This window comes from Streptococcus sp. A34 (assembly GCF_043674115.1).
Taxonomy (GTDB): domain Bacteria; phylum Bacillota; class Bacilli; order Lactobacillales; family Streptococcaceae; genus Streptococcus; species Streptococcus suis_V.
Genome location: NZ_JBIMJM010000011.1, coordinates 1 through 47,258 on the forward strand (window position 1 = coordinate 1; position 47,258 = coordinate 47,258).

At 43.0% G+C, this 47,258-nt stretch carries 46 protein-coding genes and 2 pseudogenes; 41 read left to right on the top strand and 7 right to left on the bottom strand.

Annotation, left to right across the window (positions count from 1 at the left end; genetic code table 11):
* Positions 1-367: 367 nt before the first annotated feature.
* From lepA to ACHBGV_RS04580, 12 genes are all read left to right on the top strand, one after another.
* A complete protein-coding gene (gene lepA, locus ACHBGV_RS04525) occupies positions 368-2,200 on the top strand; it encodes a translation elongation factor 4 (RefSeq protein WP_394735730.1) in 1,833 nt (610 codons plus the stop codon).
* A gap of 49 nt (positions 2,201-2,249) precedes the next feature.
* A complete protein-coding gene (locus ACHBGV_RS04530) occupies positions 2,250-2,909 on the top strand; it encodes a Maf family protein (protein ID WP_394735731.1) in 660 nt (219 codons plus the stop codon).
* Between the two features lie 21 nt (positions 2,910-2,930).
* A complete protein-coding gene (locus ACHBGV_RS04535) occupies positions 2,931-3,419 on the top strand; it encodes a YkgJ family cysteine cluster protein (RefSeq protein WP_105110808.1) in 489 nt (162 codons plus the stop codon).
* Positions 3,420-3,462: 43 nt separating this feature from the next.
* Positions 3,463-3,717: a zinc ribbon domain-containing protein gene (locus tag ACHBGV_RS04540; RefSeq protein WP_394735750.1), complete on the top strand. Its 255-nt coding sequence runs from the start codon at positions 3,463-3,465 to the stop codon at positions 3,715-3,717.
* Between the two features lie 111 nt (positions 3,718-3,828).
* Positions 3,829-4,866, top strand: a complete 1,038-nt coding sequence (locus ACHBGV_RS04545) for an NADH:flavin oxidoreductase/NADH oxidase (RefSeq protein ID WP_257117621.1) — start codon at positions 3,829-3,831, stop codon at positions 4,864-4,866.
* A 111-nt stretch (positions 4,867-4,977) separates the two neighbouring features.
* Positions 4,978-5,316 (top strand): MerR family transcriptional regulator, encoded by a 339-nt coding sequence (locus tag ACHBGV_RS04550; protein WP_394735732.1) that lies wholly within the window; start codon positions 4,978-4,980, stop codon positions 5,314-5,316.
* A 98-nt stretch (positions 5,317-5,414) separates the two neighbouring features.
* Positions 5,415-6,257, top strand: a complete 843-nt coding sequence (locus tag ACHBGV_RS04555; RefSeq protein WP_394732990.1) for an aldo/keto reductase — start codon at positions 5,415-5,417, stop codon at positions 6,255-6,257.
* A gap of 282 nt (positions 6,258-6,539) precedes the next feature.
* Positions 6,540-7,223: a YjjG family noncanonical pyrimidine nucleotidase gene (locus ACHBGV_RS04560; protein WP_172023363.1), complete on the top strand. Its 684-nt coding sequence runs from the start codon at positions 6,540-6,542 to the stop codon at positions 7,221-7,223.
* Positions 7,224-7,371: 148 nt separating this feature from the next.
* On the top strand, positions 7,372-8,391 hold the full coding sequence (locus tag ACHBGV_RS04565; RefSeq protein ID WP_394735733.1) for a DUF6574 domain-containing protein: 1,020 nt from the start codon (positions 7,372-7,374) through the stop codon (positions 8,389-8,391).
* 18 nt (positions 8,392-8,409) lie between these two features.
* Positions 8,410-9,996 (top strand): hypothetical protein, encoded by a 1,587-nt coding sequence (locus tag ACHBGV_RS04570; protein ID WP_105110822.1) that lies wholly within the window; start codon positions 8,410-8,412, stop codon positions 9,994-9,996.
* Positions 9,997-10,007: 11 nt separating this feature from the next.
* Positions 10,008-10,787, top strand: coding sequence for an LD-carboxypeptidase LdcB/DacB (gene ldcB / locus ACHBGV_RS04575; RefSeq protein WP_394735751.1), 780 nt, complete (start codon positions 10,008-10,010; stop codon positions 10,785-10,787).
* Between the two features lie 229 nt (positions 10,788-11,016).
* On the top strand, positions 11,017-11,466 hold the full coding sequence (locus ACHBGV_RS04580) for a VOC family protein (RefSeq protein ID WP_394735734.1): 450 nt from the start codon (positions 11,017-11,019) through the stop codon (positions 11,464-11,466).
* A 59-nt stretch (positions 11,467-11,525) separates the two neighbouring features.
* Here ACHBGV_RS04580 and ACHBGV_RS04585 read toward each other — a convergent pair whose 3' ends face one another.
* Positions 11,526-12,464 carry a LysR family transcriptional regulator gene (locus tag ACHBGV_RS04585; protein ID WP_394735735.1) on the bottom strand — a complete coding sequence of 313 codons (939 nt, stop codon included), beginning with the start codon at positions 12,462-12,464 and terminating at the stop codon, positions 11,526-11,528.
* 384 nt (positions 12,465-12,848) lie between these two features.
* On the opposite strand from ACHBGV_RS04585, the gene ACHBGV_RS04590 reads away from it, so the two are divergent.
* The 8 genes from ACHBGV_RS04590 to ACHBGV_RS04625 all read left to right on the top strand — a co-directional run bounded on the left by ACHBGV_RS04590 (position 12,849) and on the right by ACHBGV_RS04625 (position 21,790).
* The gene (locus tag ACHBGV_RS04590) at positions 12,849-14,006 is read left to right on the top strand and encodes a GntP family permease (RefSeq protein WP_105122723.1); all 1,158 of its coding nucleotides are present in this window, start codon (positions 12,849-12,851) and stop codon (positions 14,004-14,006) included.
* A gap of 79 nt (positions 14,007-14,085) precedes the next feature.
* Entirely contained in the window at positions 14,086-14,946 is an 861-nt protein-coding gene (locus ACHBGV_RS04595) for a 3-hydroxyacyl-CoA dehydrogenase family protein (RefSeq protein ID WP_202850082.1), read from the top strand.
* Between the two features lie 40 nt (positions 14,947-14,986).
* Positions 14,987-16,162 (top strand): thiolase family protein, encoded by a 1,176-nt coding sequence (locus ACHBGV_RS04600; RefSeq protein WP_394735736.1) that lies wholly within the window; start codon positions 14,987-14,989, stop codon positions 16,160-16,162.
* Between the two features lie 21 nt (positions 16,163-16,183).
* On the top strand, positions 16,184-17,491 hold the full coding sequence (locus ACHBGV_RS04605) for a hypothetical protein (RefSeq protein ID WP_394735737.1): 1,308 nt from the start codon (positions 16,184-16,186) through the stop codon (positions 17,489-17,491).
* Positions 17,492-17,592: 101 nt separating this feature from the next.
* Complete coding sequence (locus ACHBGV_RS04610; protein WP_105122726.1) at positions 17,593-18,819, top strand: CaiB/BaiF CoA-transferase family protein; 1,227 nt, start codon at positions 17,593-17,595, stop codon at positions 18,817-18,819.
* A gap of 13 nt (positions 18,820-18,832) precedes the next feature.
* On the top strand, positions 18,833-19,618 hold the full coding sequence (locus ACHBGV_RS04615) for an enoyl-CoA hydratase/isomerase family protein (RefSeq protein ID WP_105161303.1): 786 nt from the start codon (positions 18,833-18,835) through the stop codon (positions 19,616-19,618).
* Between the two features lie 15 nt (positions 19,619-19,633).
* On the top strand, positions 19,634-20,839 hold the full coding sequence (locus tag ACHBGV_RS04620) for an acyl-CoA dehydrogenase family protein (protein WP_394735738.1): 1,206 nt from the start codon (positions 19,634-19,636) through the stop codon (positions 20,837-20,839).
* A gap of 162 nt (positions 20,840-21,001) precedes the next feature.
* Complete coding sequence (locus ACHBGV_RS04625; protein WP_172023347.1) at positions 21,002-21,790, top strand: enoyl-CoA hydratase-related protein; 789 nt, start codon at positions 21,002-21,004, stop codon at positions 21,788-21,790.
* 47 nt (positions 21,791-21,837) lie between these two features.
* Here the strand turns inward: ACHBGV_RS04625 and ACHBGV_RS04630 are convergent, their stop codons facing one another.
* Positions 21,838-23,442, bottom strand: a complete 1,605-nt coding sequence (locus ACHBGV_RS04630) for a permease (RefSeq protein ID WP_394735739.1) — start codon at positions 23,440-23,442, stop codon at positions 21,838-21,840.
* Positions 23,439-24,182 (bottom strand): ABC transporter ATP-binding protein, encoded by a 744-nt coding sequence (locus tag ACHBGV_RS04635; protein ID WP_105161306.1) that lies wholly within the window; start codon positions 24,180-24,182, stop codon positions 23,439-23,441. Before ACHBGV_RS04635 ends, ACHBGV_RS04630 begins: the two co-directional genes overlap by 4 nt.
* Before the next feature lie 144 nt (positions 24,183-24,326).
* On the opposite strand from ACHBGV_RS04635, the gene uvrC reads away from it, so the two are divergent.
* The 9 genes from uvrC to ACHBGV_RS04680 all read left to right on the top strand — a co-directional run bounded on the left by uvrC (position 24,327) and on the right by ACHBGV_RS04680 (position 32,738).
* The gene (gene uvrC, locus ACHBGV_RS04640; RefSeq protein WP_394735740.1) at positions 24,327-26,105 is read left to right on the top strand and encodes an excinuclease ABC subunit UvrC; all 1,779 of its coding nucleotides are present in this window, start codon (positions 24,327-24,329) and stop codon (positions 26,103-26,105) included.
* 55 nt (positions 26,106-26,160) lie between these two features.
* A complete protein-coding gene (locus tag ACHBGV_RS04645) occupies positions 26,161-26,289 on the top strand; it encodes a DUF4044 domain-containing protein (protein ID WP_105122511.1) in 129 nt (42 codons plus the stop codon).
* Between the two features lie 44 nt (positions 26,290-26,333).
* A complete protein-coding gene (gene obgE, locus ACHBGV_RS04650) occupies positions 26,334-27,647 on the top strand; it encodes a GTPase ObgE (RefSeq protein WP_105110837.1) in 1,314 nt (437 codons plus the stop codon).
* Positions 27,648-27,909: 262 nt separating this feature from the next.
* A complete protein-coding gene (locus tag ACHBGV_RS04655; RefSeq protein WP_105101249.1) occupies positions 27,910-28,074 on the top strand; it encodes a hypothetical protein in 165 nt (54 codons plus the stop codon).
* A 177-nt stretch (positions 28,075-28,251) separates the two neighbouring features.
* The gene (locus ACHBGV_RS04660; protein ID WP_161943350.1) at positions 28,252-28,401 is read left to right on the top strand and encodes a hypothetical protein; all 150 of its coding nucleotides are present in this window, start codon (positions 28,252-28,254) and stop codon (positions 28,399-28,401) included.
* Positions 28,402-28,839: 438 nt separating this feature from the next.
* Positions 28,840-29,799 (top strand): ABC transporter substrate-binding protein, encoded by a 960-nt coding sequence (locus ACHBGV_RS04665; protein WP_105110838.1) that lies wholly within the window; start codon positions 28,840-28,842, stop codon positions 29,797-29,799.
* A 25-nt stretch (positions 29,800-29,824) separates the two neighbouring features.
* The gene (locus ACHBGV_RS04670) at positions 29,825-30,796 is read left to right on the top strand and encodes an ABC transporter substrate binding protein (RefSeq protein WP_394735741.1); all 972 of its coding nucleotides are present in this window, start codon (positions 29,825-29,827) and stop codon (positions 30,794-30,796) included.
* Positions 30,797-31,034: 238 nt separating this feature from the next.
* The gene (locus ACHBGV_RS04675) at positions 31,035-31,928 is read left to right on the top strand and encodes an ABC transporter permease (protein ID WP_105160469.1); all 894 of its coding nucleotides are present in this window, start codon (positions 31,035-31,037) and stop codon (positions 31,926-31,928) included.
* Positions 31,929-31,937: 9 nt separating this feature from the next.
* Positions 31,938-32,738, top strand: coding sequence for an ABC transporter ATP-binding protein (locus ACHBGV_RS04680; protein WP_105160468.1), 801 nt, complete (start codon positions 31,938-31,940; stop codon positions 32,736-32,738).
* Between the two features lie 203 nt (positions 32,739-32,941).
* Here ACHBGV_RS04680 and aroB read toward each other — a convergent pair whose 3' ends face one another.
* From aroB to ACHBGV_RS04700, 4 genes are read right to left on the bottom strand one after another with little or no spacing between them, the layout of a single operon-like run.
* Complete coding sequence (gene aroB, locus ACHBGV_RS04685; protein ID WP_394735742.1) at positions 32,942-34,009, bottom strand: 3-dehydroquinate synthase; 1,068 nt, start codon at positions 34,007-34,009, stop codon at positions 32,942-32,944.
* A gap of 12 nt (positions 34,010-34,021) precedes the next feature.
* Entirely contained in the window at positions 34,022-34,891 is an 870-nt protein-coding gene (locus tag ACHBGV_RS04690; RefSeq protein WP_394718362.1) for a shikimate dehydrogenase, read from the bottom strand.
* 27 nt (positions 34,892-34,918) lie between these two features.
* Complete coding sequence (locus ACHBGV_RS04695) at positions 34,919-35,944, bottom strand: 3-deoxy-7-phosphoheptulonate synthase (RefSeq protein ID WP_105122513.1); 1,026 nt, start codon at positions 35,942-35,944, stop codon at positions 34,919-34,921.
* A gap of 18 nt (positions 35,945-35,962) precedes the next feature.
* Positions 35,963-36,982, bottom strand: coding sequence for a 3-deoxy-7-phosphoheptulonate synthase (locus tag ACHBGV_RS04700; RefSeq protein WP_161948239.1), 1,020 nt, complete (start codon positions 36,980-36,982; stop codon positions 35,963-35,965).
* Between the two features lie 208 nt (positions 36,983-37,190).
* Here ACHBGV_RS04700 and aroA point away from each other — a divergent pair, with 208 nt between their 5' ends.
* The 12 genes and pseudogenes from aroA (at position 37,191) to ACHBGV_RS04760 (ending at position 47,127) form a co-directional block, all read left to right on the top strand.
* Positions 37,191-38,471: a 3-phosphoshikimate 1-carboxyvinyltransferase gene (aroA, locus tag ACHBGV_RS04705; protein ID WP_394735743.1), complete on the top strand. Its 1,281-nt coding sequence runs from the start codon at positions 37,191-37,193 to the stop codon at positions 38,469-38,471.
* Between the two features lie 21 nt (positions 38,472-38,492).
* Positions 38,493-38,984 carry a shikimate kinase gene (locus tag ACHBGV_RS04710; protein ID WP_394735744.1) on the top strand — a complete coding sequence of 164 codons (492 nt, stop codon included), beginning with the start codon at positions 38,493-38,495 and terminating at the stop codon, positions 38,982-38,984.
* Positions 38,975-39,799, top strand: coding sequence for a prephenate dehydratase (gene pheA / locus ACHBGV_RS04715; protein ID WP_394735745.1), 825 nt, complete (start codon positions 38,975-38,977; stop codon positions 39,797-39,799). The genes ACHBGV_RS04710 and pheA overlap by 10 nt, the downstream gene beginning before the upstream one ends.
* A gap of 21 nt (positions 39,800-39,820) precedes the next feature.
* Entirely contained in the window at positions 39,821-41,128 is a 1,308-nt protein-coding gene (locus ACHBGV_RS04720) for an LCP family protein (RefSeq protein WP_394735746.1), read from the top strand.
* An 86-nt stretch (positions 41,129-41,214) separates the two neighbouring features.
* Entirely contained in the window at positions 41,215-42,570 is a 1,356-nt protein-coding gene (gene rlmD / locus ACHBGV_RS04725) for a 23S rRNA (uracil(1939)-C(5))-methyltransferase RlmD (protein ID WP_394735747.1), read from the top strand.
* 409 nt (positions 42,571-42,979) lie between these two features.
* Positions 42,980-43,171 carry a CpXC domain-containing protein gene (locus ACHBGV_RS04730; RefSeq protein WP_394735748.1) on the top strand — a complete coding sequence of 64 codons (192 nt, stop codon included), beginning with the start codon at positions 42,980-42,982 and terminating at the stop codon, positions 43,169-43,171.
* Between the two features lie 41 nt (positions 43,172-43,212).
* The gene (locus ACHBGV_RS04735) at positions 43,213-43,827 is read left to right on the top strand and encodes a CadD family cadmium resistance transporter (protein WP_009880708.1); all 615 of its coding nucleotides are present in this window, start codon (positions 43,213-43,215) and stop codon (positions 43,825-43,827) included.
* 11 nt (positions 43,828-43,838) lie between these two features.
* Entirely contained in the window at positions 43,839-44,177 is a 339-nt protein-coding gene (cadX, locus tag ACHBGV_RS04740; RefSeq protein ID WP_394735749.1) for a Cd(II)/Zn(II)-sensing metalloregulatory transcriptional regulator CadX, read from the top strand.
* A gap of 5 nt (positions 44,178-44,182) precedes the next feature.
* A pseudogene (locus ACHBGV_RS04745) lies at positions 44,183-44,758 on the top strand (recombinase zinc beta ribbon domain-containing protein); the annotation flags it as partial.
* 460 nt (positions 44,759-45,218) lie between these two features.
* Positions 45,219-45,408, top strand: a pseudogene (locus ACHBGV_RS04750) (hypothetical protein).
* A gap of 20 nt (positions 45,409-45,428) precedes the next feature.
* Positions 45,429-46,037 carry a YdhK family protein gene (locus ACHBGV_RS04755; RefSeq protein ID WP_170243550.1) on the top strand — a complete coding sequence of 203 codons (609 nt, stop codon included), beginning with the start codon at positions 45,429-45,431 and terminating at the stop codon, positions 46,035-46,037.
* A gap of 919 nt (positions 46,038-46,956) precedes the next feature.
* A complete protein-coding gene (locus tag ACHBGV_RS04760) occupies positions 46,957-47,127 on the top strand; it encodes a hypothetical protein (RefSeq protein ID WP_002941306.1) in 171 nt (56 codons plus the stop codon).
* The last annotated feature ends 131 nt before the right edge of the window (positions 47,128-47,258 follow it).

The window sequence follows — 47,258 nt, forward strand, 5'->3', positions numbered from 1 at the left end:
TGAGTCTTTCTAATGTGAGTGTGGTTGCTTTTCATTATAGGTCATATGGGATTTTTTGTATACACTCAAAAAGGCTACATAATCTCTACAGTGGATTTACCCACTACAGAAATTATAGAGCCTTTATTAAGCATTCGAGTATTCGAGTGCTTTTCTTGTACCCAAAATAGAAAGGAGTAGGGTTATGAACAAGCATAGCACAAAGAAATAATAGCAGAAGTTGAGTAAATGTTCTATTCTTTGCCTGTTTTAGAGCATATCGGAGCTATTCGCCAAAGCTGGTACTTTAGGCTTGAAGACAGTAGCTTTCTTGCCAAAACTATAATGAATTGATATAATGAAGAGTATTACCCTTAAAGGATGAATGATGAATTTAGAAGATTTGAAAAAACGACAGGAGAAGATTCGTAACTTCTCTATCATTGCCCATATTGACCATGGGAAATCAACGCTGGCTGACCGTATTTTGGAAAAAACAGAGACAGTTTCTAGCCGTGAAATGCAGGCCCAGCTCCTAGACAGCATGGATTTGGAGCGTGAGCGTGGCATTACCATCAAGCTCAATGCTGTCCAGCTCAATTACAAGGCCAAGGATGGTGAGACCTATACCTTCCACCTGATTGACACACCGGGGCACGTTGACTTTACCTATGAAGTTTCTCGGTCTTTGGCAGCCTGTGAAGGTGCGATTTTGGTGGTCGATGCTGCTCAAGGTATTGAGGCTCAGACCTTGGCCAACGTTTATCTGGCCCTGGACAATGATTTGGAAATCCTGCCCATTATCAACAAGATTGACTTGCCAGCGGCTGACCCAGAACGTGTCCGTCATGAAATCGAAGATGTAATCGGACTGGACGCCTCAGAGGCTGTCTTGACGTCCGCAAAAGCGGGTATTGGCATCGAGGAAATCCTTGAGCAAATCGTTGAAAAAGTGCCTGCACCAACTGGTGATGTCGAGGCGCCCCTTCAAGCATTGATTTTCGACTCTGTTTACGACCCATACCGCGGTGTTATTTTGCAGGTCCGCATTGTCAATGGTGTGGTCAAGCCCGGCGACACCATTCAAATGATGTCCAATGGCAAGACCTTTGACGTGACAGAAGTGGGAATTTTCACACCCAAAGCCATGGGGCGTGACTACCTGGCAACGGGTGACGTAGGTTATATTGCGGCCTCCATCAAGACGGTTGCGGATACCCGTGTCGGTGATACGGTGACCTTAGCTGACAATCCTGCCTCTGAACCCTTGGCTGGCTACAAACAGATGAACCCAATGGTCTTTGCTGGTATCTATCCGATTGATTCCAACAAGTACAATGACTTGCGTGAGGCCTTGGAAAAACTCCAGCTCAATGATGCGAGTCTGCAATTTGAGCCTGAAACTTCGCAGGCCCTTGGATTTGGTTTCCGCTGTGGTTTCTTGGGACTGCTGCACATGGATGTTATCCAAGAACGGATTGAGCGGGAATTCAACATTGACCTGATCATGACAGCGCCGTCGGTGGTTTACCATGTCAATATGACAGACGGTGAGTCGATCGATGTGGCCAACCCATCTGAGTTTCCAGACCCAACCAAGATCGCCACTATCGAAGAGCCTTACGTCAAGGCACAAATCATGGTACCGCAGGAATATGTCGGTGCGGTGATGGAATTGGCCCAGCGCAAGCGTGGCGACTTCGTGACCATGGATTATATTGATGACAATCGTGTCAATATCATTTACCAAATCCCGCTGGCTGAAATTGTCTTTGATTTCTTTGACAAGCTTAAGTCCTCAACCCGCGGCTATGCGAGCTTTGACTACGAGATTTCTGAATACCGCTCATCTAAACTGGTGAAAATGGATATTCTCCTCAATGGCGACAAGGTCGATGCCCTCAGCTTTATCGTCCACAAGGAATTTGCCTACGAACGTGGGAAAATCATCGTGGACAAGCTCAAGAAAATCATTCCACGTCAACAATTTGAGGTGCCAATCCAAGCCGCTATCGGTCAAAAAATCGTGGCCCGTAGCGACATTAAGGCCCTCCGCAAAAACGTTTTGGCCAAGTGTTACGGTGGTGACGTTTCCCGTAAACGCAAACTCCTAGAAAAACAAAAGGCCGGTAAGAAACGCATGAAAGCCATCGGTTCTGTCGAAGTACCACAAGAGGCCTTCCTCAGCGTCCTCAGCATGGATGAAGATGATAAAAAATAAGTCAGGAAGGGCTGGGCAGATGCCTAGCCCCTTTCCTATAGGGTGAACAATGAAAACAATTTTCGATTACCAAAGTCAAGGCCAAGCAGGACAAATTGACTCCTATGTCCTGCTCAGCAACTCGCCCCGCAGAAAAGAGCTTTTGCAATTTTTAGCGCCAGAAATCCAGTCGGTAGAAGTTGATGAACGCAGGATTGAAGAACAGTTTATGGCTGAATTCGCTGCGGATGATTTTCTGACCCGGGCCGCCAAGACCTGTTGTGAAATTTCCAAGGCCAAATCTGACCTGCCTCTGGAGCCGGGTAAGCTCTACATTTCAGCGGACACCATTGTGGTGGCGGACGACCGAATTTTTAATAAACCGCTTGATTTGGCGGAGGCTGAGGCCATGTTGCGCTCTTATTTTGGCAAGACCCATCAGGTTGTGACCTCGGTCTGCCTGCGCACTGTGGATTCATTGGATGTCTTTTACACTGTGGCAGAGATTGACTTTGTCGACTATTACCCAGCGCTTGAGGAGCCTATCCAGACCTACATCCATGACAAGCAGCCCCTGGACAAGGCTGGTGCCTACGGTATTCAGGAGCTGGACCCACGCTTTGTGGCCGGGATTTCAGGTGACATTCATACCATCATTGGCCTGCCCGTCGCTGAGGTTTCCCGTAGGATTTTTTCTACAAAGGCTTTGGAAAATAGCAGAGCACTTTAGACCATTGAGAAAAGGAAGTTTATGAGCTTAGATATTGAGAAGTACCGGCAGCTGGCCCTGCAAAAACAGGGAGAGCACCGCAAATTTTTGGCTAGCTTGAAGAAAAAGCCACCGAAAAATTTAGATAAAATTGTCAAGGAATTGCACGACGAGGTCTTCCAAGAAATTGACTGCACCAAATGTGCCAATTGTTGCAAGGATTTAGGACCAGACTTGACGGAGGCGGATATTACCCGCATGGCCAAGCTCTTTCGGATGAAATTGTCGACCTTTGAGTCCACCTATCTGCGGGTGGATGAGGATGGCGACAAGGTCTTCCAGTCCATGCCCTGTCCATTTCTGGGCCCTGACAATCTCTGTGACGTCTATGACGCCCGTCCCAAGGCCTGCGCAGCCTTTCCCCATACCGACCGAAAGCGTTTCTATCAGATTAACCATCTGACCTTGAAAAATACGCTCATTTGCCCAGCAGCCTATCTTTTTGTAGAGCGGTTGAAAGAGAGAGTGTAAGAAAGAATTCACCGAAAGGAAATACTATGGAAAAATTTTGTCAGTGTCTTGTGCTATGCCTTTGAATTTGCATGGCCTAGATGTTCGTGGAAGTGAGAAAGATGGGACGAAATCGTCTATCTATTGCTCTTATTGTTATGTCAACGGTCGTTTTGTAGAGCCAGACATCAGTTTTGAAGAAATGTTAGCTAAGGGCAAAACTGCTATTTCAAATGGTCAAGGAAATGCCTTAGTCAAATGGTTGATGAAGGCTAGCTATCCTATGATGCTCAAGAAAACCAAACGCTGGAAAGTTTAGTTGAGTCCTCAGACAATAGTCAGAGGATTTTTCTGTCGTGTTCACATTCTGATTTTTATTCTAATTAGTGCTATAATAGTATTTGTTGAGCTCAGGTAAGAGGAGGTAGTTATGTCATTATTATTGTCACCGGTTGAGATTGCTGGTTTGTCGCTCAAAAATCGTGTGGTCATGCCACCTATGTGTATGTACGAAGTCAAGGCTGAAGATGGGTTGCCAACGGCCTTCCATCATGCTCACTATGGCGCGCGTGCTATCGGCGGAGTTGGCCTGATTATCCAAGAAGCGACGGCTGTAGAACCAGATGGTCGGTTATCTAAGCATGACTTGGGTATTTGGACAGATGAACAGGCACAGGCCCTAGCCAAATTAGTTTCGGAATTGAAGGCTTTCGGAAGTAAGGTCGGTATCCAGCTCAGTCATGGTGGCCGTAAGGCCAAGGATGCGGAACTGCCCCTTGCTCCGACTGCTCTTGCCTTTAACCAAGATTACAAGGTACCGCAGGAAATGACCCTTGAAGATATTGAGCGTGTTCAGTCTGCTTTTGTGGCGGCTGCGGCGCGTGCAGCTCAGGCTGGATACGATATGATTGAAATTCACGGGGCGCATGGCTATTTGGTCAATCAATTTCTGGAACCCTTGACCAATCAACGGACGGATGCCTACGGTGGTAGTCTAGAAAATCGATTCCGTTTCTTGAAAGAAATTATTGAAGGTGTGAAAGCTGTCTTTACTGGTCCAGTTTGGGTGCGCTTGTCAGTGACCGCCTACGATGAGACTGGCCAGCAAAATACACTCCAAGATTACCAACAAATTGCCAAATGGTTGGAAGAACTGGGCGTGGCTTGCTTGGATATCTCAACTGGCGGTGTCATGGATACGCGACCAAATATTCCAATCTATGGTGGTTATCAGGCTGGTTTTTCTGCCAAAATCAAAGAAGCTGTCAGTATTCCAGTTACAGCTGTTGGCTTTCTTAATAGTCCAGAGTTGGGCGAATATATCTTGCAAAATGGCCAGGCTGATTTGATCCAAGTCGGTCGTGGTCTCATTCGTAATGTCAATTGGTTGGCAGAGGCGGCCGAGGTCCTGCACGACCATGATTTTCAAGTCTACAATGCCTCTTACCAACGTGGTCAGGTCAAGTAGGGGCTTGCTGGGAATGATACAGTTGAGTTCACAGGCTATTTTTCAAAAAAAATAAACCTCAGACTTGACTTAAAGTAGGTTTAAGTTGATACAATAGTGATGTAGGCAGCTATGTCCACGATTAAAGAAATTTCGGAGTTGCTGGGGATTTCAGCGCCTACCATCCGTTTTTATGAGAAAGAGGGAATGGTGGAGATTCCTAGAAATGAGCGGGGTATCCGTCAGTTTGATGAGCGGAGCATTGACCGGCTCAAGGCCATTGTCCACTATCGCCGTGTGGGAATGCCCTTGGAGGATATCCAGAAGATTTTGGCAGAGTTCCACAATCATGCCCTGTCGTCGGACTTGCTCAAGAAAACGCAGGCCCAGCTGGAGGCTCAGATTGCGGCCTTGCAGGAGACCCATGCCTATCTGGTCAAGAAAATCGAGATCCATCAGCAGTTAGCCTAGCTAGAAGCTCAGGGAATTTCGGCAAATGAGCGGACAGATGCCTACTACGATATACGAAGAAAGGACGCAGAGTCCTAGTGTTTCAAAAAGGAGGAAACATGGAAAACTATACACTTTCAAATGGTGTCAAGATTCCAAAGATTGGTTTTGGTACTTGGCAGATTAAAGAAGGCGATGATGCCTACAAGAGTGTGGCGCACGCCCTCAAGGTTGGCTACACGCATGTCGATACGGCGCAGATTTATGGAAATGAGCGCAGTGTTGGTCGTGCCATCGCAGATAGTGACCTGGCGCGTGAGGATATTTTCCTGACGACAAAGGTCTGGAACGACAAGCACGATTATGAGCTTGCTAAGGCGTCGATCGAGGAATCGCTGGAAAAATTGGGCGTTGACTATCTTGACTTGCTCTTGATTCACTGGCCAAATCCAAAGGCGCTCCGTGAGAATGATGCCTGGAAGGCTGGAAATGCTGGTGCCTGGAAGGCCATGGAGGAAGCCTACAAGGCAGGCAAGGTCCGCGCTATCGGTGTATCCAATTTTATGATCCATCACCTGGAAGCCTTGTTTGAAACAGCTGAAATCAAGCCACAGGTCAACCAAGTTCTCTTGGCACCGGGTTGCACGCAGGAAGAATTAGCAGCCTTCTGCCGTGAGCACGACATTCTTCTTGAAGCCTATAGTCCACTGGGAACAGGCAGCATCTTCAAGAATAAAGTAGTGCAAGAAATTGCTGAAAAGACTGGCAAATCTGTTGCCCAAGTGGCATTACGTTGGAGCCTGCAAAAAGGATTCTTGCCTCTACCAAAATCTGTCACACCAGCCAATATTGAAAGCAATTTGAACATCTTTGACTTTGAATTGTCGGCAGATGATGTGGCGACCTTGGATAGTGTTGAAGGCGTCAGCGTCCAATCTGATCCAGACAATGTGAATTTTTAAGAAACTCAACAGCTGACGAAAGTTGGCTGTTTTTTGTGCGAGCACGGTCTGTAGACCAATCCAAGGAGAATGCGCGTGACTGACCTATTTTTGGAATACATTAGGAACCATTAAAAATTTACTTGAGTGAGGAAATAATTGTGCCAAATATGTTGTAGATTTCCTGTAAGTATCGCGGTAAGTGTGCCTAATCTCGTCTATCCCAAATTTGATATTAAAGATATGGTATAATAGTTTCATTAACCTTTGATAAAATAATTCGCCTCTGAAAGGAAAAACATCGTGACCTACAAATTTCTACTTTTCGACCTTGACCATACTTTGTTGGATTTTGCGACTGGTGAGGAGATTGCCCTCACTCAGTTTCTGGAATTTATGAAAGTGGAGGACATTCAGGCCTTTAAAGATGTCTATCGTCCGCTCAATCAGGGTATGTGGAAGGACTTGGAAAAGGGTTTGATTACCAAGAAGGAGCTGGTCAATACTCGATTTTCGCGGGCCTTTGCCCATTTCGGACGGCAGGAAGACGGAGCTGAGTTGGCCCTTCGTTACCAAGAATTTATCGGTCGTCAAGGACAGATTTTTGAGGGAGCGGATGATTTGCTTGAGAACTTGACGGAGCGTGGCTACCAGATTTATGGCGCGACCAACGGCATCACCTACATCCAGGAAAATCGTCTCAAACACTCACCCATTGGCAGCTATTTCAAGCAAGTATTTATCTCTGAGCAGATGGGGACCCAGAAGCCGGAGCTTGATTTTTATGAAAAAATAGCAGAGCAGATTACCGGTTTTGACCTGTTCAGAGCGCTCATGATTGGCGACAGCCTGACGGCAGACATCCAAGGCGGTATCAACGCTGGCATGGATACAGTCTGGTACAATCCAGCTGGCCTAGAAAATACAAGCCATCTCAAACCAACCTACACAATCAGCAACTACCAGCAATTAATAGATATCTTATAAGCAGCGAGACCATTGCTTGCTTTTTTCATTTTTTCAAATCTTAAAATTCTTGTAACAATATTGTATAAATAGTTTTAAAAATGAAATAAATATGCTATACTAGAGTAGTGTATTCTGCACAATCTATCAAAACAAAAGGAGAAATAATATGAAAAAGATTGATTGGATTGAATATTTTGAAGCTATCAATGGTCGTTCGCCAGAAGCTCATGAGATTGAAGCTGCTCTTGTCGCTGGAGAATTTGAAGAGGATGACCTTCAAAATGTACCTACAGAAGAAGTTGTTCAAGAAGAAAAAGTTGATGCAGAGTCCACTGTAGAGCCTGTTTCAGCTCCAGAAGACATTCCTGCCCAGCAACCAGTTCAGGAACCAGCTCAAGCCTTCGCTCAGCAAACCAATGCTCAAGCGCAACAAGCACAGCCACAGCCAACGGTACAGCAGGTAAATCCGCAGGCCTTACAACAAGCACCAGCTGCACCATCAGCATTCGGTCTCTTCTTCAAGCAGTTTAGAGAGTGGATTGTGTCTGCTTGGAAGAAACCAACTTCAATTGCCAGCCATACCCACAAATACAACGGTTTGACCTCTCTCTTGCTCATCGCCTTTTTCGCAGCCCTGACAATTTATTTCCCAATGGTTAAGGCGGCAAACAGTGTCAATAGCTTTACAAATAGTCTGACTTCAGAACTCGGTAGTCTGTTTGAGGGCGTTAATGGCTACGATGCTTATGGTTCTTCCGCACCTGCAGTAAGTGTTGGACTGGATATCTTGTTTAAGACCTTTATCGGAATTGCTCTGATTATTTTTTCAATTGTCCTGGCAGGATTTGTGGTGAAACGCTTTATCTACAAAGAACAGCAGTATACATTTGCCTACACTCTTGAATATTATGGTCGTTTGTTTGCGGTAAACGTATTGCTTTATGCAATTGCGGCCTTGTCAGCTGTTTTGGGAATTTTCTCTCTGGTTGGTGTTGCGACCTCTTTAGCCCTCTTTGCCGTGGGTTCAGCCAGCGTCTATGCCCTTGCTAACTTTACTAATACATCACAGATGGACTCCTTGTATCGCTACTTTATTGCTATTTTGGTAAATGGTCTGATTATCTTTGTATCAGGAATTATTGCAGCCTCTATCGTAGGACAAATGTTCTGGTCAAGCCTCTTTTAATCAAATAGGAGTTGAAATATGGCAACGAAAGAAAAATGGATCGATTTATTTGAAAAGGTTGTTGGTAGAAAGCCAACCCCTGCTGAATTTGTTAAGGCCAAGGAAGTTGACTTTGACTTAAAGCAAATCAAGGCCATAGCAGGATTGGACAGCGACCAACAAGTAGCTGCAGAAAATGTGGCTGAGAATGGTGCAGAGACTGTAGCAGAAGCAGTTCAAACAGCCCAGCCTGTACAGCCAGTAGCGGAAGTAGTACCTGTAGCGCCAGCCCAGCCTGTTCAAGAGGTGGAGCAGGTCCTTGTGGAACAACCTGTCTTTACCACTTATCAAACCAAGCCACAGAGCAAGAAAAAGAAGATTCTCTTTGGCTTGGGTGCAGTGGCCCTACTTGCACTCGGCGCGGGCTACTACTATATGGATTCTGTGACTGGAATGGACATCGCTGTTGATGAATTCCAAACAGCAGTTGACAGCAATGATTACGACCAGATTGCGACCCTCCTATCTTCTAATGATGACAAGTGGTCCAAGTCAGAGGCTAAGGATTTTATCCAATATTTGAACTCTGAAGGCGTCGATATCAAGAGTGAGCTAGATGCCATTGAAGCATCTGGCGGAAAAAATACTTTTAACGACCAACGTGGAAATAAGTTGCTCGGATTACGTGAAAAAGGACGTAAATTAGGTCTTTTTCCAGAATACCAAGTGACCAGTTATCCGGTTGAAATTCTTGTCAATAGTGACCTGTCTGAATTATCTATTGATGATCAAAAGATTGAAGCCAACAAAGAAACGTCTTTGGGTGAACATCATTTTGCCAATAAAGAATTCAAGGCTAAGGGCAAAACCAAATCTGGAGACTTTGAAACCAGCTTGCAGCCGAATCTCAGCCAAGCTGAAGAAAACAGGATTGTCATGACTTTATCACCTGTTCAGAAAACGCTCAACCTACACCTGCCGGTCGATAACGGCTCTATCAAGGACATCAAGGTCTTCTCTGGTGATAAGGAAATTGCCAAATCACTGTCAGACAGCGTTGAAGTTCTAGACAATCAACATCTTGATTTGAAGGTTAGCTTTAATTTTGAGGGCGCAACATTTACAACGGAATCTACCAAGGTTCTGGTCGATCCAGCAGTTGGCGAAATTTATGCGGATTTGACCATGTCTTCTGAGGAAAGCAAGAAGTTAACGGACGCTCAAAAAGCTAAGGAAAGCAAGGAAGCTCAGGCCAAAGAGGAGCAGGAAACCAAGGAAAAAATCCAGACCTTCATGAATGACTATATCGAGTCAATGCGGTCTTCTATTACCCACCGTACCGTTCAGTTTGACAGATATTTCGATACCTCAAGTGAGGTATATCGTATATATGTAAACTATATTGAGGGTGGCGGTGTTGCCAGAGCCAATATTGATTACCAAACGACGATTGATTATACTGTGACGGATGTCAAGAAAGATGGTGACAATTATGTCGTGACCGTTCATAATCAATTTAGAGAAGTTTATCTCAATGGTAAATCGAGTACCTTGACGAAAAAACAAGTCTTTAATCTGAGACAAAATGGTGATTCGTTCTTGATTTATGGAGTAAGTGAAACGTGAGGCAAATAATGATGAATAAAAAAAACTTGAGTTTTCTCTTGCTCTCCGCTCTGCTCTTAACAGCATGCGGCCAATCAGAAAGCAAGGTAGAATCAAGTAAATCAAATGACACCAGTCATTCAAGTAAGACAGCGCAAACCAAGACTGAAGTGTCATCAGAAACCAGCGAAACTGCTGAAGGGTCAGAAAACAATAGCGATGCTAGTTCGTCGTCTGAACAGGCCGAGGAGACCATTGCTACAGATGCAAACTACAACGGCTCTTATTACAGTGTCCAAGGGAAATACGGGCAAGTTGTCATTGCCAATAAAAAGCATCCTCTGGCAGCTTCCTACGCTCCAGGTGAGGACCCGCAAGCTTTGGCAGCCTTCCAGAGCCTGATTGCAGACATGCAGGCACAAGGATTCGCTGTATCGCATTCCTATAGTGGTTTCCGTTCTTACGAGACCCAGGCTGGGCTCTATCAGTCCTATGTCAATCGTGATGGTCAGGTTGCTGCCGATACCTATTCAGCCCGTCCAGGCTATAGTGAGCATCAGACAGGCTTAGCATTTGACCTAATGGACAGCGCTGGCAATCTCTTAGAAGAGCCGACCGCAGCCAACTGGGTAGCTAAAAACGCCCACAACTATGGCTTTATCGTTCGGTATCAGCCTGGAAAAGAAGCCATCACAGGCTACATGGCTGAAGCCTGGCACCTGCGTTATATTGGCCAAGAAGCGACTGACATTTACAATTCTGGCCTGACCCTGGAAGAGTATTTCGGCGTTGCTGGCGGCGGTTATCAATAATAGAAAAAAGTACTTGACCATACAAATCAGATGTGATATGATGGTTGATCTTATAAAGTCGTTTAGTTTACTTTTAGTACTTGCATCAACAGTCTGGGAGACTGTTGAAGGGTATAATGATACAGCAGATGTATTCTGCGTCAATAGTCGCAGGCATAACTGAAGTTAGGCAAGACGAGTTAACGAAGTAATAAAAGATAAACCATATGACGATAATTGGAGGAACATAATGTTTAAAGCAATGGAAGTATATTTGGTAACCAATGGTAACGGATTGGAAGCCATCGAATTTTACAAAAACTCCCTCGGTGCAACAGTTGAGCAAGTAAATTTGTTCAAGGATTTCTTGCCAGATTGTCCAGCTGAATTGGAAAATCATGTGATGAATGCACAATTCCGCTTGCCAAACGGTCAACGTTTCATGCTTTCTGATAACAACCCAGAAATGCCTTACTCAGCAGGCGACAACATCACCGTTGCCCTTATCACTGATGATGCTGAAACAGCTAAGGATTTCTACGACAAATTGTCAGTAGATGCTAAAGCCATCAACATGGAGTTGCAGGCAGTGCCATGGTCACCAGCCTACGGAAATGTTACGGACAAATTCGGCATCACGTGGCAATTCAACGCAGAAGTTGAAGGCTATGGGGCGGAATACTACGCAGAAGAAAACTAAACACACAAAAAGTTCGGAGCAAATGTTCCGAACTTTTTTGGTTTATATATTATCAATAACTAGCGATTAACCATAACTGGTTGAGTATAATGTTCATGTAGAGTCCTGCCAGCTTGCTCAATAAACTCATCAAGGTAGGACGGTGATTGGATAGTTGGGTTTCGATAAAAGACAAATTCAATAGTGAAGGATGGCTCAGCAATTTCATAAATGCTGCATTTGTTAAAGTTACTAGGTATAGTTACAACCTTTGGTAGAAACATATTCCCAATTCCTTTTTTGACCATGCCAATTGCTGTGTACGTATTTGAGGTTTCATGGATACAATTGATTGATATATTTTCTTGAAAATACGCAGTATCAATAATTTTTCTAAAAACATAGTGTTCATTCAATAATATGACAGGCAAGTTATGAAGTTGTTTCATATCCAATGAATTTTTTAGTAGCTCGCGCTGTCTAGTTGGTTGGAAGAGAGAGGATGATTCGGAAGCGATGAGACACATGCTGGAGTCAAAAACGTGGATTGTTTCAAAGTTGCTGTCCTCATTTCCGATACCAAATAGGAGGTCTAAATCGCCTTCATTTAGCATATTTAGAAGGACTTTTGAAGTATTTTCAACGAATTTAAATTCTACCTTGTCCATTGTATTTGTAACGATAGGATAAATAGCTGGTAGAAAAATAGGAGATAACATGGGGTTGATGCCGATACGCAACAGTCCCTTTTTTTCTTTGGCAATAGAGGATAATTGATCCAACATAACGCTGTGAAGTACGTCCACTTTTTCTAAGAAGGCTAAATAAATTTCACCAGCCTGAGTTAATTTCATTTCGCGATAGCGGCGTTCAAATAGTTTAGCTCCTAACTCCTCTTCAATTTCTTTTAATATTCTCGAAATATAGGGCTGTGTTACATAGAGTGATTCGGCAGCAGCTGTGATGCTTCCTAAGGAAATGATGGCTTCAATGATGCTTTTTTTAGAAATACTCGACATTTATACACCTCCATTTTTTTAATTGTTTTAAATTATATTAACATTTTACCATAATGATTTTGTTATGGAAAGCATTCTGTTTTGGCATTTCACAAAGTTACTATATCGTATTATAATTTGTCTATAAAGTAAATGAAGCGCTTCCAATAATTTAATAATTCACAAACTAACAATTATAAAAAGGTATAAACTTATTTTTTTAGAACATGGAGGAAATCAATGGATCCTGGACTTATCAGTCTGATAGGGGTTCTCCTATCGTTAAGTCTTCTTATTTACCTTGCTTATAAGGGCTTTCCAATACTTTTTCTAAGTATTATCAGTATGTTGCCGATGATTCTTTTATCTGGCGGAAATATAAACGAGCTGATACAGGAAAATTATATGACTGGCTTTGCAAATTTTGCTCAGCGAAACTGGCTCATTTTCTTCTTCTCAGCAGTATTTGGTCAGATGATGGGAGATTCTGGAGCAGCAAAAGTGATTGCTTATACTTTTGCAGGATTTGCTCGGAAATTTCCAGGTAAGGAGCAACTAGTTGCAATTTTGACCCTGATTTTTATTTCATCGACCTTATCATATGGTGGCATCTCGGTCTATGTCTTGGTCTTTACAATGGTGGCTATTTCTAAGGAAATATTTCAAGAGCTAGATATCCCTTGGCACATGTACACATGTAATGGATTAGCTGCTGGAGTTATTACTATGTCGATGATACCTGGAACACCCTCGATTCAAAATATTATGCCTACGGAGTATCTGGGGACTACGACCATGGCCGCCCCTATACTTGGCTTAATTCTTGCCGTCTTGGCTTTGATAATGGGTGTCGGCTATATCGAATTTCGTTTGAGGCAGGCTCAAAAAAGGGGAGAAGGATTTTATAAGACTGGTTATAGGATTGCAGAGTCAGATATCAAAACTGAGACAGATATTCCTAATATTCCATTATGGCTTTGTTTCTTGCCTTCGATTGTCTTGTTCCTTTTTATGAATATCTTGAAATTCTCGCCACCTATTAGTCTACTCATTACTATTACAGTGACTTACCTGCTGTTCTACAAGCACTTGAAAGGAATTTTTGCTACTATTCAAAAAGCGACCACAAACACTTTGAATGCAGTAGGAGCTACTTGTTCAGTGGTTGGTTTTGGTACAGTGGTGGCGGCTCTACCGGCCTTTCAGTACATCATTTCCGGTCTGGATAAGATTCCTGGTCCGCCTGTAGTCCAGTTGGTCATCGCAGTTAACATTGCTTCCGCAATTACCGGATCATCAGCAGGTGGATTGGGAGTTGGCTTGCAGGTCTTTGGTCAGCGCTTTCTTGATCAGGGAATCCCGGCTCCGGTCATTCATCGCCTAGCAGTTGTCTCTGCTGGTGGCCTAGATTCTTTACCGCATAACGGAGTTGTTATCAATTCCTTAGCTGTTATGCGCTTGACTCACAAGGAATCTTATCTAAATACCTTTGTAACATCAGTTGTGATTCCAATTATTTGTGCCTTTGTTGGTGCAATGCTTTATCAAATGGGTATATGGTAACTTTTACCAAATTATTTAGACATACAGAGAAACTTGAAGGGTGTGAAAATACCTTCCAATCTTTAGGAGGAAAATAAAAATGAGTGAAATTAAACGTGTTGCTGTCATCGGTTCAGGCTTAATGGGGCGTCAAATTGCCCTGAATTCAGCCCTCTATGGCTATACAGTCTTTTTGAATGATAAGAATGAAGAAGCTTTAGAAAAAGCAAAAGAGTGGACAGTCGATTATCTTAATGGACGCATTGCCAAAGGGAAGTTAACTCAAGAGCATATCGATGATGTCAATAAAGTTTTATTCTTTGAACCAGATATAAAATTAGCAGTAGAAGATGTAGATTTAGTTATTGAAGCCATTATTGAGGATCGCCAGATTAAGTTTGATTTCTTCAAAGAAGTGACTGAATTGGTAAAACCAGGTACTATTCTTGCTACAAACTCTAGTTTCATGGTGTCTTCCTTGTTCAAAGATGCTGTTAGAGAACCAGAATTGTTGGCTAATTTCCATTACTTTAATCCAGCTTTAGTAATGAAATTGGTTGAAGTAGTCAAAGGCGAACACACTTCTATGGAAACTGTTGAACGATTGATGGATTTTGCCCGCAATACTGGTAAGGACCCTGTCTTTGTTATGAAAGAAAATGATGGATTCTTAGCGAACTCAGTACTCCGTGCTGTTTCTCGTAAAGCCATGGAACTCTATGATGAAGGCATCGCATCATATCAAGATATTGATACAGCTGTCGAAAAAGGTCTCAATTATCCGATGGGCCCATTCCGCTTGATGGACTTGACCGGTATTGACCTAGCCTATCTAGCTGCCAAACGTCAGCAAGATGAAACTGGAGAGCGTCGTCCAGGTATTGAGTTGTTGGAGAAAATGTACAACGAGAAAAAATGGGGCCGTAAAACAGGCGAAGGTTTCTATAAATATACGAAATAAAATTTAAAAAAATATATTATAAAAATGGAGGAACATATTCATGTCTCAACAAGAAGTAGTGATTGTTGCCTATGGTCGCTCAGCTGTTGCTAAAGCAGGTAAGAAGGGTTTCTTGCGCCTACAACATCCGGTTGATTTTGCCGGCAAGGTTTTGGAAGGGGTGTTAGCAAAAGTACCGAATCTTCCAAAGGAAGAAATCTATGACGTTGTTGTCGGAACAGCTAAACCAGAAGCGGAACAAGGGAACAACATCGCTCGTCTCATTGCTCTGAGAGCTGGCTTACCGTACAGTGTATCTGCTCAAACAATTAACCGTTTCTGTTCATCAGGTCTACAATCGGTTTCTACAGCAGCAAATATGATTTGGTCCGGTGAAGCAGATGTAGTAGTAGCTGGTGGTGTGGAATCCATGTCCAAACTGCCAATGGCAGGTAATCCTGCTACCCGTGATCAATGGATTTCAGATAATGAACCTGGTCTTTATACGCCAATGGGAATTACAGCAGAAAATGTAGCAGAAAAATATGGTGTGACCCGTGAACAAATGGATGCTTTCGCTGTTGAAAGTCACCACCGTGCAGAGGCTGCTCAAAAAGCTGGTAAGTTTGTTGACGAAATTATCCCAGTGATTGGAAATGACCTAGAGGGCAATGAGTTTGAATTCAAAGATGACCAAGGTATTCGTTATGGTTCGACCATGGAAGCTTTAGGTGCTTTGAATCCTGTCTTTAAAGAAAATGGTACTGTAACAGCTGGACAGGCATCGCAAGTTTCAGACGGTGCAGGATTTGTAGTTCTTATGTCTCGTAAGCGGGCAGAGGAATTAAACATTAAACCGGTTGCCAAATTCCTTGGTTTCAATGTTGCAGGGGTGGATCCAAATATCATGGGAATTGGGCCAATAGAGGCAGTACCACGTTTGTTAAATCGCTTGGATGTCAAAGTAGACGATATTGATGTTATTGAATTGAACGAAGCCTTCGCGGCTCAAGCCCTTCCAATCATCGATACTCTGGGCTTTGATCCAGCTAAGGTCAATCCAAATGGTGGAGCAATCGCCCTTGGTCACCCACTTGGTGCAACAGGTGCTATCTTGATTTCAAAAACAATTTCAGAATTGAAACGAACAAAAGGCAAACTTGGATTGATTACCATGTGTATCGGTGGCGGAATGGGCGCTGCTGGTCTGATTGAACTAATCGAAGATGAGACCTAGTTTCTAGAAAGTGTGTGTGCTATGGAACTAATCAGTCTTATCGGAATGCTGTTTGGGATTGGATTCTTCATTTTCTTATGTGTGAAAGGATTTAATCTAGTACTATCAGCACTACTCTCCGCTTTTATCATTATTCTGACATCAGGCTTACCTATGTTGGAATTGCTCAAAACTGCCTGGGCACCAGGGTTTGCTTCCTTTATTCAAAACTTCTTTCTTATTTTTGCCGCTGGTGCCATTTTTGGTCGTTTGCTCAATGACGGTGGAGCATCAAAGTCTATCGCTATGGGCATCTACAGAGCTATCTCTAAATTGAAGAAGAATCAAAAGTTCTGGGCAGTTGCATTTGTACCTGTTATGTATGCCATCCTATCCTATGTTGGAGTTTCAGGCTTAGTCATTGTCTATACGGTCATTGACGTATCGGCAGAACTGTTCAAGAAATTTAATATTCCTTGGAGGCTTTATACCAATGGTGGATCGGCTGTTATTGGCGCTCTCTTTATCGGTGGGTCTCTCCAATTGACCAATATTACACCCTCTCAATTTACAGGTCAGCCTATTACAGCTGGTATGGGACTTTCCCTAATCTGTGCACTAGTTTTCTATGCCTATCAAGCTTTCTTTATCGTTTATGATTTAAAAGTTGCGGAGAAGCGTGGTGAAGGATTTGATGAAACGGGTGCTAATTTCTATGCAGGACTTGGAAATAGCAGTGCGGATGAAGATTTACCTTCTGTATTGTTGTCAATTCTTCCAATTGTTGTCATGATTGCTTTGGCGGGTTTCCTTAAAGTTGATGTACTGTATTCGATTACAGCTGGCTGTATCCTTTGTGTCATTCTTTTCTTCAAGCGTTATAAAGCCTTGGATAAGACAATTACAGGAGCTCTATCGTCCGCCTACGCACCAATTTTTGGTGTCGCTGCAACGTCAGCTATAGGTTCAGTTATCAAAGTTGTTCCTGGATTTGCCTTGGTAACTGCTGGCTTGGATACCTTTTCTCCAATGACAAAGGGTGTGCTTCTAATCTCGCTAGTATCCTTTATTACAGCAACAGGAGCAGGTGCTATCAACTCTTTTGGTGCAGAGGTAAATACTATGTTTACTGAGCAAGCTGGTCTGACAGCAGCAACTTCCCATCGTCTTATGGCCATAGCGGCATCTACATCTATTTCGGCTCATTCGCCAGGTGTAAATAATGCCATGGAATTAGCAAAATTAGAATATCGCAAAGGGATTGTAGTCTACCTTAGGACAGGGCTTCTGGGTGGTGTTATCTCTATTATCGTCGCAATGATACTTATCAAATTAGGAATATTTGTCTGATGTTAAATAACAATTGAAAAAAGATTGGCATGTGATTGTAAAGGTCTGTCTATATTTCTACATTCGACAGGATAAAAAATGTATTGAAAGGAGTACATATAATGAGTTTGAAAAAACCTTTAGAGGGTATAAAAGTCGTTGAATTAGGAACGTTTATAGCCGTTCCTACGGCAACCAGATGGCTGGCTGACTGGGGTGCAGAAGTTATCAAAATTGAGGGTTTGCAAGGAGATGATTGGCGTCACACAGGTCCAGGTTTCCGAACACCAAAAGCTGATGATGAAAACCCACTTTTTACCGTTCAAAACGCAAACAAAAAACTCTTGGCTTTGAATTTGAAAACCAAGGAAGGTCTGAAAATTCTATTTGATTTGATTAAAGAAGCAGATGTTTTCATTACGAATGTTCGTTTGAAATCTCTTGAGAAAATGAACATTTCTTATGAAACAGTAAAAGCAGTCAATGAAAAGATTATTTATGCTCATTTCACAGGATATGGTTATGAAGGGCCAGCAGCAAGCAGACCAGGTTTTGATATGGCAGCCTTCTGGGCAAGAACGGGTGCAATGGTTGACTGGGGCTCAAAAGGCGACTTTCCTATTAAGCCTTTAGGTGGCTTTGGAGATTCAACGGTCGCATCTGTTATCGCCCTGGGAATCATGGGTGCTTTGTATGGAAGAACTGTTAGTGGCAAAGGAACATTCTTAACATCTTCCTTGTACGGTACAGGTATTTGGTACAATGCTACAGGTGTTGTGGCCACACAAGAGCGGTATGGCGCAGAGTATCCAAAACATAAAATGGCCCCAGGTTCCCCTACGAATCATATCTATCAATCTTCAGACGATCAGTGGGTTATCATTACCCTCGGTAATTATGAACGTCAGGCCCCTGGCTTCTACCGTTTGCTAGGATTAGATGAGTACGCAGAGCATCCAGATACAGAGACGATTGCCATCTTGCAAGCTCATCCGGATACCCTGAAGGAATTGATGGAAAAACTTTATCAAGTCTTTAGAACCAAGACAATGGCTGAATGGACTGCTTTATTTGATGAGGCAGATATTGTTTACGAAGTATTGAAACACAATGCAGATGTTTCTAAAGATGAACAAGCCTGGGCTAATAATTATCTTCGTGAAGTTACCTTTGAATCGGGAAATACAGCTGTTATGCCTAATCTTCCAGTATCATTCTCAGAATATGATACCTTTGATTCTTATCAACCGACTGGTCGGATTGGTCGTGATTCAGAAGAAATACTGAAAGCTTTGGGATATTCTGACGAAGAATTCAAAGCCTTTATTGATTCAAATGTAACACTTTAGGAGGGTAAGAACTATGTCTAAACCACAATTAGAATATTTACTATTGGAAGAAAAAGGCAATACAGCTATTGTGACTATCAATCGTCCAGAGGCTATGAATGCCTTGTCTACAGAAGTTTGGAGAGAGCTAAAAGCAACTGTAGATTATCTCAATAATCAAGAAGACATTCGTGCTGTCATCTTGACAGGGGCAGGGGATAAGGCCTTTGCAGCAGGTGCAGATGTAAAAAATCTCTTGGTTAAAAAAGGGAAGGAAAATCTTTCATCCTTTGCTCGCGACTTCTTATTGGGAATGCAAAATTCACGCCTAGTCTTCATTGCAGCCATCAATGGCTATGCCTTTGGTGGAGGTTTAGAATTGTCAATGTTCTGTGATATCCGCATTGCTTCTACAACTGCCTTGCTCGGTTTGCCAGAAACTAACTTGGGACTTTTACCAGGTGCTGGTGGTACACAAAAATTGGTGCGCTTGACCAATGAATCGATTGCAAAACAGGTTATTTTGGGAGGGCGAATTCTTTCAGCCGAAGAAGGTGTGGCAAGTGGATTGATTATGCAAGTAGCTGATCCTGCAGAATTATTGACTGTAGCTGAAAAAGTAGCAAAACGGGTAACGGCTAAGGGACCAATTGCGGTTATGCTGGCTAAACGTGTCATCAACTCCGCAAATGATGTGGATATTCATTCAGGCTTGTTATTTGAAAATTTAGCTTTCTCTGTCCTACTTGATACCAATGATAAGGTTGAAGGTATCAATGCCTTTCTTGAAAAACGTAAAGCAGAATTTAAATCAGAATAAAAAGGAGTAATCACTATGGCAACTAAAGAAGAACGGTTAAAAAAACTATTTCCAGAAGATGTATTGCGCATCTCAGAAGATTTGAGTGAAGGTGAACTGACAATTTTGGAAAACCTTTATGAACTCTTGGAGTCTAAATACCGTAAGGATTTGAATACCCATTGGTCGAATTGTACAGTACCAGAAGGATTTTTCGAAGATATGGGAACACTGGAATACAAATATAGTCCACTATTGTATGAAGGCCGCGAGGGTGCAGATACTCCAAGTCTCATCTTCCAATTCTTCTTCGCCTATACGATGGCCCGTTTCGACCCATCCCTTGCAACGCTAAACGGTGTTCACTCAGGGCTTGGTTTCTACTCATTCCTTTACGGTGGAGACGATGCCCAAAAAGAAAAATATATTAAGAAATTGGCCAACCATGAACTGAGAACCTGTTTTGCCCTCACAGAGCCTGACCATGGTTCTGATGTTGCTTGGGGATTGCAAACAACTGCTCGTCGCGAGGGAGACAAGTGGATTATCAATGGTGCTAAACGCTGGATTGGTGGTGCTAATGTGGCTGATGTCATTCCAGTCTATGCGCGTGATATTGAGACTGGTAAGCCAAAAGCCTTTATTGTTCGCAGAGACCAACCAGGTGTAGAAGTTTCTGTCATCCAAAATAAAATTGCCTTGCGCATTGTACCAAACTGCGATATTACTTTGACAGATGTTGTGGTGGAAGAGAGTGAACGTCTACAAAAAATCAATTCATTCAAAGATATCGCTCGTATTCTTTATACGACTAGAGCTGGAGTATCCTTCATGGCGACGGGTGCAATTGCGGGTGCCCTAGAAGCTACCTTGAAATATGTCAATGGTCGCGCGCAATTTGGCAAGAAGTTGTCTCAATTTCAATTGACTCAACAAAAGCTAGCTAAGATGAAATCCAACCTTACGACAGCAATGGCACTTTGTGCATCGATTGTTCGCCTGCAAGAAAAAGGTGATTACAATGAAGTGGCAACCTCTATCGGTAAATTGAATAATGCTGAAATGTTGCGCGAAGCTGTTGCACTTGGTCGTTCAGCTTGCGGTGGTAATGGTATTGTAGCTGATTACGATATTGCCCGCTTCTTTGCAGACGCTGAAGCAATCTATACTTACGAAGGTACGCATGAAATGAACTCTTTGATTGTCGGACGTTCACTGACAGGCGAAGCTGCCTTCAACTAATCCTATCAACTAGATACCAATTATATTTCTCCTTCATTTACAAAGTCTAGTTATTGGTCTACCTCTTCATCACTAACTACCATTTTTCTAAATCAATAACTAGTCGGAGGTTGGTTCTGCCAGCCTCCTGTTTATATAATATTAGGTTAGAAAGGTTAAAATATGTATAAAACTATAGAATTAGACATTCATGATTCTATTGCGACAATCTCGCTGAATCGGCCGGAATTCGGTAATTCATTTGATAAAACAATGTTTGAAGAGACAATCCAAACATTTCATAATTTAGCAGACGATGAAAGAGTGAAAATCATCATCTTACGCGCAAATGGAAAAATTTTTTCCGGTGGAGGTGACATAAACAAATTTAATAAGCTACTTGAGACTCGGGAGCCGTTTGACTTGAATCACACTCTGAATCCTGGTCGACTAGTTATGGCAATCCGTAATAATCCTAAGCCTGTTATTGCTGTCGTACAAGGTTCAGCGGCTGGAGCAGGATTTGGGCTAGCGATGGCTTGTGACTACCGTATCATTGGAAAGAAAACCAAGTTAGTTCCAGCCTTTAATGGTATCGGTTTACCCGGAGATAATGGGCTATTTTATCTCTTGGGCAAACAAATAGGACCATCAAAACTATTTCAATATTTTACAACGAATCAGATTATCCGTGCAGAAGAAGCTATGGATTTAGGAATTATCACTAAATCTGTAGATGATGAGCATTTGGATAAAGAAGCACTAGATTTTGCTAACTTCCTATTGAATACGCCTCTTAAAGTCCTTTCAATTCAAAAAGATTGGCTCAATCGATTCTTCTATCCTGATTTGGAAGCTGCTCTCGAATTAGAAGCTATGCAGACCCATTTGTCTTCTAAGGAACAGGCCCTGTTTGAAGCAGTAGGAGCCTTTTTACGCAAGGAAAAACCAGATTTTACAAGAGTCAATTAAACAAGAAAAAGAGTTTGGAACTGTTTTCCAAACTCTTTACTTTTATATCATAATTTCTTCCAGTAGACCTTAAAGAGGTAATACTGCAAGCTAGCAGCTAAGACCAGAACGAGTGTGAATATCCCTGAGCTAACATAGATTGGACCGATAGTGTTCGTCAGGATTGTTGCAATCACAAAGAGAATGGTTCCCAGAATCATGGTTGCAAAAATTGAGCCTGCAATCAACCACTGGCCAGCGCCGCGACCGAAGAGCTGATTAGAATTTTGCCAGTTAAGCATGAGGAGTCGCTGATCCCGCCAATAGAAAATCTGTCCAACTAAAATTGCTGTTACTAGGTTACCAATTGTAAAGGCGAGGGCCAAAATTGGGTTTACCTTGAGCAATGCGATTGCCAGGACTAAATAGAGCAAGGCTGGTGGCAGAAATTGGACTGCCGAGATAACCCAGAATTTCTGAATAGTAAACTGCTTAAAGTTGATAGGTAGTGTCTTGATAAAGTGATAATTTTCCTTTTCCAGCGACATGGCCACACCAATAAAGGTTGTAGCCCCTGCAAACATACTGCCCAGAATAGCTCCAGCCAGCAGAAAAATACCGAAATAATCTACTCCGAATTGACTAAAGGAATCACCATCCATAAATTGTGAGAAACTTGGAAAGAGGGCCACACCCATGATAATTGGCTGCAGGAAGGATTGAACCAGGAGATTGCTGTCGTTAAGTGTAGCCAGGTGGTGTTTAACCAGGGCCTGCTTGAGATTGCTAGGAAGTTTGCCAGATTTTTTCCTGCTCTTCTTGCTGGAAATGGTATCAATGACCAGCATTTGATTGAAATAATTAGGAATAACTGTCTTGGTCGCATAGTAAATCAGACCTAACATGACCAAGATTGGAAGAGCAAAATGTAGGAGCGTATCCAGCGACAAGGTCTTGCTGACTAGATAGTGGAAACCAACAAAAACAGGAATGGTCGGAAATTCCACAAAGCCATCTGTATCAAACGACCGTACTTGTTGGCTTTGGATGTACATCATGGCCCCAACAGAAATCAGGGACGCTCCAGTTGTCAAGATGGTTGAAATCAAGGTCTTACGAGGACTTTTTGTCAGAATAGTTCCGATAAAATGTACCATGATTAGGTTGATCACATTGACCAGGAGCCAGAGGATGGAAAAGGAAAGCAGGGCAAGTGGCAGCAGGGTCAGTCCTCCGATTTGATAATAGGTCACACCCAGTAGAGTCAGGTTGGGCATGAGGAAGGGCAGAACCATTCCTTGAGCCGACAGAACCTTGGCTACAAAAACCTCACTGGCTTTGACAGGTAGGGCCAGATAGAGTTTGGTGTCCTTGCTGTCATAGAAGACGGAGAAAAATCCTGTAAATCCATAAAGGATAGCCATGACCGTAAAGATTCCCAGCTGCATGGAGAAGAAACCAACCGAGCGACTATAGTCAATTCCAAGGAAAAAGACAGTGTAGAGGACGGCAAAGCCCACTACCATAAATCCCTGTTGCCAGAGGATACTCTTGTAGGCTGAAAAGGAGGCATCCTTGCGCTTGCTTTGCTTTTTCTTGACCTGGGCCAGCAATTGCGGATTGGAGTTGAGGATATTGATTTTCACCAATTCCCAGATGACAGACTTGTTCATGCCTCCTCACCTACCTTTTCCTGCTGGCGGCCAGCCAATTCCAGGTAGATAGTTTCCAGGTCCTTATCAGGATACTGGGATTTTAATTCTTCCAGGCTACCTACGAAAATCAGACGACCCTTTCTCAGAATGCCAATGCGGTCACACAGTTGCTCAGCAACGGACAAAACGTGCGTTGAAAAGAGAACCGTATTGCCACCTCTGGCATGTTCCTTCATCATCTGCTTGAGGTCAAAGGAGGCTTGCGGATCCAGTCCAGTCAAGGGCTCATCCAAAATCCAAATATCTGGATTGGGTATCAGAGCGCCGATAATAATGGTTTTCTGCCGCATACCGTGGGAGAAACTATCGATAGGTTCATGCTGGCGGGCGGTCATGTCGAAAAGAGTTGACAGGGTCCCGATACGCTGGTCTACGTCCTCCTTCGGCACATCATAGACCTTGCCGAGGAAGTGCCAGTATTCAAATGCTGTCAGATTGAGGAAGATATCTGGCGAGTCTGGAACGTAGGCAATCCGCTTTTTAATCTCATCCCGATGCTCAGCCAGAGTGAGATTGTCCACCAAAATATGACCTTCCGTCGCCTCAATAATGGAGGTCAGCAGGCTAATGGTCGTGGTTTTTCCGGCACCGTTGTGGCCAATCAGCCCAAAAATCTCACCCGATTCAATGGTCAAATTCAAGTCATCCAAGGCAAGATTGTCACCGTAAGCCTTAGTAATGTGGTCGAATGTAATCATAAGTTCCTCCTTAATCGTTCAAATGATATATAGACTTATTATACTACTGTCTTAGGACAAAAACAAGGGTTTCTAGAGGGAAAATGTAAAAAAATCACATTTTTTCTTTATGAAATTTTTGATCAAAACTGCTATACTAGACCTATGAACGATACCATTAAACACAAGTTGGAGCTGCTGCCGGATAGTCCGGGTTGCTATCTCCATAAAAACAGATACGGAAAGATTATCTATGTGGGCAAGGCCAAAAATCTACGCAATCGGGTTCGGTCTTATTTTCGTGGTGCCCATGATACCAAGACAGAGGCTCTCGTAGCGGAAATTGCCGACTTCGAGTTCATCGTGACCGATTCCAATATTGAGGCGCTCCTGCTGGAAATCAATCTGATACAAGAAAACAAGCCTCGCTATAACATCATGCTCAAGGATGATAAGTCTTATCCATTTATCAAGATTACCAAGGAACGTCATCCACGGCTGATGATTACACGGCAGATAAAAAAGGATGGCGGTCAATATTTTGGTCCCTATCCTGATGTCGGAGCTGCCAATCAGACCCTCAAGTTGTTGGATCGACTCTATCCATTTCGCAAGTGTAAATTACCTGAAAATCAGTTCTGTCTCTATTATCATTTGGGGCAATGTTTGGCTCATGGGGAAAAACTGCCCAGCCTGTCTGACTATGATAAAATGGCAAAAGAAGTTGCCCAGTTCTTGACAGGGCATGATGATAAGATTGTCACTGATTTGCAGGAAAAGATGAAGGTGGCGGCTGGCAATCTGGAATTCGAGCGTGCTGCGGAATACCGTGATCTCCTCCAATCCATTGCCACCTTGCGGACCAAGCAACGGGTCATGGCCCATGACCTGCAAAACCGTGATGTCTTTGGCTACTATGTAGACAAGGGCTGGATGTGTGTACAGGTTTTCTTTGTTCGGCAGGGAAAACTGATTGAGCGGAATGTCAATCTCTTTCCTTACTATAATGATTCGGACGAAGATTTTTTGACCTACATCGGTCAGTTTTACAGGGACCAGCAACATTTAATACCGTCTGAGGTTTTGATACCGCAGGACATCGACCAAGAAGCAGTCGAAGCTTTGGTCGCCACAAAGGTCATCAAGCCCCAGCGTGGTGAGAAGAAGCAGCTGGTGAATTTGGCGACGAAAAATGCGCGTGTCAGTCTGGAGCAGAAGTTTAATCTTTTGGAGAAAAATCTGGAGAAGACCTACGGTGCAGTGGAGAATATCGGTCAGCTTTTGGGGCTTCCGACGCCTGTGCGGATTGAGGCTTTCGATAACTCCAACATTATGGGGACCAGTCCTGTGTCGGCTATGGTGGTCTTTGAAAATGGGGTTCCCAATAAAAAAGAATACCGCAAGTATAAGATTAAGACGGTGGAGGGACCAGACGATTATGCCTCCATGCGAGAAGTTTTGCAGCGGCGGTACAGTCGGGTCTTGCGAGACGGTTTGACACCGCCTGATTTGATTATCATTGACGGTGGTCAGGGGCAGGTCAATGTCGCCAAGCAGGTCATCGAGCAGGAGTTGGGCATGTCCATTCCCATTGCAGGTTTGCAGAAGAATGACAAGCACCAGACCCACGAATTGCTGTTTGGAAATCCGCTTGAAGTGGTTGAACTGCCTCGTAACTCGCAAGAATTTTTCCTCTTGCAACGCATTCAGGATGAGGTTCACCGCTTTGCCATTGAGTTTCATCGTCAGGTTCGTTCGAAAAATTCTTTCTCATCAAAATTGGATGGTATTGAGGGCTTAGGGCCAAAGCGCAAGCAGGCTCTGATGAAACATTTCAAATCCATTGGCAATATCCAAGCAGCAAACTTACAAGAAATCGCCGAAGCAGGTGTGCCTTATAAGGTAGCAGAGAAGGTCAAGGAGAAGTTGAACAATGAAAATTGAACGCTCTGCCATTTTATGGTAAAATAAAGGATAATGACTGTAGAAGGAGAAAGCAATGGCTTTTGGAGAAGAAAAACACAAGAAAACTTTATTTGAACGCTTTACATTATTGATTGTTATTATTATGGTGATTGCCACGATCGCTGGTTTAATTTTCCCTGCAATCAATGCACTAATGAACTAAAAGGCGCTTTTTAGCGTCTTTTTCAGAGAAAGATTAGGTAGATTATGAGTATGTTTTTAGATACTGCCAAGATTAAGGTCAAGGCAGGTAAGGGTGGCGACGGGATGGTTGCCTTCCGTCGTGAAAAATACGTTCCCAACGGCGGTCCGTGGGGTGGTGACGGTGGTCATGGCGGTCACGTTATTTTCAAGGTAGACGAAGGCTTGCGTACCCTCATGGATTTTCGTTACAACCGCATTTTCAAGGCGGATGCCGGTGAAAAAGGTATGACCAAGGGCATGCACGGTCGTGGTGCGGAAGATTTGATTGTGCGCGTGCCGCAGGGAACAACCGTTCGTGATGCGGAGACTGGCAAGGTTATCACCGACTTGGTGGAGCACGGTCAGGAGTTCGTCATTGCCCACGGTGGTCGTGGTGGCCGTGGAAATATCCGCTTTGCCACGCCGAAAAATCCTGCGCCTGAAATTGCTGAGAATGGTGAACCAGGTGAGGAACGCAATCTGGAATTAGAACTAAAAGTTCTGGCGGACGTTGGTCTGGTTGGTTTCCCATCTGTTGGGAAATCCACTCTCCTCAGCGTTATTACAGCTGCCAAGCCAAAAATTGGTGCCTACCATTTTACAACCATTGTACCGAATTTGGGAATGGTGCGAACTAAATCAGGCGAATCCTTTGCGGTTGCCGATCTGCCAGGCTTGATTGAGGGAGCTAGTCAAGGTGTTGGTCTAGGTACCCAATTCCTCCGTCATATTGAACGGACGCGTGTTATCTTGCACGTTTTGGACATGTCAGCCAGCGAAGGCCGTGATCCCTATGAGGACTATGTGGCCATTAACAATGAATTGGAAACCTACAATCTTCGTCTCATGGAACGCCCGCAGATTATTGTTGCCAATAAGATGGACATGCCAGATGCGGAAGAGAATTTGAAAGAATTCAAGAAGAAGCTGGTAGCCAACTATGACGAGTTTGACGAACTGCCACAGATTTTCCCGATTTCCGGTATTGCTCATCAAGGATTGGAAAACTTGCTGGAGGCGACAGCAGAATTGCTTGAGAAAACGCCAGAATTCTTGCTGTATGAAGATTCTGATTTCCAAGAGGAAGAAGCTTACTATGGTTTCAATCCAGATGAGCCTGAATTTGACATCAGCCGTGCGGATGATGCCAGCTGGATCTTGTCTGGCGACAAGCTAGAAAAACTCTTTACCATGACCAATTTTGACCGCGACGAATCTGTCATGAAATTCGCCCGTCAGTTGCGTGGAATGGGTGTTGATGAAGCCCTCCGTGCGCGCGGTGCCAAGGACGGTGACACTGTCCGCATCGGTAAATTTGAATTTGAATTTGTTGATTAACGTAGCAGTTTGGCTGCAAGTTAACTTGCTAGTCAAACTACGCCAAGTCCTATGGGATCTTGGCTAGCTACCTTACTAACTACACCCAAATGGTAGTATCGCCCATTTGGGTTCCGTGTCGTAACCTGTTTAGTGAACTTTTTCAGCTGGTCTCCCAGAAACTGGAAGGCGACCATAAGACTGAGTGTCCCGCTATTATTCAACAATCATCAACCTGAGCTTGTGTTTCAGGACTACATTTTATTCCTCAAGGAGGTATGCAATGGGTGATAAACCAATATCCTTCAAGGATAAGGATGGAAATTTCGTTTCGGCAGCCGATGTTTGGAATGCTGAAAAATTAGAAGAGCTTTTCAATAAACTCAATCCCAATCGTAAACTTCGTTTGGAACGCGAGCGATTGGCCAAGGAAACTACGGAATCATAAAATATTACCTGCCAATATCTGTTGGCAGGTTGTTTCTTACTTCTATTTTTGTAAATTTTCTTGAAAATACTCCAACATATAAAGAAAACTTATAGGATATTTTCACAGTTTCGTTTTACATTTTCTATGTCGTGTGATACTATTGGTTCATTCCAATGGAAAGTTAAGGTATAAATAATGACATCAACATTCAATCAAATCTTTGAAACTAATCGTTCAGAATTTATCCGACGTCTATTTGACACAAATATGACAAATGAAGAAGTTGCGCCTCTTTTGTCTCTGACTGAGGAAGAAGTTGCTGTTTTGCGTTTGCAAACTGCATAAGAAATATTAAAATCATACCTTACATAGCTTTTATCAAATTTATTGGAAAAAGATGATATTATGATGAAAAATTATGCAGTTTTCTATTGACAAAAGTCTTGAAAACAGGTATGATAGTTACAAAATAAACAGTGAAAGGAAACAAGCTATGCTGAAAAAGGGTCGCATGACTATGCTTGTTCATACTTATTTCTACGGCTATTTTAGATAGTGTTTGTAGACATGGTAGACATGGATGCAAACACAAAATCGTAAGGTTTGTATCTATGTGGCTGTAGTTGTTTTGACCTGTGCCCATAGATGATACATCTAAACGGCACGCAGCATTCATCTTGTTTTCAAAATGCAGTTGAATAGTGGGGACCGTTTAGAGTGATTCTAGACGGTCTTTTTCTGGTTTGATTGCTTCATTGTATAATTATTAAAAGGAGATAAATCATGAGATTTAAAAAGTTGATTCTTAGTTCAGTGGCAGTTTTATCTGCTGTGACTCTTGCTGCTTGTAGCGCAAATGGTTCAGATGACCAGACGACAAAAGTTGGCATTATTCAATACGCAGAGCATGAGGCTTTGACCGGTGCACGTAAGGGCTTTGTGGAGGCACTTGCTGCAGCGGGTTATAAGGAAGGTGAAAACCTGACCATTGACCTGCAAAATTCGCAAGGTGACCAAGCTAACTTGCAGACCATGGTCGAGCAATTGGCTGGGAAGAATGATCTCAACTTTGCTATTGCAACACCAGCAGCTCAGGCTATGTTGAATGCTGACAGTGAGACTCCGAGCGTCTTTACAGCTGTTACAGATCCTGTTGAGGCAGGTTTGGTTGAGTCGCTTGATGCACCCGGTGGAAGTATGACGGGTTCGATTGACGCGACGGATGTAGAAGGGCAGATTGATATGTTGCTAAAAGTCGTACCGTCAGCGAAAACAGTTGGTATTTTTTACAATTCAAGCGAAGTGAATTCAGAAGTACAGGCTGAGCAAGCTAAGAAAGCTTTGGAGGCCAAGGGAGTTAAGGTTGAAGTCGCAACTGTTACGACAACAAATGATGTGCAACAGGCTATTACTTCATTAGCTGGTAAGGTCGATGCCATTTACCTGCCGACGGATAATACCGTAGCGTCAACTGCGTCAACTATTGGTGAGGTGCTCAAGGAGGCAAAAGTTCCGTCTATCGGAAGTGATGCTGCTTACTTGGAAGGGGTTCTCTTCACTTACGGTGTGGATTACCATGCAATCGGTGTTCAGGCAGGTGAATTGGCTGCCAAAATCTTGGATGGAGAAAAACCGGCTGATTTGCCTGTTCAAAAACCACAAACTGCAGCTATTGCTATCAACGAAGAAATGGCTGTAGCAGTAGGGATTGACCCAGAAACCATTAAAGCATTAGAAAAGTAAAAACGTGTAAGGTAGGGAAGAGAGAATGAAATTAGTAAAAAAATTGACAAGTGTAACCTTGGTGGGTGCAGGCTTGTTGGCTTTGGCAGCTTGTTCATCTGGCTCGGAGGAAAAATCGACAGAAGGTGCCGTTAAGGTTGGTGTCCTTCAGTACATGGAACATGAATCTTTGACGGCGGCACGCGAAGGATTTGTGGCAGAACTGGCTGATAATGGCTACAAAGAGGGTGACAAATTGGTCTTGGATTACCAAAATGCTCAGGGTGATCAGGCCAACTTGCAAACTATTTCAGAGCAATTGATTGACGGTAATGACCTTGTCTTGGCCATTGCAACACCGGCAGCGCAAAGTTTGGCAACGGTATCGACTGAAACACCGATTTTATTTACCGCGGTAACGGACCCGATTTCAGCAGACTTGGTGGAAAGCCTTGAAAAGCCGGGTGGCTTGTTGACAGGTACTTCTGATCAGGCTCCAATTGATAAGCAGGTTGAATTGTTGGGCCAAGCAGTTCCCGATGCTAAAACAGTCGGTATTCTGTACACGACGAGCGAACGCAATTCGGAAGTCCAAGTAGAACAAGCAGAGAAATTGCTCAAGGAGGCTGGCTACAAGGTTGTACTGAAAGGAATTACCAGCTCTAACGAAGTACAAGATGCGACAACGAGCTTGATGAAGGATGTGGATGCTGTATTTGTGCCAACGGACAATACTGTTGCTGCGACCATGTCTATGATTGGTGAATTGTCAGCTGAGCATCAGGTGCCAGTTATCGGTGGTTCAACAGACATGGTTGACCAAGGTGGTCTTTTGACATATGGTACCAACTATGAGGCGCTTGGACGTCAGACAGCCAAGATGGCCATTAAGATTATCGAAGGCGAGAAAGTATCTGAGGTTCCTATAGAATATCCAGAAGCGGTCAATCTTCATGTCAATGAAGAAATGGCGCAAAAACTGGGAATTGACACCTCAAAACTATCCGTTTCTGAGTAAAAAATGGGAGTATGACAGGACCTAGCATCGCTAGTCCATTGTCATTCCCCCGCACAGTTGATTAGGGCAGGTTCGGAGCGCAAATCGCAAGTTGTTATGGCTTGCTAAGCAATCCTTATTTCCAACCTTTCATAGTTCCCCAAACTGTGAAAGCCAATCAACCACTGCGCTGAGATGTTGTATGAATAGAAGTGGGTGCTCAGCGCTTATTTAACATGAAACTTTTAAGGAGAAAATTGTGGATATAATTTTATCAAGTATATCGCAAGGGCTACTGTGGTCCATTATGGCGATAGGTGTTTACTTGACGTTTAGAATTTTAGATATTGCTGATTTGACAGCAGAAGGTGCCTATCCTCTGGGTGCTGCAGTTTGTGCGACAGGGATTGTCAATGGGCTAAATCCTCTTGTATCGACCTTCCTTGCCTTGTTTGCAGGTATGATTGCAGGATTGGTTTCTGGGCTCTTGCATACTAAAATGAAAATTCCAGCCCTGTTGACAGGTATCGTGACCTTGACAGGTTTGTATTCGATTAACCTGAAAATCCTCGGCAAAGCCAACGTTGCTCTCTTGAAACAAGTGACCTTGGTGACGCAATTGCAGGACTTAGGCTTGTCTAAGATAAATGCGGTTCTCTTGATTGGTGCGGTCTTTGTTGTGGCAGTCATTCTGCTGTTGACGCTCTTGTTCAACACGCAAATTGGGCTGGCCATTCGTTCGACAGGGGACAATATTCCCATGAGTGAGGCCAACGGTATCAATGTGGACAAGATGAAGATTTACGGCTACATGCTGTCCAATGGTCTGATAGCTCTCTGTGGTGCACTTTTGACCCAAAACAATGGCTATGCGGATTTGAACTCTGGAACAGGAACCATTGTTATCGGATTGGCATCGGTGATTATCGCAGAAGTTGTTTTGCGGAACTTGCGTTTGGGATGGCGTCTGGCATCTGTGGCTCTGGGTTCGGTTATCTATCGCTTGATTATCCTTGCGATTTTGGAAATTCCGGGCATGGATGCGGACCTTGTCAAACTCTTCTCAGCGATTTTGTTGGCAGTTGTCCTGTATGTGCCTGAATTGCAGAAGAAGCTCAATATTCGCCGTCCAAAATTAAACGGAACTGCATAGGAGGTTCAGATGAGTACAATTTTATCAATACAAAATATTCATAAGACCTTCGAGGCGGGTACAGTCAATGAGAACCATGTTCTGCGTGGTCTGTCGCTTGATGTTCAAGAAGGTGATTTTATTTCCATCATCGGTGGTAATGGAGCAGGGAAGTCAACGTTCATGAATTCACTTGCTGGTGCTTTGACGGTGGATTCTGGCGACATTTTGCTGGAAGGCAAGTCCATTAAGCATGTGCCAGCAGCTAAGCGTTCAAAAGACATTAGTCGTGTTTTCCAAGATCCGAAAATGGGAACTGCTTCTCGTTTGACCATTGAGGAAAATATGGCCATTGCCTACCGTCGTGGATTGTCTCGTGGCCTGGGTTGGGGTGTCAAAGAAAGTGAACGCGCTATCTTTAAAGAAGCTCTCAAAGAACTTGGTCTTGGACTTGAAAACCGGATGAAGGTCGACACGCAATTCCTATCGGGTGGTCAACGTCAAGCCTTGACACTCATGATGGCATCGCTGGTTAAGCCCAAAGTCCTACTTTTGGATGAGCATACGGCGGCCCTCGATCCTAAGACCAGTGATATGGTGATGGACTTGACCAAGAAAATTGTTGAAGGTCAAAAATTGACAGCCCTCATGATTACCCACAATATGGAGAATGCCATCCAGTACGGAAATCGTCTGGTCATGCTCCATCGTGGACAGATTGTTGTCGATGTCCAAGGTGAGGAGAAGAAGAACCTGACCGTGCAGCACCTCATGGATCTCTTCTATAAAAACAGCGGTGAAAAGATTGCTGACGATGAAATGATTTTGTAAAGACAGAAAATGAGGCTGGGCATAAAGTCCAACCTCATTTTTTTTGATTAGCAAAAACATATTGACGCAGTGGTTGATTGGCTTTCACAGTTCTCCAAACTGTGAAAGGTTGGAAATAAGGGTTGCGTAGCAAACCTCATTTCATTCGAGTTTGACGCTCCGAACCAGGCCTAATCAACTGTTCGTCTTCCCGCTCCCATTTTTTAGTTTCTCAGAAATTCTTTCATTTCTTCAATGGGGATTTGGTGAATGGCTGCCTGGCCTAATGTTGGGACAATGACCAGCTTGATGGATTTGCCGCGGGCTTTCTTGTCGCGAGTCAAGGCTGCGTAAAGTTCCTCGCTATTCCAAGGTTGATGGCTGGTCGGTAGTCCAAATTTTTGGCACATAGCCATAATTTGATCCGTAATGCCAGCAGGCATGAGGCCTTTTTCTTCAGCAACGCGTGATAGCTGGACCATTCCGATGGCAACAGCCTCGCCGTGCATGACTTGACCGTAACCAGCAGTAGCTTCGATAGCGTGACCAATGGTATGACCAAAGTTCAGATAGAGGCGGACGCCATTGTCCAATTCATCCTCGACAACGACCTTGCGCTTAACGTTACAAGAACGGTAGATGATGGTTTCAGCCTTGGCCAAAATACTCTCGGTAGAACCATCCATGTCTGACAAGAGGTCCCAGAGTTCGACATCATCAATCAAACCGTATTTGACAACCTCGCCCATGCCCTCAATCAATTCACGTTTGCCCAAGGTTTCTAGGGTGTTGGGGTCAATGAGAACGCCATCAGGTTGGCAGAAGGTACCGACCATGTTTTTGGCAAAGGGAGTGTTGACACCCGTTTTGCCCCCGATAGACGAATCAACCTGAGCGGTCAGGCTAGTTGGGACTTGGAGGAAATGAATGCCCCGCATATAGGTTGAGGCCACAAAGCCAGCCAAATCACCTACGACACCGCCACCAAGGGCTAAGATGCCGTCACTTCGGGTCATGCCTTCTTGAACAAGAAACTCATAGGCTTGGTTGACCGTGTCCAGATTTTTGGATGCTTCACCTTCTGGAAAGGCAAATGTGATGGTTTCAAAACCAGCTTTTTCAAGACTAGCTCTGGCCGTTTCCAGATAGAGTGAGGCAACATGGTCATCCGTAATAATCGCAATTTTTTGTGGCTTCCAGAGTGAGCTTGCCCAAGCACCGACCTGCGCTAAGCTTCCTTTTTCGATGAGAATATCGTAGGGATTTTGGGGAAGATTGACAGTTAGTTTCATGCTGTGTCCTCTCTAGTTGATGTCATATTTTTCGACTAATTGTTTCCAAATCAAGTCCGTCGGCATTTCTTTGCCTGTCCAAGACTCAAAAGCCTCAGCAGCTTGAAAGAGTAACATACCTAGACCATTGATGCTTGGAATGCCTTGTTCCTTGGCGAGTTTGAGTAAGGGCGTCTCAAAAGGTTGGTAAATCACATCTGCCACTAAACTGTTTTTTGGAAATGCAATGGTTTCCTGAATTGGCAGAGACTGACCATCCATGCCGACGCTGGTTCCGTTGACGAGCAAGTCAGACTTTGTAACATGCTCCTGAACCAAGTCCTGGTTGTCAATCGGCAATACCTGAATGGAGCAACAGGTTGCTTGGGCAATACGGTCAGCAGTAGTTTGTGTTCTGTCCAGACTTTGTTGGCGACAGAAAATGCTGATTTCCTTGGCACTGTCCAAAGCAGCTTGGGCAATAATAGCCGTAGAAGCACCGCCTCCGCCCAGAATGGTGAGACTTTTGTTTGCCACATGGAAATTCAGTTGTTTTTCCAAACTCTTAAAAAATCCGATGCCGTCTGTATTGTGCCCAATCAATTGGCCATGGCGGTGAATGACCGTATTGACCGCGCCGATTAAGCGAGCAGACTCTGTCAATTCGTCTAGGTAGGGAATAACCGCTTGCTTGTATGGCATGGACAGATTGATACCAAACATGTCGTAGCGCTTAATGTTTTCAAGTGTGACTGGCAGGTCCTGCTCAGCTATTTCCCAAGCGACGTAGACCCCATTGACCCCAGTTTCTTCAAAGGCAAGATTGTGAATGAAGGGAGAAATGGAGTGTTTAATGGGTTTGGCTACCACAGCAGCCAGACGCGTATAGCCGTCAATCGTCATGTGAGACCTCCCAAATGTATCAGTAGATTAGAGGGTTTCATGGATTTCACGAATCAGTGCTTCAGTTTTATCCCAACCAAGGCAAGGGTCGGTAATGGATTTACCAAAGGTTTCTGGGCTATCCTGACGACCGTCTTCTAAGTAGGATTCAATCATAAAGCCACGAACATACTTGCGAATATCGTCGTTCCAATCGCGGTTAATCAGGGTTTGGCGGACGATACGGATTTGTTCCAGATAATTTTTACCAGAATTGTCATGGTTGGTGTCGATGACGATAAAAGGATTCTTGAGACCAAAATTCTGGTATTGTTTGATAGTTTTTAAGAGAATATCGTAGTAGTAGTTGGGTTCGTTGATGCCTTGTTCTGTGCTAGCACCACGAAGAATAGCATGGGCCAGCGGATTGCCGTCTGTATCGACTTCCGCATCGCGGTAGATGAAATTCTGCTTGTTTTGCGCTGCGTAAATGGCGTTGAACATAACGGTCAGATTACCAGAAGTAGGATTTTTCATCCCGGTCGGCATGTCAATACCAGAGGCGACAAAGCGGTGCTCCTGATCTTCGACTGAACGTGCACCGATGGCATGGTAGGACACCAAGTCCTCAACCAAGGGGAAATTAGCCGAGTAAAGCATTTCATCCGCAGTGGTCAAGCCGGTTTCTGTGATGACACGGTAGTGCAAATTGCGCACGGCTGCAATACCGTTAATCAAATCAGGCAATTTTGAGGTATCTGGCTGGTGAACCAGTCCCTTGTAGCCTTCGCCATTGGTACGGGGCTTAGCCGTATAAACCCGCATGACCATGAAAATCTTATCTTTGACCTCGTCTTGCAATTTAGACAGACGGCGGGCATATTCCAAAACGGCCTCTTCGTTATCCGAAGAACATGGGCCGATGACCAATAAGAGGCGGTCATCCTCACCTCGGATGACTTTTTTAAGTTCCTCGTCACGTTTTTCTTTGGCAACTAGGAAGTCTCCTTCTAGTTTAGACAATTCTTTAACTTGTTCAATGTTGATGCGAGTGCTGCGCTGATGAATTCCCATAGCTTGTTTCCTATCTATTTATCTGTTGTAAATTTCTCGAATGAGTTCCTCAGTTTTGTCCCAACCAAGGCAAGGGTCGGTAATGGATTTTCCGTAGACTTCGGCGTTGTCCTGACGTCCATCTTCCAGATAGGACTCGATCATGAAACCACGGACATAGTCACGGATTTCCTGGTTCCAATCACGGTTAATCAGGGTTTGACGGACAATGCGGATTTGTTCCAAATAATTTTTACCAGAATTATCGTGGTTGGTATCAATGATAATAAATGGATTAGCCAAACCGAATTGTTTGTAGAGGTCAATGGTTTCCAAGAGATTATCGTAGTAGTAGTTTGGCAGGTATTTGCCACTTTCTGTAACTGCACCACGCAGGATAACGTGAGCCAGCGGATTTCCAGATGTTTCAACCTCTGTGTTGTTGAAGAGGAAGGACTGCTTTTTCTGAGCCGCGAAAATACCGTTAAACATGACCTTGAGGTTACCAGATGTAGGGTTTTTCAAGCCAGTTGGCACATCAATTCCAGACGCCACAAAACGGTGTTGCTGATTTTCAACCGAACGGGCACCAACGGCAATATAAGATACCAAATCATCAACAAGTGGCAAGTTTTCGGGATAAAGCATCTCGTCGGCCGTCGTCAAACCAGTCTCGGTAATGACACGGTAGTGGAGGTTACGGACTGCCTTGATACCGTTGATGAGACTAGGTGCTGCATCGGTCTTAGGCTGGTGCATGAGACCCTTGTAGCCGTCGCCGTTGGTACGGGGCTTAGCCGTGTAGACACGCATGACCATAAAGATTTTGTCCTTGACTTCTTCTTGAAGCTTGGCTAAACGATGAGCATAGTCTAAAACAGCCTCTTCATTGTCAGAAGAGCAAGGTCCGATGACCAAGAGCAGACGGTCGTCCTCGCCTTTTAAAATAGCCTCTAACTCACGGTCGCGCGCTCCTTTTTTGGCTAAGGTTTCTGGGGATAATTTTGAATGGTCTCTTACATCCTGAATATCAATTTTTTCGCTAATTGGTGTAAACACTAGATAATCTCCTTGATTGATAAAATTTCTTTTTATTATACCATGAAAGCAGCTATTATTAAAACCATATCTATGTTTTTCGAAAAATTTACAGTAAATTCTGAAAATTTTATCAAATATAGGTATTTTCAAAGATAAAATGGCATAAAAATCTGAAAATATTCTGCAAATGTGGTAGAATGAAAGGGAAACTATGTGAGGTATGGAAATGAAATTAAGAACAAATGCAAGAGCCTTAGAAGGTACGATACGCGTTCCGGGTGATAAATCCATCAGCCACCGTTCCATTATTTTTGGATCCTTGGCAAAAGGCGTAACTCGTGTTCATGATATTTTGCGTGGTGAGGATGTCCTCTCGACCATGCAGGTTTTTCGTGATTTAGGCGTGACGATTGAGGATAATGGGGATGTGGTCGAGGTTCACGGTGTTGGTTTTGATGGACTGCAAGCTCCTAAAAATGACCTAGATATGGGAAATTCAGGGACATCCATTCGTTTGATTTCGGGTGTCTTGGCTGGTCAAGAGTTTGAAGCGACCATGTTTGGCGATGATTCGCTGTCAAAACGTCCTATGGATCGTGTGACGGTGCCGCTCAGCCAAATGGGTGTAACCGTTTCTGGTCAGACAGACCGTGATTTGCCACCTTTGACCATCAAAGGTACCAAGTCCCTCAAGCCGATTTCCTATCAATTGCCAGTAGCATCTGCTCAGGTAAAATCTGCTCTCTTATTTGCAGCTTTGCAGGCAGAAGGTGAGTCTGTTATTATCGAAAAAGAAATCACTCGTAACCACACGGAGGACATGATTGTCCAATTTGGCGGTCATTTGTCTGTTGATGGCAAGGAAATTCGCATCACAGGTGGGCAGGAATTTACAGCGCAAGAAATTGTTGTCCCTGGTGATATTTCCAGTGCGGCCTTCTGGTTGGTGGCTGGACTGGTTGTGCCTGGTTCAAAAATTACCCTTGAAAACGTCGGCATCAATGAAACGCGGACGGGAATTCTGGACGTCATCAAGGCTATGGGGGGCAAGATAACCTTGTCCAATGTGGATGAGATTGCCAAATCAGCGAACATTACGGTCGAGTACTCTAGCTTGCAGGCAACAGATATTGCTGGAGACCTCATTCCGCGCTTGATCGACGAATTACCGATTATTGCTCTCTTGGCGACGCAAGCCAATGGCACAACCATTATTCGCGATGCTGAGGAGTTGAAGGTTAAAGAAACGGACCGTATTCAAGTGGTGGCAGATGCCTTGAATAGCATGGGGGCTAAGATTGAGCCGACTGCTGACGGTATGATTATCGAGGGCCCAACGCCTTTGCACGGTGCGACGGTTAATACCTTTGGCGACCACCGTATTGGTATGATGACAGCTATCGCAGCCCTCTTGGCTCAAGACGGCGATGTTGTCCTTGAGCGCGCTGAGGCCATCAATACCAGCTATCCAGCCTTCTTTGACCATCTTGAAAGTCTAGTAAAATAAGCTTAGTAAGGAGGAGAGAGAATGCCAATCGTATTACTTGGTTTTATGGGAGTTGGAAAGACCACGACTGCTAAACTCTTGGATATGCCGCTCTTTGACATGGACCAGATTATTGAGGGACGAATTGGCATGTCCATTGCGGATTTCTTCCAATCAGAGGGTGAAGATGTCTTTCGCCAGTTGGAAACGCAAGTCTTGGAAGAGTTGATGAACTTGCCAAATGATTACTTGGTTTCAACGGGCGGTGGTGTGGTCAAATCTGACAAAAATAGGGAGATTTTGCTCAAAAATAAGCCAAACAATGTTCTCTTGACAGCCTCCTTTCCAGTAGCTTATGAGCGGATTAGTCGGGATCATCAGTCGCAACGTCCTTTATTCTTACAGCACAGCCGAGAGGAGTTTGAGGCCATTTACCAAGAACGAATGGCTTTATATGAAGGACTAGCTGACCTGGTCATTGACACAGACCAACTCAGTCCGGAACAAGTAGCAAGGAAGATTCTATGCAAGTAGCTTATTTGGGCCCGCGGGGGTCCTTTACTCACCAAGTTGCCCAGCAGGCCTTTCCGGAGGCGGATTTGCAGGCTTTTGGTACCATTACGGAGGTCGTCAAGGCCTATGAGACTGGCTTGGTGACCTATTCGGTTATTCCGGTTGAGAATTCGATTGAAGGTAGTGTTCACGAGACCATTGACTACCTTTTTCATCAGGCGGAAATCCATGCGGTGGCAGAAGTGGTTCAGCCCATCGCCCAGCAATTGCTAGCGACGACGCCTCATAAAGAAATTGAGGTCATCTATTCCCATCCGCAGGCCATTGCGCAGGGGAAAAAATATGTTCAGGAGCATTTTCCGAAGGCTCGTTTGGAGTTGACAGCAAGCACTGCTTACGCAGCCCGATTTGTAGCGGAGCATGCGGATCAGCCTTTTGCGGCTATTGCACCGCACGCTGCGGCTGAAGAGTACGGCCTGCAGGTCATTGCCCAAGACATCCAAGAAATCGCGGAGAATTTTACTCGTTTTTGGATTTTGGGACATACTGCGCCTGAATTGGTATTGCGGAAAACAGATCGGAAGGTTTCTTTGGCCCTGACGCTGCCTGATAATCTGCCAGGTGCCCTCTATAAGGCTATGTCGGTCTTTTCTTGGAGAGGAATCGGTTTGACCAAGATTGAAAGTCGGCCGCTGAAAACGGTGCTGGGTGAGTATTTCTTTATTTTGGATATTGAGAATAATTCAGATGAATTAGTTGGCTATTCTTTGGAGGAATTGAAAAGTTTAGGGATTTTTTATAAGATTTTAGGAAATTATAAGGTTTATAGTGTGTAATAACCTTAGAAAGGAGTGAATATGGCGAAACATCCCTTATCACATCATGAAGAGCTACGCTTGGACTACCTGCGTAAAAATATTCACTACTTAAACGAGAAGGAAAAGACGGAGCTGGATTACTTAGAGTATCTTAAAAAGGGTGAGGAGCGAGTTATTGCGCCTTCGCCACTTGAGGAGGAGGCTTCTAATCTTCCAGAGTGTTCACTTGGAGATTCTTGGAGAGAGGTTGCGCCCCTTGTAGAGGAAGAGGATCTCTTACCAGTCTATCCGACCTTGAGTCGAAAAGAAAGGTTAAAAAAATCTAAGAAAAATAAGGCGACTTCAGTAACCGAAGATAGTAGTAGTCAGCCACCCAAGAAACCTTTTTTCAAACGACTTTTAAGTTTTGTCTTCTGGGGACTACTGATATTGCTGCTTGCCTTGGGCGCTATGTTTGTCAAAGGGATGATTAGCGTGGATAACAAACCTGCCACCGAACAATTTGCTGGTCAGGCGACACAGGATGGCATCAATATTTTAATCTTAGGAACAGATGGTCGAGTTGGACAAAGTACCGGTGAAACTCGAACGGATACTGTTATGGTCCTGAATGTCAATAATAGTAGCAATAAGATAAAACTTGTCAGCTTTATGCGGGATACGCTGGTTACTATCGGTGGAGAAGGTGACTACAAACTCAATTCTGCCTACACTTTTGGTGAGCAAAATGGTGGTCTTGGGGCTGAAAATGTTCGGCAGGTTTTGAAGGAAAATTTTGATATTGATATTCAATACTATGCCCTTGTTGATTTTGCGAGTTTTGCATCTGCTATTGATACGCTCTTTCCATCGGGTGTGACCATTGATGCTCAATTTTCAACGATTGATGGTGAAACGGTGTCTTCTGTTGAAGCACCCAACGACCTGCGTCTGGAGGAAAATGCACCAGCTTATCAAACCATTCAGGTCGGTCCACAGCAGATGGACGGGAAAACCTTGCTCAACTATGCTCGTTTTCGTTCAGATGATGAAGGTGATTTTGGACGGACAAGGCGGCAACAAGAGGTTTTGGATGCAATTATCAGCCAAGCTCAGAATCCGACCAAATTATTCTCTGGTGCTGAGGCGCTTGGAAAAATTTACTCTATGACCTCTACCAATGTCCCACTAGCTTTTCCGTTGCTTCGTGGTCCAGGTATTTTGCTGGATGCACCTAATGGAATTGAACGAGTAACCATACCAGAAAACCACGATTGGATTGATGAGTATGATAATTATGGTGGTATGGGACTAAAAATTGACTTCTATAGGTACCAAGAAGTTCTGAGAGAACTGGGTCTAAGGTAAGAATGTGCCAGTTTTCTTGTGAAATGTGCTATACTTAAAAGTGACTTCGGTCACTTTTTTCGTGACCAGATTTAGAAAGTAGAACAATGTTAGAAAAAAATCAAATTGTTGAAGTGGAAATTGTGGACCTGACCCACGAGGGTCAGGGAGTGGCCAAGTTGGACGGCTTTGTCTTTTTCGTGGACAATGCACTACCAGGTGAGCGTATCAAGATGAAAGTTCTAAAGCTAAAAAAGAATATAGGTTTTGGTAAGGTGGAAGAATGGCTGAGCTTCTCTGCTGACCGCAATCAAGACTTGGATTTAACCTATCTAAGAACGGGCATTGCTGACTTGGGGCATTTGAACTACTCTGCCCAATTAGCTTTCAAGAAGAAGCAGGTGGAAATGGCTCTGCGTAAGATTGCTGGAATTTCAGACATTGTGGTCGAAGATACGCAGGGGATGAGCACTCCTCTGGCCTACCGCAATAAGGCTGCGGTGCCCGTTCGTCGGGTCAACGGGCAGCTGGAGACGGGTTTTTTCCGGAAAAATTCCCATGATTTGGTGCCGATTGAGGATTTTTATATTCAAAACAAGGAAATTGATGCCTTGATTGTGGCAACGCGCGATTTACTCCGTAAGCTGGACCTCAAACCCTATGACGAGAAGGAGCAAACTGGGCTATTTCGCAATATTGTCGTACGACGCGGTCATTATACTGGGCAGATGATGCTGGTTTTGGTGACAACTCGTCCGAAAATTTTCCGTGTGGAGACCTTGATTGAGCGTTTGACAGAGGCTTTCCCAAATCTGATCTCTATTATTCAGAACATCAACGACCAGAATACCAATGCAATTTTCGGGCAAGAATTTCGCCTGCTTCATGGGTCGGAGAAAATTGTTGACCGGATGTTGGGTAATGAATTTGAAATCTCAGCGCCGTCTTTCTATCAGGTCAATACGGAAATGGCAGAGCTGCTCTACCAGACAGGGATTGAGTTTGCTGGTTTGTCAGCCGATGATGTCGTGATTGATGCCTATTCGGGAATTGGCACCATCGGTCTTTCCTTTGCCAAGCAGGTCAAGCATGTTTACGGTGTTGAAGTGGTAGAAAAAGCGGTGGCAGATAGCCAGAAAAATGCGACTCGAAATGGGATTAACAATGTGACCTACGTCTGCGATAGTGCTGAAAATGCCATGCAAAAATGGGTGGCTGATGGCATTAAGCCGACCGTGATTTTCGTGGATCCGCCACGGAAGGGCTTGACCGAGAGCTTTATCAAGGCCTCGGTGTCCGTTGCTCCTGAGAAGATTGTTTACATATCTTGTAATGTAGCGACCATGGCGCGTGATATCAAGCTTTATGAGGAATTGGGATATAAACTGACTAAGGTAAGACCTACGGACCTCTTCCCAAATACGCATCACGTCGAGTGTGTAGCTCTGCTCGTAAAGGAGTAGAAACCTTTGAATGAAAGGGGTAATGAAAGCCTTGATTGCAAGGCTTTTTGTTATGTTGTGGGGAAGTGTTAGAGTAAGTAATTTTTTGGAGTGAGTAGAAGTGATAGCAAGAAATTATCAAAATCTATTTCCATTTACCCTGTGGGTACGTGTTTGTTTCCATTGACAAGGAGTTTGTGGGAATAGAAATGTCCCCACTTTTAATATCTCCAGAATGGGCGAATGAAGTGTGAGTACTGTTTTTGATACAATTTAACTTTTTTTGAAAAAAATCCAAAATTTATTTTGCATTGCGAGTATAATAAGTGAGAGCAAGTTGCTTACTTAATAATGATGAAGAGGAAAAGTAGAATGACAACAATTTTTTTAACAAAAACAAACTGCACTAATTGCGGAAAACAAAGTACTTTTGAAAGTATTTGATAGGGTTTATGCGGTGAAGACCCCTGAGATTGTTTCTGCTCTTTTGGACTGGGATTTCTTTAAATTTACCTGCCATAACTGTAACCATATGGTGCTAATTGATTACCCAACAGTCGTAGTAGATGAAGAACAAAAAATAATTATTCAGTATGACCTCTTTGACATCTACAAAGTTTAATGTTAAAATTCATTCAAAAATATATTTGAATGAGGTGTTTTATGATTCAAAATGTTGTTACTTCAATAATCCTGTATTCTGGGACAGCCGTAGACTTACTTATTATCCTAATGTTATTTTTTGCCAAAAGAAAAAGCAGAAAAGACATCATCAACATCTATTTAGGACAATTTCTAGGCTCTGTTAGTCTAATATTACTAAGTTTGCTTTTTGCATTTGTCTTAGATTATATTCCTAGTAAAGAGATTTTAGGTTTGCTCGGTTTGATTCCAATTTTCCTAGGCCTCAAAGTTTTGCTTTTAGGAGATTCTGATGGAGAAGCTATTGCCAAAGAAGGTTTGAGCAAAGATAATAAAAACCTGATTTTTCTAGTCGCTATGATTACTTTTGCAAGTTGTGGTGCTGACAATATTGGTGTCTTTGTCCCATATTTTACTACCTTAAATTTAGCAAATTTGATAGTGGCTTTACTTACCTTTCTAGTCATGATTTATCTCTTGGTTTTCTCTGCCCAAAAATTGGCACAAGTTCCTTCTGTTGGAGAAACTTTGGAAAAATATAGCAGATGGTTTATTGCCGTTGTTTATTTAGGATTGGGGATATATATCCTGATTGAAAACAACAGTTTTGACATGCTATGGACTGTGTTAGGCTAGGAGAAAATATTTTGAAAAAAGATAGTATCTGTCAAGTGGATGTTATAAATCAACAAAATGTTACAACCGCAACGAACTACCTTGAAAAGGAAAAAGTCCAAAAATCACTTCGCATTTTATCAAAGTTTACCGATAATAAACAGATAAATATCCTCTTTTATCTCCTTGCCGTCGAAGAACTCTGTGTCTGCGATATAGCCTATTTACTAAATCTCAGTATGGCATCTGCCTCCCACCATCTTCGTAAACTATCCAATCAAAACATCTTGGATACTAGAAGGGAGGGGAAAATTATATATTATTTTATAAAAGATGAGGAAATCAGAGATTTTTTTAATCAACTAGGATAACAACTATTCAAAATGATGGACAAGTCAATCAATACTATGTGGAAGATAGCCACGAAGGTATTATTGATGAGGAGATTTGGGAGACTGTTCAACTGGAAATAGCTAGACGCAAAACTTATCGAGAGGAACATCAGCTCAAGTCTTATATCATGCAGAGTGAGGACAACCCATTTACCACCAAGGTTTTCTGCCAAGCCTGTGGGTCTGCCTTTGGTCGAAAGAATTGGGCAACCAGCCGAGGGAAACGTAAAGTTTGGCAATGTAACAACCGCTATCGCATCAAGGGAGTTGAAGGGTGTTACAGTAGCCATTTGGATGAAGCGACACTTGAGCAGATTTTCCTAAAGGCGTTAGAGATACTGAGCGAGAACATTGATTTGCTTGAGGGCAAGTGGGAGAAAATCTTAGAAGAGAATCGCCTGCTTGATAAGCACTACAGCATAGCATTGAGTGACCTGATTAGGCAGGAGCAGACAGACTTCAATCACTCAGATATGTGCCGAGTGCTAGACCATATCAGGATAGGGCTTGAAGGAGAGATAACCGTTCGCTTCCTGGAAGGAACTGAGGTAGACTTATAGAATAGCTGAAATTCCCTACTTTCATAGAGTACTACGAACGTATCTAAAAGAGCAACTGTATCCAACCTTGATGCAAAAGAGTGGATACCAGAAGGGTAATGTACCTATTGAATATTATCAGGAGCTTATCGGTGTCTGTTTTATCGAGACGGTTCGCTGGGGTATCAGAAACCGTATTGCTTCAACAGAGGAACTTTGCACCTACTTCTTGAATTTTTTAAACATTAAAAAACTGTCGAGAATATTTTTCTTGACAGCTCATTTTTTTTGATGATATAATTACAAATGTAATCAATCGACTACAATTGTAGTCTGTCGAAAGGAGGAAAGGTATTGAAAAGAGCTTTGTTGAAGCGCATAAAGGTAGTATAACTGTAAAAAGTAAATTAGGTCTAAGAACTAAATTTGTTATAAAGTTACCATTTCAATAAAGGAGGAGAGTTATTTATTTCAAAAATAGATAAAAAATGCTAAACTAATATGTGAATGTTGGTCAAAAAATATTTTTTCAACTGATTTCAATAGATAGTATCGAAAAAGTTCATTTAGATATCTTATCAAATTCTGTAGTAATCTTTTCTAAGAAGGACTTATCAATAGCTACAATTAAAAAAGAAGTTTTTGGATTACAAATTTATGAGATGACTTAAATGTGATTAATTAAAGGAGGATGAACACAGTGAAAAAGATGATAAAATTAGTATTTGTAAGTCTTGGAATTATTGTATTTTTAGGAGCGTGTAGCAATCAAAGTGAATCGAATAATTCTAAAAGTACAAACGAGGAATCGACTTCTATAGCGTCTAGTAAAATGAATAGTATGGAGGGAATGAATCATGAGGGAATGAATCATGAAGGTATGGTTCCTTCTTCAATGAAAGATGCTGCGCACCCTAAATTCCCGGTGGGAAGTAATGTTATACTGCTAGGCGATCATATGAAAGGGATGAAAGGTGCAAAAGCTCAAGTTGTAGGAGCCTTTGATACTACAATTTATGAAGTAAGCTATAAGCCAAAAACTGGGGGACCAATGGTTAAGAATCATCGATGGGTAGTACAAGAAGAGTTAAAAGATACTAAGACTGTAGCAAATGAGGGCGATACTGTTATCTTGAATGCCGATCACATGGATGGGATGATGGGAGCTGAAGCAAAAGTAGATAAATCTATTACAAGAACTGTTTACGTTGTTAATTACACTCCAACCAATGGTCAAAAAGAAGTTAAGAATCATATGTGGGTAACTGAAGATGAGATGGAATATGACAAAAATAATTGATTTACAAGCTCCAGAAACAGATATTGAAACTATTCGACAAGGGTTTGAATCTGTTATTCAATATATAAAAATTTCATAAAAATAATCCTCTGAAGTCAAGAGTAACTTCAGAGGTTTTTACTGTTCAATAGGCATAAAATTTCCAGTAATCTTTCCCACAATCCTTGGTTAGTCTTCTACTGGCGCAAACTTGTCTGGGTAAGCCTTATTGATGGAAACGAGACGGTAACCATCTTCTTAAAGATATTTTATACAATAATAGTCAAAATGTCGCAATTTGTTTTGGAGTTTCAGTTCTTTTGAAGTCAAAGTATCAATCTGATTATTTTTGGGATCGAATGTCACTGGAAGAACAAGAGAGTTAGGGCTTGAAGGAGAGATAACCGTTCGCTTCCTAGAAGGAACTGAGGTAGACTTATAGAATAGCTGAAATTCCCTACTTTCATAGAGTACTACGAACGTATCTAAAAGAGCAACTGTATCCAACCTTGATGCAAGAGGGTGGATACCAGAAGGGTAATGTACCTATTGAATATTATCAGGAGCTTATCGGTGTCTGTTTTATCGAGACGGTTCACTGGGGTATCAGAAACCGTATTGCTTCAACAGAGGAACTTTGCACCTACTTCTTGAATTTTTTAAAACATTAAAAGACTGTCGAGAATATTTTTCTTGACAGCTCATTTTTTCTACCATTTGTCAAGTCTATCAAGGTATTTGATGAAAAATATTTTGAGTTCAATAGTCAAAATAAGGCAATTGTTTTCTTTTGGACTAAAGTTACGTGTAAAAAAGAGTACACGAAATTAACACCTTATGTTGAAAATTTTTGATAAGGTGTTACAATGATAGTGCATAAACAATCTTACTGATTTTTTGTAAACTCAATTTATCAATAAATGAAATGAGGGAATGTAAAATGAAATATTTTGAGGTTGAGTTAGAAAATCCTGATGAATTTTTAAAACTACAAACAGAAGATTTTGTGAAAGCTAATCGCTTGCTACTAAGGAAGATAATCCAGAGCGTTACAGTCTATGAAGAACACTTCGTCATATCCTTTAAATCTGGCATCGAATTGGAAGTATGAGACTCATTCCATAACTTTTATATTGAACATATCATCTTGTTGTGTTATACTATAAATTGAAGTTAAATTAGATGCTAAAAATTTGTAATTAAGAAGGAGGGATTCGTCATGTTGGTATTCCAAATGCGTAA

Coding starts and splice junctions, on each gene's coding strand:
- ACHBGV_RS04625 (WP_172023347.1), top strand. CDS start 21,002: ATGTATAAAACTATAGAATTAGACATTCATGATTCTATTGCGACAATC.
- lepA (WP_394735730.1), top strand. CDS start 368: ATGAATTTAGAAGATTTGAAAAAACGACAGGAGAAGATTCGTAACTTC.
- ACHBGV_RS04720 (WP_394735746.1), top strand. CDS start 39,821: ATGGCGAAACATCCCTTATCACATCATGAAGAGCTACGCTTGGACTAC.
- ACHBGV_RS04760 (WP_002941306.1), top strand. CDS start 46,957: ATGAAATATTTTGAGGTTGAGTTAGAAAATCCTGATGAATTTTTAAAA.
- obgE (WP_105110837.1), top strand. CDS start 26,334: ATGAGTATGTTTTTAGATACTGCCAAGATTAAGGTCAAGGCAGGTAAG.
- ACHBGV_RS04695 (WP_105122513.1), bottom strand. CDS start 35,944: ATGGGAATTCATCAGCGCAGCACTCGCATCAACATTGAACAAGTTAAA.
- ACHBGV_RS04620 (WP_394735738.1), top strand. CDS start 19,634: ATGGCAACTAAAGAAGAACGGTTAAAAAAACTATTTCCAGAAGATGTA.
- ACHBGV_RS04635 (WP_105161306.1), bottom strand. CDS start 24,182: ATGATTACATTCGACCACATTACTAAGGCTTACGGTGACAATCTTGCC.
- ACHBGV_RS04655 (WP_105101249.1), top strand. CDS start 27,910: ATGGGTGATAAACCAATATCCTTCAAGGATAAGGATGGAAATTTCGTT.
- aroB (WP_394735742.1), bottom strand. CDS start 34,009: ATGAAACTAACTGTCAATCTTCCCCAAAATCCCTACGATATTCTCATC.
- ldcB (WP_394735751.1), top strand. CDS start 10,008: ATGAATAAAAAAAACTTGAGTTTTCTCTTGCTCTCCGCTCTGCTCTTA.
- pheA (WP_394735745.1), top strand. CDS start 38,975: ATGCAAGTAGCTTATTTGGGCCCGCGGGGGTCCTTTACTCACCAAGTT.
- ACHBGV_RS04555 (WP_394732990.1), top strand. CDS start 5,415: ATGGAAAACTATACACTTTCAAATGGTGTCAAGATTCCAAAGATTGGT.
- uvrC (WP_394735740.1), top strand. CDS start 24,327: ATGAACGATACCATTAAACACAAGTTGGAGCTGCTGCCGGATAGTCCG.
- ACHBGV_RS04690 (WP_394718362.1), bottom strand. CDS start 34,891: ATGACGATTGACGGCTATACGCGTCTGGCTGCTGTGGTAGCCAAACCC.
- ACHBGV_RS04605 (WP_394735737.1), top strand. CDS start 16,184: ATGGAACTAATCAGTCTTATCGGAATGCTGTTTGGGATTGGATTCTTC.
- ACHBGV_RS04755 (WP_170243550.1), top strand. CDS start 45,429: ATGAACACAGTGAAAAAGATGATAAAATTAGTATTTGTAAGTCTTGGA.
- ACHBGV_RS04670 (WP_394735741.1), top strand. CDS start 29,825: ATGAAATTAGTAAAAAAATTGACAAGTGTAACCTTGGTGGGTGCAGGC.
- ACHBGV_RS04600 (WP_394735736.1), top strand. CDS start 14,987: ATGTCTCAACAAGAAGTAGTGATTGTTGCCTATGGTCGCTCAGCTGTT.
- aroA (WP_394735743.1), top strand. CDS start 37,191: ATGAAATTAAGAACAAATGCAAGAGCCTTAGAAGGTACGATACGCGTT.
- ACHBGV_RS04595 (WP_202850082.1), top strand. CDS start 14,086: ATGAGTGAAATTAAACGTGTTGCTGTCATCGGTTCAGGCTTAATGGGG.
- ACHBGV_RS04535 (WP_105110808.1), top strand. CDS start 2,931: ATGAGCTTAGATATTGAGAAGTACCGGCAGCTGGCCCTGCAAAAACAG.
- ACHBGV_RS04570 (WP_105110822.1), top strand. CDS start 8,410: ATGGCAACGAAAGAAAAATGGATCGATTTATTTGAAAAGGTTGTTGGT.
- ACHBGV_RS04530 (WP_394735731.1), top strand. CDS start 2,250: ATGAAAACAATTTTCGATTACCAAAGTCAAGGCCAAGCAGGACAAATT.
- ACHBGV_RS04660 (WP_161943350.1), top strand. CDS start 28,252: ATGACATCAACATTCAATCAAATCTTTGAAACTAATCGTTCAGAATTT.
- ACHBGV_RS04585 (WP_394735735.1), bottom strand. CDS start 12,464: ATGTCGAGTATTTCTAAAAAAAGCATCATTGAAGCCATCATTTCCTTA.
- ACHBGV_RS04610 (WP_105122726.1), top strand. CDS start 17,593: ATGAGTTTGAAAAAACCTTTAGAGGGTATAAAAGTCGTTGAATTAGGA.
- rlmD (WP_394735747.1), top strand. CDS start 41,215: ATGTTAGAAAAAAATCAAATTGTTGAAGTGGAAATTGTGGACCTGACC.
- ACHBGV_RS04735 (WP_009880708.1), top strand. CDS start 43,213: ATGATTCAAAATGTTGTTACTTCAATAATCCTGTATTCTGGGACAGCC.
- ACHBGV_RS04665 (WP_105110838.1), top strand. CDS start 28,840: ATGAGATTTAAAAAGTTGATTCTTAGTTCAGTGGCAGTTTTATCTGCT.
- ACHBGV_RS04615 (WP_105161303.1), top strand. CDS start 18,833: ATGTCTAAACCACAATTAGAATATTTACTATTGGAAGAAAAAGGCAAT.
- ACHBGV_RS04645 (WP_105122511.1), top strand. CDS start 26,161: ATGGCTTTTGGAGAAGAAAAACACAAGAAAACTTTATTTGAACGCTTT.
- ACHBGV_RS04630 (WP_394735739.1), bottom strand. CDS start 23,442: ATGAACAAGTCTGTCATCTGGGAATTGGTGAAAATCAATATCCTCAAC.
- ACHBGV_RS04550 (WP_394735732.1), top strand. CDS start 4,978: ATGTCCACGATTAAAGAAATTTCGGAGTTGCTGGGGATTTCAGCGCCT.
- ACHBGV_RS04580 (WP_394735734.1), top strand. CDS start 11,017: ATGTTTAAAGCAATGGAAGTATATTTGGTAACCAATGGTAACGGATTG.
- ACHBGV_RS04545 (WP_257117621.1), top strand. CDS start 3,829: ATGTCATTATTATTGTCACCGGTTGAGATTGCTGGTTTGTCGCTCAAA.
- ACHBGV_RS04590 (WP_105122723.1), top strand. CDS start 12,849: ATGACTGGCTTTGCAAATTTTGCTCAGCGAAACTGGCTCATTTTCTTC.
- ACHBGV_RS04565 (WP_394735733.1), top strand. CDS start 7,372: ATGAAAAAGATTGATTGGATTGAATATTTTGAAGCTATCAATGGTCGT.
- ACHBGV_RS04680 (WP_105160468.1), top strand. CDS start 31,938: ATGAGTACAATTTTATCAATACAAAATATTCATAAGACCTTCGAGGCG.
- ACHBGV_RS04710 (WP_394735744.1), top strand. CDS start 38,493: ATGCCAATCGTATTACTTGGTTTTATGGGAGTTGGAAAGACCACGACT.